Origin of the sequence: Croceicoccus ponticola (assembly GCF_004004515.1) — a bacterium.
Taxonomy (GTDB): Bacteria; Pseudomonadota; Alphaproteobacteria; order Sphingomonadales; family Sphingomonadaceae; genus Croceicoccus; species Croceicoccus ponticola.
Window position 1 is genome coordinate 54,677 of record NZ_RXOL01000006.1, and the last position, 56,941, is coordinate 111,617.

Below are 56,941 nucleotides of genomic sequence, written 5' to 3' on the forward strand. Positions count from 1 at the left end.
CCCGGAGGCCCGACAAGGCACAGGATCGGACCCTTCAGCTTTTTCGTGCGGGTCTGGACTGCCAGATACTCGACGATGCGATCCTTCACCTTGTCCAAGGCGTAATGATCGGCATCGAGCACCTTCTGCGCTTCGCCGATATCCTTCTTCAGCTTGCTCTTCTTGCCCCACGGCAGGCCGAGCAACACGTCGAGATAGTTGCGGATGACCGTCGCTTCGGCGCTCATCGGCTGCATAGAGCGCAGCTTCTTTAGCTCGGAATCCGCCTTGGCCCGCGCTTCCTTCGACAGCTTCGTCGCTTCGATCTTGGCGGCCAGTTCGGCGATTTCGTCGCCGCCCTCTTCGCCACCGCCCAGTTCGTTCTGGATCGCCTTGAGCTGTTCGTTGAGATAATATTCGCGCTGCGTCTTTTCCATCTGGCGCTTTACGCGGCCGCGGATCTTGCGCTCAACCTGCAGCACGCCAAGCTCGCCCTCCATGAAGGCCATTGCCATTTCCAGCCGCTTGAGCGGATCGCGTTCGGTCAGCATCGCCTGCTTGTCGGAAACCTTGGCCGCGATGTTGGACGCGACCGCATCGGCCAGCCGCGAGGCATCGTCGATTTCGCCCAGCTGGTCGCCCGCGTCGGCGGACAGCTTCTTGTTGAGCTTGGCGTAATCGTTGAACTGTTCGACCACCTGCCGCATCAGAGCGGCAACCTCGGTCCCGCTGGCCGTAATCTCGTCCATCGGTTCGACCGTCGCCATCAGCATCTGGCCGCGTTCGTCAAGGCTGCGCATTTCCGCGCGGCTCTGCCCTTCGACCAAGACGCGCACGGTGCCGTCGGGCAGCTTCAGCAGTTGCAGCACGCTGGCCACGACGCCGACGTCATAAAGATCGTCGGAGCCCGGATCGTCGCAGCCGGGATCGAGCTGCGACACCAGCATGATGTCCTTGTCCCCGGCCATCGCCGATTCCAGCGCGGCCACCGATTTTTCGCGCCCCACGAAAAGCGGCACGACCATGCCCGGAAACACGACGATGTCGCGCAAGGGCAGCAGGGGATATTCGTTCATCGACATTGGTTCCGTCCACGAAAATACATCATCGGTCATCCATCATAGGATGACTTGCGCAGCGCGGGTTTTGCCCCGTTGCGCCATCGGTCCCGATATGGGGCGTTTTGGCGCTACGACAAGCAATGTGCCATGTCCGTGGTCAGAGGCCCAGCTTGGATAGATCGAAACCGGGGGGAAGTCCGGCGCTCTGCTGCACGCGGGCCATTTCCTCGCCCGCTTTCTGGTCGGCGCGGCCGCGCGCATCGTTGAACGCGGCGGTGATCAGATCCTCTAGCATCTGCTTTTCGGCAGGCACCATCAGGCTGTCGTCGATCGCCACGCCAAGGATACGGCCCTTGGCGGTGCAGCGGATTTTTACCATCCCGCCGCCCGACTGCCCCTCGACCTCGATAGCGTCGAGCGTCGCTTGTGCCTCGTTCATCTGCTTCTGGATCGTTTCGGCCGCAGCCTGGGCAGCCTGGATCATTTCTTCCATCGACTTCATCGTTCGTGTCCTTGTCGTGGGGACCTTTCAGGCCCTTCGGATATCCTTTTCGCCGCCGTGTTCCAGCAGCCTGGCATCGGGAAAGGCATCCATCGCGGCTTTCACCATTGGCGAATTGCGCACGATATCTGCCTCCGCCTCGGCCTCTGCCTTGCGGCGTTCGGCGATGGTCGGCGTGCCGTCTTGGTCCGCGCCGCCGCGTTCGATCTGCCAACGTTCACCCGTCGCGCGATAGAGCGCATCACGCAGTTCGGGGCCGACGTCTTCCTTGTAACCGGGGGCGAGTTGGTATCGCAGGTGCCCCGGCGCAAGGTCGATCACGCGAATCCAGTCGGACATGACCTGACCGACGCGCAACTGCCCCGCCGCCTCGACCTGCGCGATCAATGTTTCCCAGCTCGGCGGCGGTCCTGCATGTGCGTGGCCAGCAATCGCGTCAGAGCGAGCAGGCGAGGCACCTTGCGATGCGGCGGCGTCCGGTCCCGACTGTCCAGCAATCGGCTGCCCTGCCAATTCAGGACGCGCGGCGATTTCGTCCAGCTTGCGGACCAACGCGCCCGGATCGGGCATGTCGGCTGCATGCATCACGCGCAACAGCGCCATCTGCGCCGCGACGATGGGTTCGGGGGCGGTGCGGACTTCGTCATGCCCCTTCAGCAAAAGCTGCCAAAGCCGATGCACTTGCGCCGCGCCAAGCTTTGCCGCCCAATCCGCGATGGCTTCCCGCTCTTCCGCGCTGGGGCCTTGCGCCTCGCCCTTGCCCAACTGGCAAAGCGCGATGCGGTGAACAAGTTCCATCTGCCCGCGCATCAATGCGATCGGTTCGACACCCAGCGCATATTGGCGATCCACCACGTCGAGCAATTCGGAGCCGTTACCTGCCAGCAGCGCGGCCAACAGCTTGCGCTGCACGCCCTTGTCGGCAAGGCCCAGCATGTCGCGCACCTGTTCGGCGGTGACGTGCGTGCCCTCGCCCTCGCTCGCCATGTCGGCATGGGCGATGGCCTGATCCAGTATCGACTGCCCGTCGCGCGCGGACCCTTCTGCCGCCGACGCTATGATGGCGAGAGCCTCGGGGTCGGCTTCGACACCTTCGTTGCGGCAGATCATCGAGAAGTTTTCGACCAGCATCGGCGCGGTAATCCGGCGCAGGTCGAAACGCTGGCAGCGGGACAGCACCGTCACCGGCAGCTTGTCCACCTCTGTCGTCGCGAACAGGAATTTCACGTGCGCGGGCGGTTCCTCTAGCGTCTTGAGCAGCGCGTTGAACGCGTTGCGCGACAGCATGTGGACTTCGTCGATGATGTAGATTTTATAGCGCGCCGAAACGGCGGCATAGCGGACCGCCTCGATGATCTCGCGGACGTCGTCGACACCGGTATGGCTCGCCGCGTCCATTTCGATCACGTCGATGTGACGCCCTTCGGCAATGGCCCGGCACGGTTCGCAAACCCCGCACGGGTCGATCGTCGGGCCGCCGGTTCCGTCAGGGCCGATGCAATTGAGCGCCTTGGCAATAAGGCGCGCCGTGCTCGTCTTTCCCACCCCGCGCACGCCGGTCATCAGGAAGGCATGGGCAAGGCGATCGCGCCGGATGGCGTTGGCCAGCGTCTGAACCATCGCGTCCTGCCCGATCAATTCGCCGAACGTCTGGGGACGATATTTGCGCGCCAGCACGCGATAGGGCTGCGTCGTCGCAGGTGCCTTGACGGGCGCTTTTACAACGGGCGCAAGCTCAGAAGGCGGGGCTTCAGGCGCAGCAACGGTAGGCGCGATCGGATCGCCGAACAGCGCGCTCTGGCCAGCCGCCTCAAGTTCCGCCGCGCTGGGCTTCGCTTGTTCGCCGTCAGGCTCTTGGGAACCGAAAATGTCGGGTGAATCGGACATGGCCATGTAATCTAGGGACGGCGGCCGCGTCTGTCGAACTGCGGCGCGATTGAATCCGCCGAAAGTTGTGAAATCACCAGCGCCGGCGCGGGCGCTCGACAGCAGCGCGATCGGACGGTGATCGCGGCGGTGCGCCGCACAGCCGCAACTTGCGGAAGGAAAATGAAAAAGGAGCCGGGCGACCCGCTGCCATCCGTTGTGGCTGCTTCCTTCCGGACCTGACCAGGTTGGCGGACGCGAACGTCCACCCGACTCCCGATGCGCGATATGGCGATCTTGGCCGCCCTTGGCAAGTCCGCGCTTTCGACCACGTAGAGTCCCGGTACGAGACGGTTCATTACCGGATATGGTTACCGGGTTTTGCCCGGATTTCCGCCGATGTTAGGGATACGAATGAGGTTTCGAAAGTTAATCGCTTTATGAAAAATCGCGTTCTCATAGCTCCGCTGCTCGCCTTTGCGATGATGACGACCCCTGCGATGACGGCTCATGCCGAATCATGGGACGGCGTTAACTTTGGGGACGATGCCGGTGATTTTGCCAATGACGGCGAATGCGACGATCTGCGTTTTACCGGCGAAGGCATGACCGAAACACCGTTGCTGCCAGACGATATCTTTCGCGACGCCAGCGACTGCCACACCGCCTATCTCAGCGGGACGGTGACGCTGGCGCCGATGTTCATCCGGCTTTCGGGCGAAGCGGAAATCGTGTGGGGCGACGATAGCGGCGATTTTGCCCGTGACGGCGAATGCGACGATCTTCGGTTCGAAGGTCCGGGACTGACCGAAACACCCTTATTGACCGACGATATCGGCCACGACGCAACCGATTGCCGCATGGCCTACAAAAAGGGCGAAATCAGCTGGCGAATGGGCGCGATCGCGCCGTTGCTGACGGCTGCCAACTACGCCTGAGTTAAGTCGTTATCAGCGAAAATTGTCGGCGTAGGCCTGCAGCTTGAGGCGGCGTGCCGGGGTTGGCACGACATGAACGTCGATTCCGTACTTGTCGGCATAAGCCTTGGCAGCATCGCAATCGGGGAAGCTGAGTTGCACCTGCTGCTGCGTGTCGCCCGATCCGGCCCAACCCATCAGGGGGTCCGGCTTCTTGGCTTCGGCAGGCACGAAATCCAGCACCCAGTCATCCGTGCGCGCACGGCCTGATTGCATCGCGTTCTTAGGACGTTGGTAGATACTGGCTGGCATTACATTTGGTCCCTCAGGCGCCGGGCGGCCCCATCCGGGCCTTGGCTATGCGCCAATAAGGCGCGGCGGCCGTTTGGCCTTGCGGCCCGGCGTTCGCCGAACCGTTATGCGAATTGTACGCCATGCTCAAGTGATCTCGACCGTGGTCAGCCACCCTTTGCAAGGGCGTTCTTGGTCTTCAGGCTCGGCTTTTCTTCCCATGGGCGTTCGGGCCAGCGGTGGCGGGGGTAGCGGCCCTTCATATCCTTGGCCACATCAGCCCAGCTTCCGCGCCAGAAACCGGGCAGGTCGCGGGTCGCCTGGATCGGCCTTCCCGCCGGGCTGGTGAGATTGAGCAGCATCGGCGTCGTGCCGATCATCGGATGACTGTCCAGCCCGAACAGCGCCTGTACCCGCACTTCTACCACGGGGGCGTTTTCCCCGGCATAGTCGATGGCGTGGCGAGTGCCCGCAGGGCTGGTGAATTCCCGCGGGGCCAGCCGGTCCAGCCTTTGCCGCGCATCCCAATCGATCCGCGCCAGCACCGCGTCGATCACCGCGCCCCTTGGCAGGTCGAGATCGCGCCAGCCATGCAACAGCGGCAAAAGCCAATCCTCTGCCGCAGCTGCCAGCGCATCACGGTGCAGTTCCGCGATACCTGCATGGGCCGCCCGCGCCAGCAGTGACGCAGGAACGATAGTATCGAGCCGCTCGCGCGCCTTTCCCAGCAACAGCGAGGCCACGGCGTCGGCATCGGGTTTGGGGTCCGGGCCGCTGGCCAGCGTAATTGCGCCCAGCTTTCTTTGCAGCCGCGCTTCCGCCCGCCCGTCTGCCGCGTTCCACGAAACGACCGAACGCCGCTCGATCCGATCGGCAAAAATCGCCTCCACATCGGATGCATCAAGCGCGGCGGCGGCGGTGATCCGCGCGCCCTTTGCCAGTCCCTGCGCATCGCCGATGGCCAGCCACTCCGCCCGCGCCAGAGACGATGCGGGATCGAGCACGAAGCCACGGCCCGAAACCGAAATCCAGTTTTCCCCGCTCGCGTCCCGCCGCCGGGCGACGTTGCCGGGCATGGCTAGTGCAAGGAACGTCGCCGGGTTTGCGCCGGACGCAACGGGCTGGTCGATCAGTTTCGCTGCACGCGTGGCCCATCCGTCCGCCAGTCGCCGCGCGGCATTAGCACGCCCGCCGCGATCGACGGCAAACTGCGACAGGCGATGGAGCAAGTCCTCCCCCCGTCCGCCAAGCCCGCGTTCCTGCAACAGCAAAGCCACACGTGCGGCTTCGCGTCCCTGCCCCGCTTCTGCACCGAACAGGACCATCGCGGCGTGAACCGGGTCCATCGGCAGCGCTGACAACTTCTCGCCGAACGCTGAAATCCGCCCTTCGTCATCGAGCGCGCCCATCGCCAGCAACCATTCCCGCGCGCCGGACAGCGCGGATGCGGGCGGCGGATCGAGCCATGGCAGCCGCGTCGGGTCAGCCTCTCCCCATCGCGCTAGCGCGAGCGTCAGCGGCGCGAGATCGGCGGTCACGATTTCCGGCGGATCGAATTCGGGACGTCCGGCGTGCCCCGCCTCTTCCCACAAGCGGTAGGCGACGCCCGGCCCCTGCCGCGCCGCGCGGCCCGCGCGTTGGGCAGCAGCGGCGCGGCTGGCGCGGCGGGTGACGAGATGGCTGGTGCCCGCCGCGATGTCGAATTCGGCACTGCGCGCGACGCCCGAATCGACCACGACCGAAACCCCGTCCAGCGTCAGCGACGTTTCCGCGATCGACGTGGCCAGCACGATGCGCCGCCGCCCTTCCGGATCGCGCCGGATGGCAAGCCGCTGAGCCGCTGGCTCGACCTGTCCGTGAAGCGGCAGGATCGGCGTGCCCGGAAGCCGCTGCTCCAGCCGTTCGCGCACCCGTTCGATCTCGCCCACGCCGGGCAGGAAGGCGAGCACGTCGCCAGTTTCCCCATGCCACGCGGTCAGCACCGCGCTTGCGACCTGTTCGTCGATCCGTCTTTCAGCCTTTGCGCCCAGCCATTCGATGCGCAGCGGCCAGGCCTTGCCCTCGCTTTCGATAGCGGGCGTCCCCTCTCCCAAAAGGCGTGCGAAGCGTGCGCCGTCGATCGTGGCGCTCATCACCAGCAAGCGCAGGTCTTCGCGCAGGACCGACCGGCTTTCGATGGCAAGCGCGAGGCCGAGATCGGAATCGAGGTGCCGTTCGTGCGCTTCGTCGAACAGGACCGCCGATACGCCGGGCAATTCGGGATCGGCGACGATGCGGTTCACGAAAATCGCCTCTGTCATCACGACGATGCGCGTGTTTTTGCCGATGCGACTGTCCATGCGGGTGCTGTAACCCACTGTCTCGCCCGCCTTTTCGCCCAGCATTTCCGCCATACGTTCGGCAGCGGCGCGGGCCGCCACGCGGCGGGGGCTGAGCAAAAGGATCTGCCCGTCGCACCACGGTTCCGCCAACAGCGCGGGCGCGACAGCGGTGGTCTTGCCCGCGCCGGGTGGCGCCACAAGAACTGCTCCACAATGCTCTCGCAACGCGACAAGAACGTCGGGTATGACCGTTTCGACGGGAAGGCGCGTTGGGATCGACACTTTACGCAACCGAACCGGAATGCCGCACGGGAATCAGAAGCGGCGCGAAACCGCGAACTGCGCCGCTTCGATCATCGCGGCGCGCGCTTCGTTGGCCGGGAAACCCGAAATCGCGTCGATGGCGCGGTTGGCGAAGTGCCTTGCCCGCTCTCGCGTGTCGGCCACCGTGCCGTGCTTTGCGATGAGCGCGGTGGCGTGGGCGAGATCGTCGTCCGAACTGCGCTTGCCGCGCATCGCATCCTGCCAGAACTGGCGTTCCTCGGCATCGCCGCGCGCATAGGCGAGGATCACGGGCAGCGTCATCTTGCCTTCGCGGAAGTCGTCGCCCTTGTCCTTGCCGCTTTCGCCGACGTCGGAATCGTAATCGATCGCATCGTCGACCAGCTGGAACGCGATGCCGAGGTTCCGGCCGTAATCGTCGAGCTTCTGTTCGATGCCGGGATCGCGTTCGGCCACCACGGCGGCGATACGACACGCGGCGGCGAACAGCGCGGCGGTCTTGGCCCCGATGATCGACAGGTACTGTTCCTCGCCCGTTTCGACCCGGCGCTGGGCGGTCAGCTGATCGACTTCGCCCTCTGCGATGATCGCGCTGGCGCCCGAAAGGATCTTCAGCACCTTCAGGCTGCCGTCTTCGACCATCAGTTCAAAGCTGCGGCTGAACAGGAAATCGCCGACCAGCACGGCTGCCGGATTGCCGAAGATCATGTTCGCGGCCTGTTTGCCGCGGCGCATGTCGGACCCGTCGACGACATCGTCGTGCAACAGAGTCGCGGTGTGGATGAATTCGACAGAGGCAGCCAGCTTATGATGCCGGTTGCCTTCGTATTCCAGCAGGGCCGCGCTCGCCAATGTCAGCATCGGGCGCATCCGTTTGCCACCGCCTGCGATCAGGTGGCCGGCAAGCGCGGGAATCAGTGGAATCTTGGACTGCATGCGGTCCAGAATGATCTGGTTCACGCAATTCATCCCGTCCGCGGTCAAGGCCAGCACGGGGGCGAGCGAAGGCTCGTTTCGGGGCATCTGATGCACGGTAGCGTTCACGCGGGCCCGTTTGGGCGTTGGCGCGTGCCAAGGCAAGTCGTTTTCCCGCCAGTCAGCGAATTGGCGCGCGCCTGCTCAAGTAAGGCAAGTTCTTTGACATTAGGCTTTGCGCGTTGCGATGCGGCTTTGCTAGGAGCCTTGAACAATGGATGGTTCGAACAACAAAATGGGCAATGCGCCGGATGCGGTGCTGGCAGGTTTCCGCAAGAGCATCGACAACATCGATGCGGCGCTGGTTCATATGCTGGCCGAACGGTTTCGCATTACGAAAGCGGTGGGCGAATACAAGGCGACGACCGCCCTGCCCCCTGCCGATCCGGCGCGCGAATCGGATCAGATCGCGCGGTTGCGCAAGCTGGCTTCCGAAGCCGATCTCGACCCCGAATTTTCGGAAAAGTTCCTGCGGTTCATCATCGATGAGGTGATCCGCCACCACGAACAGGCGCGCGACCGCTGATCGCCCGATAACGCTTGCCGGTTCCCGTTCGTAAAAGCAGTTCAGTCGAAGAACACGACCTGAACCGCATAGAAAATGGCCACTGTCACAGTGAGGAAAGCGACCAGCATCGCCAACGAACGATGTTCGCTATGCGGTTCGGCCCGTTCTGCGGGAACGCGGCGGCGTTCAACCGGTCGATGACGGTTGCGTTTCGAAGCCATTTCAGCCTCGAAAACCACGGCTTCGGGAATCGGCTGAACGAACTGGCACCCATATTCGTCGGTATCGTTCCACATGACTTTTGCCGTGGTCATGCCGATCTGCGGCAGGTCGACCTGCACCTGATCGCCCAAGCGCAGAGGTCGCGGGCTGTTGAGCAGCATGCCCGTTGTCGACAAATTCACCAGCGTAAGCGGATAGTTGCCGCCGGCATGGCTGGTCATCAGCCGAACCGGGACGCGGTCCGCGCGACGCTCTTCGCGCATTCGTGCCATCGCCATGCCCACGTTCACCAACCCCTTGCCCTATCAGCCCAAGTCAGGGTTTTACGCGGACAACGTTAACGACCCGTAGCGTTTACCGCAATCCGCAGCTTACCGGTAAGGTTTCAGACCCCGCCCGCGCGTGGCAATCGCAGTTCCACCAACAGGCCGCCAAGGTCCTCGCTTTCGCCCAGCGCCACGGTGCCGCCATAGATTTCGACCACGTCGCGCACGATGGCGAGGCCAAGCCCGGTGCCAGGCTTGTTGGTATCAAGCCGAGCGCCGCGATCGAATATGCGCTGTCGGTCCAGCTCCGGGATGCCGGTTCCGTCGTCTTCGACCCACACGCTGCAAATGTCGGGATCGGTCGGCACGGCATCGACGGTGACAAACACGCTGCCGCCACCGTATTTTGCCGCGTTTTCGATGCAGTTGCCGAGAATTTCGTCAAGATCCTGTCGTTCCAGCGCGACCATGCTCTCGCCCTCTTTCGCGCCGGCGATGTCGAAACGCACATGGGGATAAAGCCGGGCGACGGCACGTTCGACGGCTTCTGCCGCTTCGCCGACATCGGCACGGGCAAGTCCCGTGGCGCGGCGGCCCACGGCGCGAGCGCGAGCGAGATGGTGATCGACCTGTCGCCGCATCGTCGCAGCTTCACGCTGGACCAGGGTGTCGAGATCGGGCGCATGCGCGGCGGCAGCGTTGTTGAGCACGGTCAACGGCGTTTTCAGCGCATGGGCCAAGTTGCCCGCATGGGCGCGAGCTTCTTCAGCCTGCTTTTCCGAATGGGCGAGCAGCGCATTTAGTTCTTCCACCATCGGCTGCACTTCCAATGGCAGCGGTTCCGTCACGCGGTTTTCGCCCGTCACGCGGATGCGCTGAATGGCGCGGCGCACGCCCCGCAACGGCGAGAGACCAAGCCAGGTCTGCAGCCCCGCCATCATGATCAGCCCGCCACCGAGCACAAGGAAGCTGTACGCGAGAATGGAACGGAAGCGGGCAATCTGCGCGTTCAGTTCTTCCCTGCTGGCGGCGACGACGAACGACCATTGCGTCTCGCTGCCCGGCAAGATGATCGGACGCTGCATCACGCGCAGCGGTTCGCCCATGTATTGGTCGCTGTCATAGACCATCAGTTCCATGTGATCGGACGCCTGCGTCTTCAGCGTTCGGTCCCACAACGAGCGGGAGGGAAAAACCTCGTGCCCTTCGCCGGTGATTTGCCAATACAAACCCGAATTCGGCTCAAGAAAGCGTTGATCGCCAAGCGGTCGGGAAAAGAACACTTCGCCATCCGGCCCGATTTCAGCCGATGCGACCATCGCGGTCAGCATATATTCGAGCTGTTCGTCGAAATTCCGCGTGATGAGGCCCGACAGTGTGCGGTCCAGCAGTACGCCGCCGATCACCAGCAGAAACACGATCCACGCAATCGCGATCAGCATCATCCGACGCGACAGCGACCCGGTATGGACAGCGCCGTTATGGCGGTCTGCGCGTGACTGGCGCCGGGCGATGGTCATCCGCCCGGATCGGCGCGACTTGCGCCCGGCGTCGGTTGCATCCGACGGTTCGGGCACAAGGGAAGAGGGCGCTATTGCACCCTCTTCCCTCTCGGCCGACACAGCCTCAGCCGCGCGGCTGGTCGGCGGGGTCGTCGAGGCTGTATCCGAGGCCACGGATGGTAGTGATCACGTCGGCACCCAGCTTCTTGCGGATGCGGGTGACGAACACTTCGATGGTGTTCGAATCGCGGTCGAAATCCTGATCGTAGATGTGTTCGATAAGCTCGGTCCGCGAAACGACCTTACCCTTGTGATGCATCAGGTAGCTGAGCAGCTTGTATTCCTGCGCGGTCAGCTTGACCGGCTCGCCCTGTAGCGTGACGCGGCCCGAACGCGTATCCAGTCGCACGTCGCCGGCGGTCAGTTCGCTGCTGGCATTGCCGGTCGAACGACGGATCAGCGCGCGCAGGCGAGCGATCAGTTCCTCGGTCTGGAACGGCTTGGCCAGATAATCGTCTGCGCCTGCATCAAGTCCCGCCACCTTGTCCGACCACGAATCGCGTGCCGTCAGCACCAGCACCGGGAACTTGCGCCCCTCGCGCCGCCACATGCCGAGCACCGTCAGCCCGTCGATTTCCGGGAGGCCAAGGTCGAGCACGACTGCGTCATATTCTTCGGAAGAGCCCAGGAAGTGGCCATCTTCGCCATCGGTCGCGAGGTCGACGGCATAGCCGGTCTGCTCCAGCGTGGTCTTGAGCTGGTTGCCCAGCGTCGGTTCGTCCTCGACAATCAGGATGCGCATATGCTCTCCATTCCGGCGGGTGCCCAGGTTCTGTCGGGGCCCGTCTCGTTCATCTACATGAACAGATGGGAGCAAGAAAAGGTCCGCGCAAGATGAACAGATTTTTTGGCGGCACTCTTCACAGCGCTCGCCAGCGCCTTAACGCATCACGTTGATGATGCGCCCGGTACGCGCGTCGACATCGACGAACACGACGCGTCCTTCGCGAATGAATTTCAGGCGATAGGTGTTGGCCACGAATTCATCCATGCCAAGGTAATCCATGCCCTTCATCTGCGGCAGGACGCGGTTTTCGATCTGACGCAGCGTCTGAACATTGCCGGCGCGCAGTTCGCGCCGCGCCTCGCCCTGCCCGTCGCGCTTGTCGTTTCCCGCCAGCGCGGGCGCTGCCGTGCCCAGCACGGCAAGCGCGGCAATGGCGGTAAGCAAGGATCGGGACAGGGTTTTCATAGTGGCACTGTGCCTATCCCGAAACCATTGAACAAGGCGTGAATGTTGCATTCGCCCAAGCGACAGGCGCCGCCATTGCGTCAGCGCAACAGTTCGAACTTGGCGGTGATCGTCACTTGTGTCGCAACTTGTCCCGGACGGGTCGGCGTGCTGTCTTGCTTTGAAGTCTGGGTCGCCACCGGCATAGGCCCACGTTCGAAATACTGCTGCGTGTAACCCAGCGCTTCTTCGATCGCGAGCAGTCGGAAGTCTTTATAACCCGCCATCAGGGCGTAATCCCTCGCCTGCAACGCCGCCTTGTCGAAAGCGGCCTTGCGCGCTTGTGCCCGGCGCGGTTCGTCGTCGACCACGGACCACGAAGGGCCATTGATATTGGTCGCGCCTTCGGCAACCAACCAGTCCAGAACCGGACCGACCCGATCGAGATCGCGCAGTTCGATGGTGACCGTATTGCTGGCATCGTACCCGGCGAATTGCGGCGTGCGATTATTGGGATATTCGTATTGCGGGTTCAGCGTGATGCCGCTGGTCTGGACGCGATCGCGGGGGATGCCCAGTGTGTCCAGCCGCTTGAGCACCTTGTCCATGGCAGTCGCGTTCTGCTGCATGGCGGCAACCGCCGTCTGCGCGCGCGAAGTTACGCCCGCGCTGATGATCGCCTTGTCGGGATCGCCCAGCACCTGTTGCATGACCTGAATCTCGACGACGGGTCCCTGCGCATTGACGCCAACTTCGACCGCGGCGGATGCGGGCACGGCTGCGATGGCCGTGGCGGAAAGGGCAATGGCGGTGGCGGCAAGCAATTGGCGCATGTTAACTTTTCTCCGGGGTGTTTCTGACCGAACTCGCGCCTGATGCGACCGGTTCCCTGAACCGGTGCTTGCGGGCGGGATCAGCCCCGGCTAGGCGCGGGCCATATGGCACAAGCACCGATCCTTTCATGGGAAGGCCTCGGCCTTCAGCAGGGTGGCGGCTGGCTGTTCACCGATCTCGACCTCAACATCGGGCCGCGCGACCGGCTGGCGCTGATCGGCCGCAATGGCGCGGGCAAGACGACATTGCTGAAGCTCGTCGCCAACCAGATCGAACCGGACAAGGGCAAGCGTTCGATCCAGCCCGGCACGAAGATCGTGATGCTGGAACAGGAACCCGACGTCGCCGCGCACGCGACGCTCATGGACTTTGCGCTGTCGGGCGAAGATGCGCCTGCTCGCCACGAGGTGGAGGCCATCGCCGGCCAGCTCGGCATCGACATGAGCCGCGATGCGACAGCTTCGAGCGGCGGCGAACGGCGCCGCGCCGCCATCGCCCGCGCGCTGGCGATGGAACCCGACCTGCTGCTGCTGGACGAGCCGACCAACCATCTCGACCTTGCCGCGATCGAATGGCTGGAAAGCTGGCTCAACCGATACAGCGGCGCGTTCATCGTCATCAGCCATGACCGCACGTTCCTGACCCGCTTGACCCGCGCGACATTGTGGCTCGACCGCGGATCGATGCGCCGCAAGGAAGTGGGTTTCGGCGGGTACGAGGCATGGGAAGAACAGGTCTACGCCGAAGAGGCGCGCGCCGCCGACAAGATGGACGCCAAGCTCAAGCTTGAGGCGCACTGGCTGCAACGCGGCGTCACCGCGCGGCGTAAACGCAACCAGGGCAGGCTCGAAAAACTGCACCAGATGCGCGCCGAACGCGCGTCCATGCTTTCGCCGCAGGGCGCCGCCAAGCTGAAGATCGTGTCCGACGGCACCAAGACCAAGGCCGTCATCACCGCCGAACATGTCACCAAGTCCTATGGCGACCGCGTCATCATCCGCGATTTTTCGCTGCGCATCCAGCGTCAGGATCGGATCGGCATCGTCGGCGCAAACGGCGCGGGCAAGACGACGCTGCTGAAACTGCTGACCGGCGAGATCGAACCCGACATCGGCACAATCACGCTGGCCAAGACGCTGAGCGGCGTGATGATTGACCAGCAGCGCAGCCTGCTCTCGCCCGAAAAACGCATGCGCGACATCCTGGCCGAAGGCGGCGACTGGATCGATGTGCGCGGGGTGCGCAAGCACGTTCAGGCCTATCTGAAGGACTTCCTGTTCGACCCGTCGATGGTCGATGCGCGCGTCGGCACGTTGTCGGGCGGCGAACGTTCGCGGCTGTTGCTGGCCCGCGAATTCGCGCGCACGTCGAACCTGCTGGTGCTGGACGAACCGACCAACGATCTCGATCTCGAAACGCTCGACATGTTGCAGGAAGTCATCGCCGATTACGACGGCACCGTGCTGATCGTCAGCCACGACCGCGACTTCCTCGACCGCACGGTCACGATCACGCTCGGCCTCGACGGAAGCGGGACGGTGGACGTGATCGCGGGCGGCTATGCCGACTGGGAAGCGAAGCGCAAGACGCAGGCGACGTCGGCCAATAGCGCCAAGAAAAGCGCGCTGCCGCCCCCTCCCCCGCCGACCCAGAAAAAGGCGAAGCTGTCGTACAAGGACCAGCGCGACTACGACCTGCTGCCGCAGAAGATAGAGGAACTGGAAGCCGCGATCCTCGCCGATGAAGAGGCGCTGGCCGATCCCGCGCTTTATACCGCCGACCCGGCAAAGTTCGCAAAGCTGACGAAAGCGCTGGATACCAAACGCGCCGAAAAGGACGCGGCCGAAGAACGCTGGCTCGCGCTGGCCGAAGAGGTCGAGGAGCTGGAGGGATGAACGGCGGATCGACGCGGACATGACCCGGCAGACCGCCACGCGCGATGTCACCACGATCCGCGTGAATTGCCCCATATCGGCGACGACCGCAGCGGCCATCGCGTCGGGAGACCACGCGGCGGTTGATGCCGAGCCGGCACTGGCGGCGATGCGCGCCATCGTCGCGGCCGACAACCCGCTGGGCGACTTCGGCCTCTATCGTGCGGTCTTCGAACTGTCGCTGGGCTGGGAACTGTTCACACCTGCGACCGGGGCCGATCCGACCTTGGGCGCGGCGGGACAGGAAACGATGTCGCCCACCGCGATCCTGTCGATCCATGTCGACGCGGCCGTGCCCGACAGCCAGCTCGATCCGCTGCTGAACGCACTGATCGCGGCGCATCCGTGGGAAGTGCCGGTGATCGAACTGGGCAAGGCGCGGTTGCTGCTCCGCGCCTGAGCGTCACCCCTGCCCCAGCCGCGTCTTTTCCCGAGCGATCCATGCATCGACCCGCTTGCCCAATAGGTTCAGCGGCATCTCGCCTTCCTTGATGATGCGATGAAAGCGCGGCAGGCTGAATTGGTCGCCAAGCGCGGTCTGGGCCTTCTTGCGCTGTTCGACCCAGAAATTCTGACCGATCTTGTAGCTGCACGCTTGACCCGGCCCGGCGCAGTAGCGTTCGACCTCGCTGCGGGTCTGATTCGCGGGATAGCCGACGGTCGACCCGAAATAGGCGATGCCTTTCTCCCGGCTCCATCGCTTGTCGTGCAGCCCGGTATCGGTCACCAGCCGCGCCGCGCGGTACAGCCACGATTGCAAGGCGCCGGCCCGTTCGACTCCTTCGTACATGCCCAGTTCGTCGGCGACCATTTCGGTATAAAGCGCCCACCCTTCGGAATAGGCGCCGATGTACTGATTGCGCAGGAGCATCGGCAGTTCTTCGTTTTCGGACGAGATCGCGGTCTGCAGATGATGGCCCGGCATCGTTTCGTGATAGATCAACGCCGGAAGCGAATAACGGGGCCAGTCCTTCACGTCGTAAAGGTTGATGTAGAACGCACCCGGTCGCGAACCGTCGGTGGCGGGCGAGCTGTAATAGCCAAGGCTCGCGCCCTGTTCGATCTCGACCGGCACGCGCCGCACTTCGACCGGCTGGCTCGGCACGGTGTCGAATGCGGGCTTGATCTGCTCCCACGCCTTGGCCACCCGACCTTCGAGGAATTTGAGAAGTTCGGCGCGACCTGCTTCGCTGTCATCGAATACCTGCCCCGGCTGTTCGTTCAGGATTTGCAGCCTTTCGCCCGCGCTACCCTTGGACAATCCGGCTTCTTTCAGCACCGGGTCCAGCCAGCCTTCGATCTCGGCCACCTGATCCAGCCCGATGCGGTGGATTTCGTCGGCCGAAAGGTCGGTGGTGGTGAAATAGGCCAGCTCGCGGGCATAAATCTCCTGCCCATGCGGGACGCGCCAGATGCCGTCGCCGGCGCGCGATCCGGGCGCAAGCTTGCGCAGCATCGCCACCTGTCGCGCCAGCGCGGGATAAACGTCGCTCTCCACGATGCGCGTCGCGCGTGCCGCCCAGTCGCCGGCGATCCCCTTTGCCGCCGTGCGCGTGGCAAGCGAGCGAACCAGCGAATTTTCCGCCGCAGGCCCGGCGATCATCCCGGCCCGCTGCTTCGCCGCCGTCGTCACCGACCAGCTGGGTGCCGCATAGCCGCGCGCCGCCTCATGCTTCTGCAACGCGGTTTCATCGTCGAGCGCGTAGGCATAGGCCGTCAGACGCGCGAGATAGGCTTCTGCATCATCGGCCGTTTCGATCGGATGGATCGAATCAAGGAAATCGGGCACCGAGCCCGCCATCCCGTCCTGTTGCGTCAGCACATAGGGCGAATGGACATGGCCCAGCCCGAATTCGCGCCCGGAAACCCGCGCTTTCAGCTGGAAACGCAACACCTCGGCCTGTACCGAACCATTTTCGCTCAGCCCGGCGGTGTCCAGCGCGTTCAATGCCGACAGCATCGTTTCGCCGTGCCGCCATGCCGCCACACGGTCCGCCATGCCCGCACCCCACAGCCGCGACCGGGCCCACGCATTCTTTCCGGTATCGAGGCCGAGTGAAGTCATGTCGGCAGGACTGATCCGGAAATCGCCCCACAGCACCTTGTCCATCAGGGCGTGGAGCTGCCGGTCTGCAGGCGCGGCCGCGGCTTGCGCAAAGATTTTCGTCGACCCTGCCGCCAAGGCTGCGACCGTCGCGCTGTGACCAAGGAATTGCCTGCGTTTCATTTAGGATTTCCGCCCGATTGGTTTCTGGCGCAACCACTGCCACGATGCCGCTGCCGCCTCAACCCTTTCTCGATCAGCGCATTCGACCGCCAGTCCCCGCCGATCAACCGATGCGATAATAGTCCGCCACACGATCGAGAGCGAGGCCGAGTACGAGCTTGCCGCTGCGCGCCGGCCATTGCAGCGCCTTTTCCGCTTCGGGCAGGCCTTCGCCCGCACAGGCGACGCGCCACAACACGTCGGACAGCCCGGGCCCAGCCACCGCCGCCGCCTCCTCGAACCGCCGCTTGGCAGATACCTGCCGTTCGGACGGGGTCAGCCCGGCGTCGCGATTGCCGCCGTCCACCCGCACCGGGTTCCAGTTCATGGTGATCGACGGGGCAAGCTGCGCCCGTTCCCAATCGGCGCGCAGCCGTTCGCCCGCATCGAATTGCCGGTCGGTCAGATGCCCGCGCGCATGAAGCCAACAGAGCGGCGATTCCTTGAGGTTCACCGTCACGCTGCGACCCCGCTTCGGCGCCCCGCCCCGATAGGTGTCGGACGTGCGGCGCGGTCCTTCGCTCGTCAATTCCCGCGTTACGTAATGCGCCTTGCGATCCCCTGCGTCGTACGTCGGTCCGGTCATCTGGCGAATCTCCCTTATGGACAAGTTGAAGGGCTGCATTGCGTTGGTTCGATTATGTAGGAAAATAACACCATATTGGTTCGCAACGGTTTTAAGGGTATAAATGTGATCAACCGCATCCGCGCCATCCGCAAGGACAAGGGCATGACCCTCGTCGATCTCGCAGAGGCGTGCTCTCCTCCCACCACGCCGCAGACCATCGGGCGGCTGGAAACAGGAATGCGTACGCTGTCCATCGACTGGCTCAACCGCATCGCCGCAGCCCTTGGCGTCGAGCCCGAAGCGCTGTTGGCCAGCGAGACGAAGGCTGCGCCCATGGTTGTCGCCCGACTGGGGGCGGACGGGGCCGAAGCCCTGCCTAAACCGCGCGAGGCGGTTCCTCCCGAAGTGCTGCTGGGCGACAACATCATGGGCGTTCTGGAAATCGAGGTGGCACAGGGGGAATACCGACCCGGCGACAGGCTTTGGCTACGCGAACTGAGCCCGGCGCAAACCAGTCAGGCGATCAATCGCGACGTGCTGGTCCCCCGGTCCGGTGGGCGTTTTGCGTTCGGGCGATTGATAGACCGCAGCGACGGTTACGTCGCGGTGCTGCCGCCGGGCACCGGACAACGCCAGACCGTGATCATGGATCCGGCCTGGGTCGCCCTTGGCGTGATGCTGGTGCGAATGCTTTAGCTCAGACCTGTTCGGCCTCGACCATCTTGCGCAGCACGGCGATGCGCTGGCGGGTCGCATCGTGATTGCGCTCGGGATGGTCCTGCAGTTCGGTCAGCAGATTCTTCAGTTCGGCGGCATAACGGTTGTCTTGTGCCATTGTCGGCCTCCTTTCCCAGAAAGCCGACATTAGCACATCTGCGCTCGTTTGCGGAACTCGCCCTGCCGCGACGACAGGGCTAACCGCCCGTCATGTGTCGGCGCGTGCGATGTTTTCCTGTTTATCGGTTGCCGACTCGACCGGCACGAAACTGGTCGACGTGACGCGCAGCCAGATCAGAATCGGCGCCGCCATGTAGATCGACGAGTAGGTGCCGACGAAAATGCCGAATGCGATAGCGGTCGCAAATCCGAAGGTGCTGGCCGGACCAACGAACATCAACGCGACGAGCACTACCAACGTCAACAGCGACGTCATGACCGTCCGCGACAGCGTTTCGTTCACTGACAAATCGAGCAGTTCGCTGACCGGAAGCTTGCGATATTTCTTCAGGTTTTCGCGGATGCGGTCATAAATGACGATCGTATCGTTCAGCGAATAGCCGATGATCGCCAGGATCGCGGCCACGATGTTGAGGTCGAATTCCATCTGGGTCAGCGCAAACAGGCCCAGCGTCAGCGACACGTCATGCACCAGCGCGAACAAGGCCCCGACGCCGAATTGCCATTCGAACCGAATCCAGATGTAGATCGAAATCGCCACCATCGCAGCGAGCAGGGCGAGCATCCCCGTCTGGAACAGTTCGCCCGAAACCTTGCCGGACACGGAATCCACGCCGTCGATCCGGACATCCGGATGGCCCCTTTTCATGTCCGCGACGATGGCATTGGTCATCCGGTCGGCCAGGTCCTTGACCTGCGTCGCGTCCTTGCCTTCGGGCAGGCGCATCCGGATCGAAACTTCGTTCGGTTGGCCGAACCGCTGGATGATCGGCGCGCCGTAACCCAGCGCTTCGATATCGCCGCGCAGTTCCGAGACTGGCGCCTCCGCCTCTCCGACAAAGGTTGCCCGGATCATCTGGCCACCAACGAAATCGACGCCGAGGTTCAGGCCATTGGTCAGAACCGCCGCCCAGCTTGCCGCCATCAGGATCAGCGAGACGATGTAGAACGGCAGGCGCCAACGAAGGAACTTAACGTTCGTGTCGTCAGGGACGAGTTTCAGGAGCTTCATCGTCCGTTCCTCAGATATTCAGGTCTGCGGGGCGGTGCTTGCGCAAATATCCCGCGACCCACATGCGGGTCAACGTGACGGCGGTGAAAACCGAGGTCACGATACCGATGATGAGCACGATCGCAAAACCGCGGATCGGGCCGGAGCCGAACAGGAACAGCAGCACGCCTGCGATCACGTTGGTGACGTTGGCGTCCAGAATGGCACGCTGCGCTTCGCGATAGCCGACTTCGACCGCCTGTACGACGCGGCGCCCCCTGCGACGTTCTTCGCGGATACGTTCGTTGATCAGGACGTTGGCGTCGACCGCGGTACCGATGGTCAAGACGAAGCCCGCGATGCCCGGCAGCGTAAGCGTGGAACCAAGCGCGGCCATGACGCCAAGGATGATGAGCACGTTCAGCAACAACGCGATATTGGCATAGATGCCGAAGCGGCCGTAGGTAACGGCCATCATGACCAGCACGGCAACGCCGCCGACGATCAGCGCAAGGACGCCCTTGCGGATCGAATCGGCGCCGAGATCGGGCCCAACGGTACGCTCCTCGACGACCTTCAGGTCGATGGGCAGAGCGCCCGAACGCAGCGAAATCGCCAGCGCGTTGGCACTGTCGACGTTGAAGCCGCCAGATATCTGCGCCTGTCCGCCAAGGATCGGTTCGTTGATATTCGGCGCGGACAGCACCGATCCGTCGAGCACGATGGCAAACGGCTTCCCGACATTGGCGGTGGTCAGCGCGGCGAACTTGCGCCCGCCTTCCTGATTGAAGGTGATGTTGACGACGGCAGCGCCGTTCTGGTCATAACCCTGCTGCGCATTGGTCAGCTGGTCGCCCTGAATGCCACCAAGCCGCTTGACCGCGACTGCGCCCTGCTGCTGCGAATCGGCCGCATAAGGCAGGATCTGGCTGCCCGGGGGCACGATGCCCTGCGCCACGTCGCTCGGCAGCGCGGTCTGATCGACCAGCTTGAATTCCAGCTTCGCGGTCTGGCCCAACAGCGCCTTCAGCTTTTGCGGATCGTCGAGACCCGGAACCTGCACCACGATGCGATCGTCGCCCGAACGGATGATCGTCGGTTCGCGTGTGCCCAGTTCGTCGATACGGCGGCGCACGACGTCGGTCGCGGTGTCCATCGCGTTTTCGACGGCCTGGTCAAGCCCGGCATCGGTCGGAATAAGTTCGAGGCGCTGACCGTCGACGACGCGAATGGTCCAGTCGCGCTGTCCTGTCAGGCCCACGCCTTCGGTCATCGGCAGCAGCACTTCGCGTGCCGCATCGACCTGCGTTTCCTGCTCGACCATAAAGGACAGGCGTCCGTTCGCGGTCGAAATGTCGCCGATCGCGATGGCAGGTTCGGCCTCGCGCATGGCGCGGCGCACGTCCTCTTCCATCGAATCCAGCCGCAAGTCGCGGACCTGCCCCGTATCGGCTTCAAGCAGGATGTGGCTGCCGCCGGCAAGATCGAGGCCGAGGTTGATCTCGGGATCGGGCAGCTGCGAGGGCCATGGCTGACCCGCCAACATCATGATCGAAGGAAGTGCGGCGGCCACGCCCAACAGCGTGATCCCCCACAGCCAGATCCGTTTCCAGCGCGGAAAATCGAGCATTCCTGTAATCTCAGTCGTTTGCGGGGGTCGAGCCGCCCGGCGGGATGATGTCGCCGATGGTCGAACGCACGGCCTTCACCTTGACGCCCGGACCGAGGTCGAGGTCGACGTAATGGTCGTCCAGCTTCACGACCTTGCCGACGAGACCGCCGGCAGTGACGACGCGATCACCCTTTTGCAGGCTCGCGATCTTGGCCTGATGCTCCTTCTGCCGCTTCATTTGCGGGCGGAACACGAGGAGCCAGAAAATGACGCCCATCGCGACGAGAGGCAGGATCTGAACCCATCCAGGGGGCCCTCCGGCCGGAGCGGCGGCAGCGAGAACGAGCAGGTTGCTGGACATGAATGGCCTTCGATAGATGCGGGCAGACGATGCTGGCGAAAGGATGTGTCGGCATTGAATAAGGGCGATCGACCGCCATGCAAGGGGCAGCCGGTCAAGCCCGCGCGCCTAGCAGCATTGCCATGCGCTTGGCAATGCGGGCTTCGCGCCACAGCGATGTCAGGTATGGTCAGCGATGTCCGTGATGCCACCAGAGCGGCGGTGGCGTGCTTGCCACCTGCCGCGCCGCGGTCGGATGTCTTTCGATATTGGAAAGACTGGTCGGGACGAGAGGATTCGAACCTCCGACCCCCACACCCCCAGTGTGATGCGCTACCAGGCTGCGCTACGTCCCGACCGGAGCGCGCCCTATAAGCGGGCGTTTCGGGCAATGCAAGCGGTCGCTCGCTGCCCTCGGAACCTAAGTTTTGCACATGCCGATTTGAGCTAAACCGACGCCCGCACGGTTCCGGTGTACGCGTTCGCCCGCTGTGGAAGGACCGCTGCGCCAACGGCCTGACCGATCAGGATCAGCGCCGGTCCATCGCCCAGCGCGGTTCGCGCCGCGATCGGCAGCAGGTCCAGCCGGGTCAGGAATTCACCGCCCGTCGGCAGGCTGGCCTGTTCGACCAGCGCGCACGGCGTGTCCCTCGGCAGGCCCGCCGCAATCAACCCAGCGGACACGTCGCGGGCCGCCGCCTTGCCCATGTATACGGCCAGCGTCGCTTGCGGGTCGGCCAGCGCGTGCCAGTCGAGCGAAACTCTTTCCCCAGCCAGCGCATGAGCAGTCACGAACGTCAAACGCCGCGCCAGCCCACGCAGGGTCAGCGACATGCCGAGATCGGCCGCCGCCGCGCTGGCCGCGGTGATTCCCGGACAGATGCGCACCGAAATGCCCTCGGCCCGGCAGGCTTCGAGTTCCTCGTTCGAACGGGCGAAGATCGCAGGGTCGCCGCCCTTCAACCGCACGACCTTCTCTCCCGCCAACGCCGCTTCGACGATCAGCCGGTCGATCGAGGTCTGGTCCTTGGAATGGCGGCCCGAACGTTTGCCCACCGGCACCATGCGAACATGTGGCGGCACCAGCGCCAGCACGCCTTCGCCGACCAGCGCATCGTAGAAGATGACGCTCGCTTCGGTCATCAGCCGTTCCGCCTTGCGCGTCAGCAGGTCGGGATCGCCCGGCCCCGCGCCCACCAGCCATACTTCACCGCCCCGAAAATCGGTCATTCCGCAGCCTCCGCCACTTGTGTTTCGCGCAGAATCCCGGCGAGCTGCGGCCTGCAGCTGCCGCAGTTGGTACCGGCATTGAGCGCCCTGCCAATGGCGTCCACGCTGGACAGCCGCTGATCGGCGATGGCGGCAAGGATGGTGTTCAGCCCGATGTCGAAACAGACGCAAACCTGGCGGCCGGTGTCTGGTCGCGTGCCTGCGGGACGACCGGCGAGCAGTTCGGGCGGCGACCCAGCATCGTCGCCCAACTGCTGCCCGATCCATTCGCGCGAAGGCAGGTCGCCGTCGCGCGTGACGAACAACGCCGCGGAAAGGCGACCCATGTCGTCGAGCACCGCGACCCGCTTCATCCCCCGGCGCACGTCTTCGACGATCAGCCGGTCGCCTTCGGGCAGGACCGCTTCGACCGGCGCATCGCCCATGCCCGCCAATTCGACGATCCACCCCTTGGCGAGCCGCATCCGCGCCCAATAGAGGCAGTCCGGCGCCGCAGGTTCGTTCGCCGTGACGAGGAACGCGCGCCATTCCGGTGCGACCGGGGCGATCGCCGCGCCGCAATCCTTGAAGCCCGGTTGGCCCGAAACGGGATCCACATCGGGCGAAGTCAGGCGATTGGCGCGCCCGCCGCTGGCGAACAAGTCGGTCCAATGCATGGGCGCGAATATCGTGCCCGGCACCTGCGCATCGGTGACGCTGGCGCGCAGCACGGTGTTTCCGCGCGGCGTATCGATTTGGGCAAGGCCGCCGTTGGTAATGCCATATCGCACCGCATCGTCAGGATGCACTTCGACCAGCGGTTCGCTGCGGTGGCGGGACAGGCGCGCCGACAGGCCGGTGCGCGTCATCGTGTGCCATTGATCGCGGTAACGCCCGGTATTGAGCCGCAGCGGGAATGCCGGGTCGGCCGGTTTTGCGACCAGAGGCGCGACATCGATCAAACGCGCCTTGCGGTCGGGGAAGCAGAAACCGTCGGCCAAAAGCTTGCCCTCGCCCCAGCGAAAGGGTTGCAACGCGTCGTATTCCACATCGGAAAGCCGGGCATGATCGGTCAGATCGAGCTTAAGCCCTCGCCGCTGTGCCAGCGCCGTCATCGCGGCATATTCGCGAAACACCGCGGCTGGCCCGGACCAATCGAACGCGTCGCCATATCCCATCGCGGCGGCAACGTCGGCGATGATGCGCCAGTCGGCCCGCGCCTCCCCCGCAGGGGGCAGGAACCCGCGCTGGCGGCTGATCACGCGTTCCGAATTGGTGACCGTCCCATCCTTTTCCCCCCAGCCCATCGCGGGAAGTCGAACGTGGGCAAGCCGGGTGGTGTCGGTATCGGCCATGCAATCGGACACGACGACGAACGGACACTTTTCCAATGCCCCGCGCACGAACCCTGCGTCGGGCATCGACACGGCGGGATTGGTCGCCATGATCCAGATCGCCTTAATCCGGCCGTCGTCGACCGCGCGGAACATGTCGACCGCCTTCAGCCCCGGCGCCGTGCAGAGGTTCGGCGCAGCCCAGAAATCGGCGACGGCAGCGCGCTCTTCATCCGAAAAACCGAGATGGCACGCCAGCGTCGAGGCAAGCCCGCCCACTTCACGCCCGCCCATCGCGTTCGGCTGGCCGGTGATCGAGAACGGCCCTGCCCCCGGCTTGCCGATACGCCCAGTGGCAAGGTGCAGGTTGATGATGGCATTGCCCTTGTCGGTTCCGCGCACCGACTGGTTCGATCCCATCGAAAATACCGTGATCATGCGCGGATGCGCCGCGACCATGTCGGCCAGCGCTTCGAAATTGGTGGGCAGCGCTTCGCCCGGCGCACCGACCAGCCCATCCCAGAAGCCATCGGGCGTTACGCAGTGCTGCGCCATGAACGCTTCGTCCACTTCGCCGCGCCGCTTCATGTCGGCCAGCAGCGCGCGGAACAGCGGAATATCGCCATCGGGCGCAACCGCGACGTGAAGGTCGGCTTCCTGCGCGGTTTCGGTCCGGCGCGGGTCGATCACGACGACTTTCGTGCTGTGGTCGCGACGCGCTGCCTCGATCCGCTGCCACACGACGGGGTGGCACCACGCGGTGTTCGATCCGACGAGCAGGATCAGGTCCGCGGTTTCGAGGTCCTCGTACCCGACCGGCACGTAATCCTCGCCAAAGGCGCGGTTGTGCGCGGCCACCGCGCTGGCCATGCAAAGCCGAGAATTGGTGTCGATGTTGCCGCTGCCGATGAAACCTTTCATCAGCTTGTTCGCGGCATAGTAATCTTCGGTCAGCAACTGGCCCGATACATAGAACGCCACGCTGTCCGGCCCGTGTTCGGCGATCGTGTCGGCAAATGTGCGCGCAACGAAACGCGTCGCTTCATCCCAGCCGGCGGTGCGGTTGCCGATCATCGGGTGCGTCATGCGACCCTGCAGCCCGACCGTATCGCCCAGCGTCGTGCCCTTGATGCACAGCCGTCCATGGTTGGCAGGATGCGCATCGTCCCCCGCGATCGCCACCGAACGATTGATGCCCGGAGTCGCGACAATGCCGCAACCGACTCCGCAATAGGCGCATGTGGTGGCGATGCCCGACATCGGTCAGGTCAGGCCGCGGCCGCGACGTCGCTGTCGTCGACAGGGATCTGTGGATTGAGCACCGCATCGCGCAGCAGGAACATGCGGCCGCCTTCGACCTTGGACGGGATAGTCGGCACGCAACCCTTGTCGTCACCCAGGGCGCGCCCGGTTTCGAGGCTGATGTTCCAGTTGTGCAGCGGGCAGGCCACGACATTGCCGTGAATGATCCCCTGTGACAACGGGCCCTGCTTGTGCGGGCACTTGTTGACCAGCGCAAAGATGTCGTTGCGCACCGTGCGGAATACGGCGATCTCCTCGCCCCCTTCGACCGGCAGGGTGCGCGCGGTGCCGGGTTCGATCTGATCGACCGGGCCGATATCGAGCCATTTCCCGAAGGGCATTATGCGTTCTCCATGATCGAAAGGGGGCGCACCTCGGCAATGTGGCTGTGGAGGTCGCGGCGATCGCCACCGGCGCGCGCGGCCCACGGGTCGTCCTGCCAGAAGGTCTGCGAATAGCGGAACCGGCGGGCGAGTTCGGTGACGGTCCCCGGCTTGGCGAACAGCGCCTCCTTCAGCCAGTCCATGCCCTTGCGCTCGATCCACGGGGCGGTGCGTTCGAGATAGCGGGCGTCTTCGCGATAAAGCTGGATGAAGGCGGCGCAGTGTTCCATCGCCTCTGCCTCCGTCTCCACCTTGCACAAAAGGTCGGTCGCGCGAACGTGGATGCCGCCGTTGCCGCCGACGTGCAGCTCGTATCCCGAATCGACGCAGATGACGCCAAAGTCCTTGATCGTCGCTTCGGCGCAGTTGCGCGGGCAGCCGCTGACCGCGATCTTGAACTTGTGCGGCATCCAGCTGCCCCACGTCATGCGTTCGATCTGGACGCCCAGCCCGGTCGAATCCTGCGTGCCAAAGCGGCACCATTCGGACCCGACGCAGGTCTTTACCGTGCGCAGCGATTTGCCATAGGCGTGGCCCGAAACCATCCCGGCCGCGTTCAGGTCGGCCCAGATTGCGGGCAGGTCTTCCTTGCGGATGCCGAACAGGTCGATGCGCTGGCCACCGGTCACCTTGACCAGCCGGGCCTGATACTTGTCCGCCGCGTCCGCGATGGCGCGCAGTTCGTTGGGACTGGTGATTCCGCCCCACATGCGCGGGACGACGGAATAGGTGCCGTCCTTCTGGATATTGGCGTGGAGGCGTTCGTTGACGAAGCGGCTCTTCTGGTCGTCGACATACTCGCCCGGCCAAGCGCACAGCAGGTAATAGTTCAGCGCCGGGCGGCACGATGCGCAGCCGTCGGGCGTGGTCCAGTGCAGTTCCTGCATGACCTGCGGGATGACCTTGAGTTCTTTTTCGACGATCAGCTTGCGCACGTCGTCGTGGGTGAAGCTGGTGCACTTGCACATCGTCTTTGGCCCGGATTCCACCGCATCGTCGCCCAGCGTCACGGCCAGCAGGCTTTCGACCAGCCCCGTGCACGATCCGCAGCTGGCCGAAGCCTTGCAAGTGGACCGCACCGCATCGAGGCTGTGCGCCCCGCCCGAAATGCACGCGACGACCTGCGCCTTGGATACGCCGTTGCAGCCGCAGATCTCTGCGTCGTCCGAAAGGGCGGCAACGGCGGCATTAGGGTCCAGCAGGGCGCCTCCGCCGCTGGCAAAGGCCTGACCGAAGATCAGTGCCTCGCGCACGTCCGAAATGTCTTCCTCCTTTCTCAGGAGGTCAAAGTACCAATTGCCGTCGGCGGTATCGCCATAAAGCACCGCGCCGACGATCCGGTCGTCCTTTACCACGACGCGCTTGTAGATGCCGCGGCTGGCATCGCGCATCACGATGTCTTCGCACCCGTCGCCGCCGGAAAAATCGCCGGCGGAAAACAGGTCGATGCCCGATACCTTCAGCTTGGTCGAAGTGACCGAGCCGCCGTAGCCGCTGGGCTGGTCGGTGGCATGATCGGCAAGGCTGCGGCACATTTCCCAAAGCGGCGCGACAAGACCGTAGCAAAGGCCGCGATGCTGCACGCATTCGCCGACGGCAAGCACGTCGGGATCGGACGTCACCATGTGGTCGTCGACCATGATGCCGCGCTCGACCTCAAGACCTGCGGCCCGGGCAAGGCCGGTAGCGGGGCGGATCCCTGCGGCCATGACCACGATGTCGGCGGGGATGATCGTGCCGTCTTCGAGCAGGACGGCGGCAACCTTGCCGTCATTGCCGACGATTTCCTTGGTGTTGGCGCTGGTCAGGATCGTCTGGCCACGGCTTTCCAGCTCGGCCTTCAACAGATAGCCCGCCGCTTCGTCGAGCTGACGTTCCATCAAAGTCGGCATCAGGTGGATGACGGTGACGCGCATGCCGCGAAGCGACAGTCCGTGCGCAGCCTCCAGCCCGAGCAGGCCGCCACCGATGACGACGGCGTTGCCGGCCCCTCCATTAGCGTCGCCCTTTTCCGCGGCGGCGAGCATCTTGTCGACGTCGTCGAGGTCGCGGAAGGTGACGACGCCGTCGAGATCCTTGCCCGGAATGGGGATGATGAACGGGTCGGAGCCGGTTGCGATCAAAAGCGTGTCATAACCTTCGATCCGGCCGCCGCGCGTGACGACCTTCCGGTTCTTTCGGTCGATCCCGGTCACCGGGTCGCCCGACACGAGGGCGATGCCGTTGTCATCGTACCAATCCTGGCCGTTGATGACGATTTCCTCGAACGACTTTTCGCCCGCCAGCACCGGCGACAACATGATCCGGTTGTAATTCACGCGCGGTTCGGCGCCGAAAATCGTCACGTCGAACCGCGTGCTGTCGCGGGCAAGGATTTCCTCGACCGCGCGGCAACCGGCCATGCCGTTGCCGATGACGACGAGCCTCCGCCGCTTTGCGGGGGTCGCGCTCGCCTCGCCTTTTTCCTGTGCCACGGTCACGTTCATGTCGATCCTATGTTCCGCGCGCACGCAAAAAAGCCGCCTCGATCCCGTGAAAGGGTTCGGGGCGGCACCGTTGCCACGCAATGTTGAAATGGTTCGCAGCGGATCGCGAAACACGCGCCCTTCGATGGGCGGCGCAATCCGTGCGGTATTTGCGATATACCCGATTCTAGCGCAGCGCGGCAAGCCGTTTTTTTGCAATGCAGCACGAACGATTTGCTGCGCCGCCACCTCGTCGGCTTTTTCCCGCGTCGCATTCGTCAGCGACTACGGATCAGGGTGCCCCGTTGCGGGGGCACCCTGATTGTCGCCTCATTCAAAAAGACCAGCTTTGGCCCGATCTGCGAGGATCAATTCCCCAGGACCAAGCGTCATCGCCTGCACGTCCCGGATCAGTACGCGAAGCTCACCTGCATCCACAGCTTCTTCGTGCTCGTGCCAAAGTCTTCGGCATCGTAGTCGGCGTATTTCACCGTCACGCCATAACCCTTGAGCTTGAAGCCCAAGGTGGCATCCCACTCTTCGCCGTAATCGAGCCCGCCGACGTCGCTTTCGAACTTGTGGTAAGTCACGCTGGCGTTGAGGCCGGGTAGCGCCTTGACGCCCTTGAAGGCATAACCGACGGTGGCGTAATAATCCTCAAGCCCGGCGTTCGGCGTCGCGAGGAACAGATCGGCGAAACCGTTGAATTTATGCAGCGTGGCCATGGGCGTGCTGATTCCACGGACCCCATCGTCGCTGCCCAGCTTTTCATAACCCGCGAGCAGGTTCACGCCCGCGACGGTCGCGCCCAGTTCGCCGTTGATGTAGTCGGCCGAATAGTCGATCGTATTGCCCTTGTAATCGCTCTGCTTCGCGTAGCTGGCGACGAAAGTCAGGGCGACCGGCGTGCCCAGCGGGATCTTGCCCGAAGCGATCGCGCCATAAGTCTGGCTGGACATGCCGATGGAGAGCGGTTCGCCCGCATCGTAATCGAGCAGATAGGCGAACCCGGTGACCGCAACGCCCCTAAGGTCGACGCCTGCGTTCACGAACACATGGTCACCGTCCAAAGCGGTGCGCAGCCCGGCATCGGCACCGAAGATCGTGCGCTGCGAAATCGAATAGGTTGCGTCCACCTTCACCGGACCGACATTGACGATGCCGCGCAGGGCATCGAACGTCTGTTCGTTCTGCCGCCAGCCGACATTGCCGACAAAGCGCGAAATGCCCAGCACAATGCGCTGGCGGCCCAGGGTCAGCGAACCGAACTTGCCCGCATAGCCGACTTGAAGCCGGTTGAGTTCGACGGTTTCGGGATCGGCGACAACGGAATAGGGTTCGGCGCCGAAATAACCGTTATTGCCCGCGATGGTGTCGTTGTAATCGTCGACGATGGCGAGCGTGGCTTCCGCCTCGGCCAGAAAGGAAAGTCCGCCGGTCTTCAGTTCCGCGCCCGCGACCATGCCCAACGTCACCGCATCGGCATCCAACCCGATCTCGTCCTGATCGACCGCCTCGTAACGCAGGACGCCTTCGATGATCGGGTCGAGCGTCACGCCTTCGCCAATCGTGACCGGATCGCCGGCCTTGGCATGGGCGGTGCCGCCGAGTGCCATGCCCGAAACTGCCGCAAGCAAAAGTACCTGTTTCCTCATTTCACTTTACCTCCATGACGCCGGGCGTTTTCCCCTTACTTGGGGGTGTTCTTGACCCGGCAGGGTCCCTGAACTTTTTTGCGCAAGCGTCATTGCCCGCTGCGATGTCGGTGAAAGGGGGACACCATCGTCCGCCGTTGGTCAGGGCCGCGCGGAGGCAGGCGCCATTGCCTGTCCCTGCCCCGCGTGGCGGGGCGCAGCATGTTCGGCCCGCGCTGTTGCGTCAGGCCGGAAGAAGTCGGTTCAGGCCGCCTTTGCCGCCGGTCCGTGGTCATATTCGGCAAGGAAATGCAGCACTTCCTGCCGGTACTGATAGAACTTGGGATGCTCCAGCAGCGCCTTGCGGTCGCGCGGGCGCGGCAGGTCGACCTCGAGGATCTTGCCGATCGTCGCGTTGGGGCCATTGGTCATCATCACCACGCGGTCGGCCAGCAGGATCGCCTCGTCCACGTCGTGGGTGACCATGATCGCGGTAACCTTGGTGCGGTTCCACACCTCTACCAGCACATCCTGCAAGTCCCAGCGCGTCAGCGAATCCAGCATCCCGAACGGTTCGTCGAGCAGCAATAATCGCGGGCTGAGCGCAAAGGCGCGAGCGATGCCGACGCGCTGGCGCATGCCGTTCGACATTTCCGCCGCCATCTTGTCCTTCGCATCCGAAAGCCCGACGCGGTCGAGATAGTATTCGACGATGTCGCGGCGCTCGGCCCGAGGGGCGTGGGGGTACACCCGCTCCACGCCGAGCGCCACGTTCTGCCGCGCAGTAAGCCACGGCATCAAACTGGGTGCCTGGAATACGACCGCCTTGTCCGGGCCCGCGGCACTGATCTCGCGGTTGTCGAGCACGATGCCGCCACCGCTGATTTCATTCAGCCCGGCAGCCATCGTCAGCACTGTCGACTTGCCGCAACCCGAATGGCCGATGAGCGATACGAATTCGCCCTGCTTCATGATGAGGTTGAAGTCGTCGACGACCTTAAGCGGGCCGCTGGGCGTGGGGTACACCTTGTCGAGCTTGAAGAATTCGAGATAGCGTTCGACCACGTTGCTATGCCCGGCGTCGAGATAGGCCTTGGGCGGGGGCGCAAGGTCGAGCGGGGTGACACCCGGCAGCGCGACGACGCTTTCGCCCACGGTCGAACTTTGCGCATTCAGCGTGGCGAGGTAGTTCACGATCCGGCCGCGCAGCGTCTTGAAGTGTTCGTCGTCGTTTACTGCCTCCCGGTCGCGCGGGCGCGGCACGTCGACTTCGAAAATCTGTCCGATCCGGGCTGATGGCGCGGGGGTCAGCACCGCGACCCGGTCGGCCAGCAGCAGTGCTTCGTCCACGTCGTTGGTGACGAGAATGATGGTGCGCTTTTCCTCTTCGCGGATACGCTCGATCTCGTCTTGAAGCTTGGCGCGGGTCAGCGCGTCCAATGCCGACAAAGGCTCGTCCAGCAACAGGATTTCCGGTTCCATCGACAGCGCGCGTGCCACCGCGACGCGCTGTCGCATCCCGCCCGACAACTGCGACGGCTTGCGATCCATCGCATGGCCGAGGCCGACGAGCTCGACCTTCTGCTTCACCAGCGCGGCGCGTTCAGCCTTCGAACGATCCTTGTGCACCGCGTCGACCGCCAGTTCGACGTTCTGGCGCACCGACAGCCACGGAAACAGCGAATACGACTGGAACACCAGCCCCCGATCGCGGTCCGGCCCGTCGATCGCCTTGCCCTTGAGCAGGATCTCGCCTTCGTCCACTTCGACCAGCCCGGCAATGGCGCTGATCAGCGTGGTCTTGCCCGCGCCGGAAAAGCCCAGAATCGCGATGAATTCGCCTTCTGCGACATCAAGATCGATGCCGCCCAGCACGTCGGTCGTGACGCCGGATTTGCCCGAAAAGCTTTTTCTAACACCGCGCAGCGAGAGGATCGGTTGCTGTTCCATCGCGTTTCTCCTTGGGTCCGGACAGATCAGATGGTGCGGTTCTTGGACACCAGCGCCTGCAGGCTCATCATCAGTCGATCGAGCCCAAATCCGATGAATCCGATGACGACGACGGCAAACATGATGCGGGCAAGGCTCTGGGAAGACCCGTTCTGGAATTCGTCCCACACGAACTTGCCAAGGCCTGGGTTCTGCGCGAGCATTTCAGCCGCGATCAGCACCATCCAGCCCACGCCCAACGACAGTCTCATGCCGGTAAAGATGTAGGGCAGCGATGACGGGAGAACGAGCCGGGTGAGTTTCGCGAACCAGCCCAGTTTCAGCACCCGGCCCACGTTCAACAGGTCCTTGTCGATGCTGGCCGCGCCGATGGCGGTGTTGATCAGCGTCGGCCACAACGAACACAGCATCACGACCAGCGCCGAAATGACGAACGCCTTGGGCAGCATCGGATCGGCGCTGGTGATCATCGCCGAAATCACCATCGTCACGATGGGCAGCCATGCCAGCGGGCTGACCGGCTTCATGATCTGGATCAGCGGATTGATCGCGGCGTTGAAGGTCGGCGAAAGGCCAGCGAATAGTCCGATGGGCACGGCCACCAGCGTCGCCAGCCCGAAACCCAGCGCGACCGTCTTCAGCGACGTGAAGATCTGGTCGATAAAGGTCGGCGTGCCGGCATAGTCGAAATTCTGCACGCCGGCGGGATTGCCCGCCGCGACCTGCACGGCATTGCGGGCATCCTGATCGGTATAGAACTGCGCTTCGGCATCCTTGGCCGCCGACCATTCGTCGAACAGGGAAAAACCCTGTGCGGCGACCTCGACCGGTCCGGGAAGCGCCCCCAGAGAGGTATCGACCTGCGGCGCAAGCGCGCCCCAAATCGCCAGAAACGCAAGAATTCCGAGCATCGGTGCGATCAGGCTCTTGGCGAACGCCACCGTCTTGGTCACGGCGGGATTCGGCTTTTTCGGCTCTGCCATCGCGGGGGTCGGCCCCGGCGCCGCCACGTTGCCCGCGACCGATCCGGCTACTGCCGCGATCTCGGGGGTTGCGGCGTCAGGCGCGTCTGCGAATACGGTTGCCATGGTCGATAACTCCTGGGGGTCTTCGCTTACTTTACGCCTGCTGCGGTAACCGTCTGGCCCTTTTTCAGGCCAATCGGGAACTTGGCGAGATAGGCGTTGGGCTGCTTGCCATCGAAGCTGATGCCGTCGATGAAACCGCTCTGTTCGCCGCGGAAACCGTCGGTTTCCGGCACGGCGCCAGCGGGGATCGCGCCGTCTGCGACCAGTTTTTTCGCAGCCGCGAGGTACAGGTCGGGACGATAGATCGCCTTGGCCCGGTCGAAGTACCACTGATCGTCATGGTCGGCGGAGATCTGGCCCCAGCGGCGCATCTGCGTCAGGTACCAGATGGCATCCGAATAATACGGATAACCGGCGAACTTGTCGAAGAAGATGTTGAAGCCCGGCGCATCGCGGGTGTCACCCGGTTCGAACGTGAACTTGCCGGTCATCGATGCCGCGATCACCGCTTCATCCGCGCCGACGTAGTTGGGCTGAGCGAGAATCTTGACCGCTTCGGGCCGGTTCTTGCCGCCTTCGGCATCCAGCCAATGCTGCGCCTTGATGATCGCGCGGATCAACGCGGCAGTGGTGGCCGGGTTCTGGTCGGCGAATTCCTTGCGTAGGCCCAGCACCTTTTCGGGATTGTTGTGCCAGATTTCGTCGTCGGTGATGATCGGCACGCCGATCTTTTTCTGCACCGCGGCCTGGTTCCACGGTTCGCCGACGCAATAACCGTCGATCGTGCCTGCTTCCATCGTGGCCGGCATCTGCGGCGGCGGAGTGACCGAAAGCTGCACGTCGGCGCCGACCGTCCCACCCACGTCGCCGTCGGTGTAGAAACCGGGGTTCAGGCCGCCTGCGGCCAACCAATAACGCAGTTCGTAGTTATGGGTCGAAACCGGGAAGACCATGCCCATCTTGAACGGCTTGCCCTGCGACTGCCACTTGGCGACGACAGGCTTCAGCACGCTGGCGCTGATCGGGTGCTTGATCTTGCCGCCTTCGACAGGAAGCGTCGGCTTGATTTCGGCCCATACCTTGTTCGACACGGTAATGGCGTTGCCGTTGAGATCGAGGCTGAGCGGCGCGATCAGATCGGCCTTGGTGCCATAACCGATGGTAGCGGCGATCGGCTGTCCCGCCAGCATGTGCGCACCGTCAAGCTGACCGCCGATCACGCCGTCGAGCAAGACCTTCCAGTTCGCCTGCGGTTCGAGCGTTACGTTCAGGCCTTCCTCGGCAAAAAAGCCCTTTTCCTTCGCGATTGCGAGCGGGGCCATGTCGGTGAGCTTGATGAAGCCCAGCTTCAGGTTCGGCTTTTCGATGGCGCCATCGACGGCGGCGGCCTGCACCGCGCCATCGGTTGCGTTTTCCGATCCAATCGATCCGCAACCGGCCAGCGCGACCGATGCCAGCATGGCGACGACGACACCGCGCCGTTTGAAGTTCACACCCTTGATAACAAAGCCGCTCATCGTCCCGTCATTCCCCGTCCGGCGCAAAAACGAAAAAAGCCGCCACGATCGAACCCCGGATGGGATGATCGGGCGGCATCGTTGCCACGCAATGTCTGCAAAAGTTGCCGCGAGGTTCGAAAGAGCCTCCCATCCTTGGAAGGCGAACCGTCTCGTTGCACCACATGATTAAGCGATTCGTTGCACCTGCGTAAAGCGGTTTTTGCACCGCAGCACGAATTGGCAATCAGGGCAGGCTGGCCAGATAGTCCTCAAGCCTTTCGGGATCAAAGGTTTTTCCGTCGAAGAAATTATCTGGCGACATGACCAGTCGCCCCTGCTGCGCGCCGACGCCCGTGGGTGCAGCAATTCCGCCCTCCACCTTGGAACTTGCGCCCGGCAGCGGGGCATCGCGCCCGGTCAGCGCCGCGCGATAGACGTCGGGACGGAACACGCCCATGGCGCGTTTCGCTGCGGCGGGATCGAAATGCGGCGCGTCCCAGCGCACCATCTGGGCATAGAGCCATGCGGCCTGACTGACCCAGGGAAAATTCGCCGCCTCGCGGTACTGGAACATGAAGTCGGGGAAATGAACCAGTTCGCCCCCCTTCTCCAGCCGCAGCCGATCCGAAATCGCGTGCAGGATCAACGCAGGATCGGCGCCGACATATTCGGGGCGCGACAGGATCCGGGCGTTGACGTTCCAGTTCGCCGGATCGACGAAATGCTCGCCCGCCTTGCGCATCGCGATGATCAGCCGTTCGAACGCGCCGCGCCGTTCCTCCAGCTTGGCGGTCGGGACGGCCAGCACCTTTTCGACGCCGCGCCGCCATATCTGCGCGGTGGTGAGCACGATGCGGCCCACCCCGCGTTCGACCGCGACCGAATTCCACGGTTCGCCAACGCAAATGCCGTCGATCTCTCCCGATTCGAGGGCGTCTGCGGCAAATGGCGGCGCGATGGTGACAATGTCGATGTCTCGGTCGGGCTTGATGCCGCAAGCCGCAAGCCAATAACGCAGCATGTAGTTGTGGCTCGAATGGCGGTGAACCACGCCAAAGACCGGTTTGCGGCCCAGCGTCGCGATCGTTTCGGCAAGCCGCGCTCCCACGGGTGCCGCCTGTCCCAGACCGCCTTCGGGTTGGATGCGTTCGGCCAGATCGTTCGAAACCGTGATCGCATTGCCGTTGAGGCCAAGCACGAACGGCACCGACATCTGTCGCGCCGGGCGGCCGATGCCAAGCGTCGTGGCAATGGCCAGCGGGGCGATCATGTGCGCCGCATCCGTGTGGCCGTAAAGCAGGCGGTCCAGCACCGTCGCCCAGCTGAGATCGCGCACGAATTCGAGATCGAGGCCCTGTTCGGCCGCAAATCCGTGTTCCTTGGCCAATATCGGCAGCGCCGCATCGACCAGCGGCAGAAATCCTATCTTGAGACGCTCGCTCAACGATTTCCCCCCAGCAATTCCTCTGCAATCAGCAACGCTTCGGCGACGTCGGCGATCCGCTTGCTCGATCGCATCGCCGTGCTTCGCAATTCCTTGTAAGCTTCAGGCTCCGACAGTCCACGACTGTTCATCAACAGGCGTTTTGCCTTGTCGATATTGGCCCGGTCGGCCAGTTGCCCACGCGCTTCGGCAAGATCGGTTTCGAGCCGTGAGAACGCGTTGAAGCGCCGCACCGCGAGATCGAGCAGCGGCTTGATCCGGTGTTTCGAAAAACCGTCGACCACATAAGCGGAAACGCCGGCATCGACGCTGGCGGCGATCGATTCTTCGTCCGATTCGTCAACGAACATCGCGATCGGCTTGGCCAGCGCCTTGCTCACCGTAAAATATTCCTCGAGCACGTCGCGCGACGGATTGCCGAGGTCCATCAGGACGATATCGGGCTCGAATGCGGCGATTTGTGCGATCAGTCCGCGCCGTTCGGTGATCACGGTCGTTTCGCAGTCGTCGAGGCCGGCCAGACCTTCCTGGATGATGGCGGCTCGAGCCGCGCTTTCGTCGACGATGGCGATGCGCATTGATTGCTGCAATGCAGCACGTCTCTCGCCAGTGCAAGTTCAACTTCATGTTCAGGCGATAGCCATATTCATTTTCACAAGTTCGACGCCGAACCGTGCCACAATTGCGCCCGATGGTGGGGCGTCGGAAGACAAGAGGGATGACGAAAATGGCAGGCAACCGGGTCCGCGCTGGGCTTATTGCGATCCTGGCAGGCGGCGTTGCTGCCATCGCCGCGCCGGTGGCGGGACAAAGCGATCCCACTGGTAAAAGCCAGCAGGGCGACGTTTCGGTCACTATCTATAATAACGGTCAGGCGCTGGTTCAGGACGTGCGGCAGGTCGCCATCGCGCAAGGCCGCAGCCGGATCGAGTTTCCCGATGTTTCCAGCCAGATTCGCCCTGAAACACTGAGCTTCATCGCCGATGGCACGCGAATCGTGGAACAGAACTTCGACTTCGACCTGCTGACGCCGGGCAAGCTGATGGAAAAGGCGATTGGCGAGACGATCACGCTGGTCCGCACCAATCCCGCAACCGGCGCCGAAACGCGCGAACGGGCCAAGGTGCTGTCGGTCGCAGGCGGTGTCGTCGTACAGATCGGCGACCGGATCGAGGTGTTGCGCGACGATGGCCTGCCGGTCCGGGCCGTGTTCGACCGGGTGCCGGAAAACCTGCGCGCCCGCCCCACCCTTTCGGTGACGGTCGATGCGCAAGGCGCGGGCAAGCGGCCCGTATCGTTGCGCTATCTGACCCCCGGCCTTGGCTGGCAGGCAGACTATGTCGCCCTTTACGACGAGGCGAAGGGCACGGTCGACATGCAGGGCTGGGTCACGCTGACCAACAATACCGGAACGACATACGACGATGCCAAAACGCTGCTGGTGGCGGGCAGTCCGAATGCCGAAGGCGGATCGTACAATCCACGCTATGGCCGCATCCCGCCGCCGCCGCCCGTCTATCGCGGCGACATGGTGTCGATCGGCACCGAAAGCGCGGATCGCGAACGGCTGGGCGATTTTTACCTCTATCCGCTCGACGAACGCACCATGATCGCCAACGCCCAGACCAAGCAGGTCAGCTTTCTCGATACCGCAGGCGTTGCCGCGGGAAAGATCTACGCCCGCACCGTCGGCTGGCTGCAAAGCGATAACGACCCGGTAAAGGCGTCGAGCGAGATCGCCTTTTCATCGTCGCGCGATGGCGGGCTGGGCGATGCGCTGCCGGCAGGCACGGTGCGGTTCTATCAGCGCGATGCGCGCGGCAGCCCACAATTCATCGGCGAAAACGCGATTGCGCACACGCCGATGGGCAGCCGGCTCTCGTTGCGCACCGGCGATGCGTTCGACGTCGCGGTCGAAGCGCAACTGGCGAACCGGACCAAGATCAGTTCTGAGGAATACGAACGCTCCTCCCGCTATCGCGTCATTCGCGGCGACGGCAGCGTCGAACAGGTCGAGGTGCAAGAGGCCAAGACGTTCTATCGCACGACGATGCGTTACCGCCTGACCAATGCGCGGCCGGTGCCGGTGTCGGTCGAATTGGTGCAGGCGGGGCTGGATCAGGGATGGTGGAGCCACGATTTCCGCGTCGTGTCCGAAGGGGCCAAGGGCGAGCAGGTTAATGTCGACAAGCGCAAGTGGACAGTGCCGGTCCCGGCGAACGGTTCCTACGACCTGACCGTCGTCTATGAAACGCGGTATTAAAGGTCGGTCGCGTCCGGTGGGGGCGATGCGGCGCTTCCTGACCATGTCCGTCGCGGCGCTTGCCGGCGGCGGGCTGGCCATGCCCGCCACGGCGCAGGATTTCGTGCGAACGATCGTGGACGCTTCTGTCGCAGAGCATGTGTCGGTCACCGTCTATCGCGATCCGAACCGCGGCAACGGCGCGATGAACCTCGATTGGCTCAACGGTTTCGCGCTGGTTTCCGAAACGCGGACGGTAACGCTGCCGCCCGGCGAATCGCGCATTCGTTTCGACGGTGTGGCGGAATCGATGGTGGCGGTCAGCGCGATCGTCACCGGCCTGCCCGAAGGCACGATAGAAAAGAACCGTAATGCCGAAATCCTGTCGCCCGCCGCGCTGGTCGACGGCACGCTGGGCAACCGCGTCACTATCACGCGGACCAATCCGGCAACAGGCGCGCAGCAAAGCGAAAGCGCCATCGTGCGCACCCGCGCCGACGGCGGTCTGGTGCTGCAAACCGCCGAAGGATTCGAGGCGGTGCAGTGCGCCGGCATTCCCGAAAAACTGACCTTCGACCGTGTGCCGGACGGGCTGTCCGCCAACCCTGTCTATACCGTCGACACCCGCAGCGCGCAGGGCGGGACATATACCGTCCGGCTGACCTACCTCGCTTCCGGCTTTGATTGGAGCGCGCATTACGTCGCGACTTTCGCCAAGGCGGGGCTGGCCCGCAAGCGCACGCTGGACCTGACCGCGTGGCTGACCGTCGCCAACGCCAACGGACAGGGGTTCGCCGATGCCGAATTGCTGGCGGTCGCGGGCAAGCTGGAGATCACCAGCGACTATCGCGGCATGTCGCAACCGCCACGGGGCGAGCCGCTGCGCCTGACCTGTTATCCGCTGGGCAGCACTTCGGACGGCATTCCCGAAGGGATGTTGGGCGCGCCGCCGCCGCCCGCGCCGCCGCCCGTCATGATGTCGGACGAAATCATCGTGACCGGCGCGCGCAAGATGGAAGCCGTATCGGATCAGGCGATGGCCCCGGTCATGGCGGTGGAAGAGGCGCTGGGCGATCTCAAGCTTTATCGCGTGCCGATGACGGTCAACGTCGCGGCCAAGGCGCAGAAGCAAGTCGCCTTCCTTCACCTGGACGCGGTCGAAGGGCAATTGGTCCACCGCGCCGATTGTTCGCCGGACCGGGGGGTGCGCGCCATGCTCGCCGATGTCGTGATGCGCAGTCGCAATCTTGAAAAATATGGCCTCGGTCGCGCGCTTCCTGCGGGCGGGGTCACCGTGTTCGAACCCAGCGCCTACGGCCCGCTGTTGCTGTCCGAGGATGAGGTGGACGATTACGCCATCGGGCAGGAGTTGGAAATCGGCATTTCCCCGACCTCGCAAGTGAAGGTTTCCTGTGCGCTGACCCCACGCGAAAACCCACACGATTTCAACCTGCACGATGGGAAGGCGCACGCCATGCAGGCGACCATCGCCAACGGATCACGCGAAGAAGTCGAAGTCGAAGTCCGCATCGGCAACCCCGCCCAATGGGAATTGCGCTATGTATCGCGCAAGGTTGCGATGCAAGACGGCTTTCAGATCATCCGCCTTCGCGTATCGGCGGGCAAGGAGAGCAAGCTGACGTGGAGCGTCCGGCGGCAGAGTTAGCCCCGCCCTATCCCAGCCTGCCCTGCCTGCATTATTGGACCGGGATCGCGGGCGATTTCTTGATATCTTCGAGCACCACGATCGATTTCACGTCCCGCACGCCCGGGATGCGGACCAGCGTTTTCAACGTGATCTGCGACAAATGCTCGATGTCGCGGGCAAGCACATGCAGCAGGTAATCCATCTCTCCCGTCACGGCGTGGCATGCGATCACATAGGGGTTGCCCTTGATCTCGTTTTCGAAGCGATCGATGATTTCGTCGCTGTGCGCCTGCAGGTTGATGGTGATGTACGCGTCGAGCGGAAAGCCCAGCTTGCGGGCGTCGAGCCGGGGCGAATAGCCGGCGATCACGCCATCCTCCTCCAGCTTTTTCAACCGCCGGCTCACCGGCGTCGCCGAAAGGGAAACCCGTTCGGCAATCTGCGCTACGGTCATCCGGGCGTCTTCCTGCAAGGCGGCGATGATCCGGCGGTCGAAATGATCGAGGGACATGAAAACACTCTCTTAGGTCAAAATCGTGGTGGAAAGACGCGTACTTTCCGATAATCGAGCACGAATTAGCACGATATTTTTTCCAAGACGATGGTATTATGCATCATGAGCGAAAAGCCTGCATCAGCCAACAGCAACAGCGCGCTTCGCGGCGATTATGCGCAGGCCGGGCGCGATTATTCCGTCCCACAGGATTGGGACGCCTATACCCCGCAGATGCACGATCGCTGGCGAAGGCTTTATGCGCGCCAAAGCGAACTGGCCGAGCTTTACGCGTCGCCCGAATTTCTCGACGGTCTGCACCGGCTCGATTGTTCCTACGGCGTGCCCCGGTTCGAATATGCGAACAGCGTTTTGGGCAAAGCGACGGGCTGGCAGCTTGTCGCCGTCCCGGGTTTCATCCCCGACGAGGTGTTTTTCGATCATCTTGCCCATCGGCGTTTCCCGGTCACTCGCTGGATCCGCGAAGAACACGAAATGGACTATCTGGTCGAACCGGACATGTTCCACGACTTCTTCGGCCATGTACCGATGCTGCTGAACCCCCATATCGCCGACTTCCTCGAACTTTACGGCAAGGCGGGGGAGCGCGCCATTGCAATGAATGCCCTGCCGATGCTGGCGCGGATCTACTGGTACACAATCGAATTCGGGCTGATCGCGACGCCCAAGGGGTTGAAGGCATTCGGCGCGGGCATCGTGTCCAGCGCGGGCGAACTGGTTCATTCGATCACCGCCCCAGATGTCCTGCGGCTGCCGTTCGATCCGGTGCGGATCATGAACACCGCGTACCGGATCGACGATTTCCAGCCGAACTACTTCGTGCTCGACAGTCTCGAACAATTGCTCACCGAACTCGTGGCCCTCGATTTCGGGCCGATCTACGAAACATGGCGCGACAAGGAGCCGATACCGGCCGGCACCTTGCTGCAGGGCGAGACGCCCTGGCGCGGAAAGCTGGCGGAGAAAGCACTATGACCGACCTGTTCGAAAACCCGATCGGCCTCGACGGCTTCGAATTCGTCGAATTCTCGGCCCCCGAAAAGGGCGTGCTGGAACCCGTTTTCACCGCGATGGGATTCACCCGCGTCGCACGGCACCGGTCGAAGGATGTCGAATTGTGGCGGCAGGGCGACATCAACCTCGTCACCAACTACGAACCGAAAAGCGCCGCATGGTATTTCAGCCGCGAACACGGGCCCAGCGCCTGCGGCATGGGGTTCCGGGTGAAGGACGCGGCAAAGGCCTATGCCGAACTGCTGGAACGCGGGGCCGAACCGGTCGCGACGCACACCGGCCCGATGGAACTGCATATCCCCGCAATCCGCGGCATCGGCAACGCCATCATCTACCTGACCGATCGCTATGACGACGGCAGCGATGCGCTTTCGATCTACGACATCGATTTCGAATATCTGCCCGGCGTCGCGAAACGACCCGAAGGCGCGGGGCTGGCCCGGATCGACCACCTGACCCACAACGTCTACGGCGGGCGGATGGCTTATTGGGCCGATTATTACGAAACGCTGTTCAATTTCCGCGAAATCCGGTTCTTCGACATCAAGGGCGAATATACCGGCCTGACCAGCAAGGCGCTGACCGCGCCCGACGGCAAGATCCGCATCCCGCTGAACGAAGAAGGCAAATCGGGCGGCGGCCAGATCGACGAATTCCTGCGCGCCTATAACGGCGAAGGCATCCAGCACATCGCCTTTATCTGCGACGATCTCCTCTCCACTTGGGACAAGCTGAAGGCCACCGGCGTGCCGTTCATGACCGCCCCGCCCGAAACCTATTACGAAATGCTCGATGAACGCCTGCCCGGGCATGGCGAGCCGGTGGGCGAGCTGAAGACGCGCGGCATCCTGCTCGACGGCACGACCGAAGGCGGCTCGCCGCGCCTGCTGCTCCAGATATTCGCCACGGCAACGGTCGGACCGGTGTTTTTCGAATTCATCCAGCGCCGCGGCGACGAAGGGTTCGGCGAAGGCAACTTCAAGGCGCTGTTCGAAAGCATGGAACGCGACCAGCTGCGTCGCGGCACGTTGTCTGTAGAAGAGCTGGCCTGACAGCGGGCGCACCGACCAAAGGGGGATTTTCCGGCACGCCCTGCGACACGATGATGCGATAGTGTCATTTGACGCAGGTGCGCCGGAACTCCTAAGGCCGCGCCTCGTTCAGGGGCACGACAGCCCTGCAAATCCTTTGGAGAAGCCAGATCCTTTCCGTTCTCGACGTCGTTTCCATCCTTCAGGACGAATTGCAGTCCATGGGCACCAGCCTGGTCAAGGCCTTGCCCAATTTCGCGATAGCCATCCTTGTCCTGTTCCTGACATGGATCATCGCCCGGTACACCACCCGTATTGCCGACGCGGTCACAGGCCGCACGCAATTGCGCAGCAGCCTGAGGGCGCTGGTCGAAACGCTGGTAAAGCTGACGATATGGGTCATCGGCATCATGGTTGCCGCCACGATCATCCTGCCGGGGCTGGAACCGGGCGGATTGATCGCCGGGCTGGGCATCGGCACGCTTGCCATCGGGTTTGCGTTTCAGGACATATTCGAAAACTTCCTCGCCGGCGTGCTCATCATGTTACGCGACAAGATGGAAATCGGCGACGCGATCGAAGTCGAAGGCATCGTCGGCGTGGTCGAGCACATCACCTTGCGCGAAACGCACATACGCCAGTTCACAGGGGAACTGACCGTCTGCCCCAATTCCATGCTGTTCAAGAACCCGGTCAAGATCATGACCGAGCAGCCCATCCGCCGTTGGGAAATCACTGTCGGCGTCGCCTATGACACCGATCTCGATCATGCGGCCGAAGTCATGCGTCGCGCGATCGGCGACATGGAAGATTTCGCCGCCGACCAGCCGCTCGACATTTACGTCAAGGAATTCGGGGCTAGTTCGGTGGACTTCATGATCCGTTGGTGGTCCGGGTCGATGCCGCGCGACATGTTCGCGGTGCGTGACGACATTTTCCGGCGGATCAAGCGCGCGCTTGACGATGCGGATATCGAGATACCGTTCCCCTATATCACGCACACGTTCAAGGAACCGATCCCGTTGGCCGCACCGCGCAAGGGCGGCGACGCATCCTGAATCGGAACCGTGGTCAGATCATGCCGCGGGCCCAATCGGCCGCCTGTACCGGCGGTTCGCTGCCGTCGTCGATCACCAGTTCGGAAAAGGCCCTGTCCTGCGACAGGAAGACGCGGCCCGTCAGTTCGTCAAGGAAATGGCTACGCTCCAGCCGGTCCATGACGGGGCCTTTCACTTCGGACAAGTGCAGCCGGATGCCGCCGTCGCCAAGCCGGTGATTGATCGCCTCGAGGCTTTCGAGCGCAGAGGCGTCGATGGCGTTCACCGCGCTGCACATGAGGATGACGTGGCGCAGCTCAGGGCGTTCGGCGACGCGCTCCAGCACGTATTCCTCAAGCCAGCGGGCATTGAGATAGGACAGGTTTTCGTCGATGCGGATCGACAGGACGTGCGGGACGGTCAGTACCTTGTGCCGATCGACATTACGAAAATGCTGCGTTTCGGGCACCCGCCCGACAATGGCGGCATGGGGCCGCGATGCGCGCCACAGATAAAGCAGCAAACCGACCAGCACGCCCGCTATGACGCCGGTTTCGACACCTTTGACCAACGTCACGCCGATGGTGACGACATGGGCGGACAAATCGGCCCTTGAATAGATCCACAGCCGCTTCGGCGTCTTCAGATCGACAAGGCTGAGAACCGCAACAATGATCGTGGCGGCCAGCGTAGCGATGGGCAGGTTGAACAGCAACGGCGTCAGGAACAGCGAGGCGAGCGCGATGCCCACCGCGGTAAAGGCGCCTGCCGCCGGGGTCTGCGCGCCTGCGTCGAAGTTCACCACCGAGCGCGCGAACCCGCCCGTCACCGGATATCCACCCGAAATGGCGCTGGCGATATTGGCCGCGCCAAGGCCGATCAGTTCCTGATCCGGCGAAATCCGCTGGCGGCGTTTGGCGGCAAGGGTCTGCGCGACCGACACGCTTTCGACGAAACCGATGACCGAAATAAGCAGCGCGGGCACCCACAATTGCGCGATCAGGCCGGTATCGAACGACGGCAATGCGAACGGCGGCAGCCCCTCCGGCACTGCGCCGACCAGTTTCACGCCCTTTGCCGCGAGGTCTAGGCCGAGCACCAGCAGGATCGTCACAGCCACGGCGACGACCGGCCCCGCCTTTGCCGTCATGTCGGCGGCGCGCGGTTTCAGGCCGAACCGGACCAGCAAGGGCTTCAACCCTTTGCGCACCCAGAACAGGAACAGCGTCGCGCCCGTGCCCAGTGCGAGCGTCCACGGATTGGTATCGGGCAGATCGCGGGCCAGGTTGCCCAGCATGTCGGGCCAGTTGTCGCCCCCTGCCTTCACGCCAAGGATGTGTTTCAACTGGCTGGTTGCGATCAACAGGCCGCTGGCGGTGATGAAGCCGGAAATCACCGGATGCGACAGGAGGTTGGCAAGGAAACCCAACCGCAGCAGGCCCAGTATCGCCAGCATCACGCCCGACAATGCGGCCAGCGTGATCGCGGCGGTCAGATATTCGGGCGACCCCTGCGCCGCGACCGCACCCGCCGCGCTGGCCGTCATCAACGACACCACCGCGACCGGCCCCACCGCCAGCGTCCGGCTGGTCCCGAACACGGCATAGGCGACCAGCGGTAGGATCGAGGCGTAGAGCCCGACGACCGGCGGCAACCCGGCTAGCAGCGCATAGGCAAGGCTTTGCGGGATCAGCATGATGGTGACGATGATCGCCGCCATCATGTCGCTGGAAAGTTTGTCGCCGTCGTATCGGCGGCCCCAGTCGAGGATCGGGAAGTAGCGGGCGAGCATGGTGCCTTCGCGCCCGATCTCAGGCCGCGGCCGGAGTGTCGGGATGCACCATCCATTCGTGGCCCTTGAGCATCCCGTTCCAGTAGACCCACGGCAGCACTTCGGTTTTCAGCAACCAAGACAGGCGGCGCGGACGGGTGCCGTCGATGATCCACGTCGGGAACGTTGGCAGCAATTTGCCGCCATACCCGAATTCGGCGAGGACGACCTTGCCCTTTTCCACCGTCAGCGGGCACGAACCGTACCCGTCATAGGCGGCGACCGGCTCTCCTCCCCCCCAGACCGACAGCGCATTGACCGCCACGATCGGGGCCTGTTTGCGCACGGCGGCGGCGGTTTTCGCGTTGCCCATCGACCCTGCATCACCCAGCGCGAACACGTTGGGATAGCGTTTGTGCCGCATGGTGAAATCGTCGACTTCGGCAAAGCCTGTCGGCCCGGCAAGCGCGCTATCGCGCAGGAAATCGGGCGCGACTTGCGGCGGGACGACGTGGATCATGTCAAAATCGCGCGTGACATCGCCGGTTTCGGTTTTGAACGTCGCCTGCTTCGCCTGCCCGTCCACCGCGACAAGGGTGGAGGTGAAATTCAGCCCGATGCCGTACTTCGCGACATATTCCATCAGCGCCGGGACATAAGCGCCCACCCCGAACAGCACTGCCCCCGCATTGTGGAACTGCACGTCGATCTTATCCAGCACGCCCTTGGCCAGCCATTCGTCGCACGACAGGTACATCGCCTTTTGCGGCGCTCCCGCGCATTTGATCGGCATCGGCGGCTGAGTGAACAGCGCCGTGCCGGATTTCAGCCCCTGCACCAGTTGCCAGGTATAGGGCGCAAGATCGTAGCGGTAATTCGACGTCACGCCATTGCGGCCCAGCGTGTCTTCCAATCCCGCGATCTGGCCCCAGTCCAGCTTTATGCCGGGGCACACGATCAGCAGGTCATAGGCGACCATGCTTCCATCGGTCAGCACCACGGTGTTGTTGTCGGGATCGAACGATGCGGCCTCCGCCCTCAGCCATGTCACGCCCTTTGGCATGACGTCGGCCATCGGGCGCGCGGTGAACGGGGCCTTGAACACCCCTGCCCCCACCATGGTCCAGCCCGGCTGGTAGTAATGTTCGGCCTTGGGCTCGACAATCGCAATGTCCAGCGTGCCGTCGCGTTGCAGCATCGACGATGCCGTCGCGATCCCGGCAGCGCCGCCGCCGACGATCACGATGCTGTGCTTGTGCTGCGTGCTCATGCCGATACCCCCGTTCGATTGAACCGTTATTGCGCCGGCCGTTCGGTAAGGCGGAAGATCACCATCCCTGCGATCATCGCCGCAACGAAAATCGCCGCTCCTGAAAGGTTGTTGGCCAGCGACGCAACCGCCGGGCCGGGGCAAAGGCCGGCAAGGCCCCAGCCGATCCCGAACAGCGCCGCGCCACCAATCAGGCGTGCATCGATCAGCTTGGTCCCGGGCAGGGAAAACTGATCGCACACAACGGGCTTGTTCATCGCCTTTTGCATGCGCCACGCGATGGCCATGACGATGACCGCCCCGCCCATGACGAAGGCCATCGTCGGATCCCAGTCACCGAAAATATCGAGAAAGCCGCGCACCCGCGACGGATCCATCATGCCCGACAAGGCCAGACCGAACCCGAACAGGATGCCGGACAACATCGAAACGAACGCGCGCATCACCAGCCTCCTCCGACCGCGTTGACGACCGCGACGGTGACCATGCCCGCGGCGATGAAGGTCAGCGTAGCGACGATGGATCGGGGCGATAGTCGGGACATCCCGCATACGCCGTGCCCGCTGGTGCAGCCGCTGCCCAACCGTGTGCCGATGCCGGTGATGAGGCCGCCCGCGACGAGCCAGCCCCAGCCCGGCGCGAAATCCGCTTCGATCGGACCGAGCGTAAGCAAATGGAGCACCGCGCCGAGGATCAGGCCCGCTACGAACAGCGCGGCGATCGGCCACGGCGTGCCGCGCGTCAGGCCCAGCGTGCGCGCCAGCATCCCGCTGACCCCCGCGATCCGCCCGTTCCCAAGCAGCATGATCGCTGCGGCAAGCCCGATGAGCACACCGCCGATGAGCCCGTTTACAGGCTGCGCGTCAGGAAAGCCGGGCAACATCACGCCGGCCTCCGCACGGCGTTGACCGGAATCTTGATGTAGCTCACGCCATTATCCTCCGGCTCGGGCAAATGCCCGCCGCGCATGTTCACCTGAACCGACGGCATAATGAGATTGGGCATCGCCAGCGTCCGATCGCGCGTGGTGCGCATCGCGACGAATTCATCCTCGGTCACGCCATCGCGGACGTGCACGTTGTGATCGCGCTCCTGCCCCACGGTCGTTTCCCAAGCGTACTCGTCGCGGCCCGGCGCTTTGTAATCGTGGCACAGGAACAGCCGCGTTTCGCGCGGCAGCCTGAGCAGGCGGCGGATGGAATGAAATAATTGCCGGGCATCGCCGCCGGGGAAATCGGCGCGCGCGGTGCCGTAATCGGGCATGAAGATCGTGTCGCCGACAAACGCGGCATCGCCGATCAAATACGCCATGTCGGCTGGCGTGTGGCCGGGCACGTGCAGGGCGATCGCTTCCAGCTTGCCGATGCGGAAGGTTTCGCCGTCGGTGAACAAGTGATCGAACTGCGAACCGTCGCGTTCGAAATCGGTGCCGGCGTTGAACATCTTGCCGAACACTTCCTGCACCCGGACGATATCGGCGCCGATGGCCAGCTTTCCGCCAAGCTTTTCCTGAAGATAGGGGGCGGCAGACAAGTGATCGGCGTGCGCATGGGTTTCGAGAATCCATGTCACTTTCAGATTATTAGAAGTGATATATTCAATGATGCGATCCGCCGATCCAAAACCGGTCGAGCCCGACGCAGGATCGTAGTCCAGGACCGAATCGATGATCGCGGCCTCGCTTGTTTCGGCATCGTGAACCACATAGCTTACGGTGAACGTCGCCTCGTCGAAAAAACCTGCAATCGTCGGACGCTGCGCGGGATTTTGCCCCGTTTCCCGGACCTGTGCGGTCGCCTTATCCAGGTTTACATCGATGGACATCGCATTCTCCTTATACATTTAATGTAAGTTTTAAAGAGATAGTCGTCAAGCACCGCCCCGGCCCGCACATCATACCTCCTAATCGCGGTTCACGCTGCCCCTTTCCCAACCGGCGCGCGGACGATAGGGGTTTAGCATGGCGACAACAGACGAACTCGTGACCATGGCACGCGATGCAGCGCATCGGGCCCACGCCCCCTATTCGCAGTTCCGGGTGGGTTGCGCGGTGGAATCGGTCGATGGGCGCATCGCGACCGGCGCGAACATGGAAAACGCCTGCTACCGGCTGGGTCTGTGCGCCGAACAATCGGCGCTGACGACGGCGCAGCATGTGTTCGGATTGGCGCAAGTGGCGCGCGTCGCGGTCGCGGGCGGGCCGTGGCGCGACGGGGCCATCACCGGCATCGACGCGATCACGCCGTGCGGCGGCTGCCGACAGGCGATATTCGAGGCGGCGGCGCTTTCGGGCCGGGATATCGAGATCATCTGCGCCGGGGCCAGCGGCGATGCCTATGAAATCACGACGATTTCGGCCCTGTTGCCGGCTGCGTTCGGGCCAGCCGCGCACGGCTAATTCAGCCGCCGGTTACCAGACCGGGCCGTCCTGTGCCGCTCTGGCCGCGCTTTCCAGCTTGTCGAGCGCGGCGTCGATGGTGTCCGCGCTGAGCAGTTGTTCGCGGCGTGCGCCGCTCATGAAACCTTCGTCGCGGACATGGTCGCAAAATTCCATGAACTTGTCCCAGTAGCCGCCGGTATTCAGCAGGCAGAACGGCTTGGCGTGATAGCCCAGCGCGTTCCACGTCCACGCTTCGAACAGTTCGTCGAACGTGCCGATCCCGCCTGCAAGGCACAGGAAACCGTCGGACAGTTGCGTCATCTTCGCCTTGCGCTGGTGCATGTCGGCGACTTCGTGCAGCTCGGTCAGGCCAAGGTGTGCGACTTCGTGGCTGACCAGCGCGGACGGGATGACGCCATAAACGCGTCCTCCGGCGTCCAGCACCGAATCCGCGATCGCGCCCATCAACCCCAGCTTGCCGCCGCCATAGACAAGATCGATCCCGCGCGCGGTCATGATCGTGCCCAGTTCGCGCGCGATGGCGAGATGCGCAGGATCGCGCCCGGCGGCAGAACCGCAGTAAACCGCCAACTTGGTGATCGCGCCCATCATGCGTCTCCCGTCTCGAACCCGGCCACCGGGCGTGCGCCGACATGCGTAATGACCGACGCCGCCGCCCGCGCGCCATGTTCAAGGCTGCCGCGCAGATCGTCGCCGCGCACTTGCGCCGCAAGGAAGCCCGCGGCGAACTGATCGCCCGCGCCGGTCGTATCGACGACTTCGGGCACGGGCGCTGCGGGTATTTCCACCCGTTCGCCGCGCGCGATGGCCATGGCCCCACGCGCGCCTTTGGTCAGCACCAGTGTCGACACTTGCGCGCTCAACAGGGCGATGGCCTGATCGGGCCTGTCGACATTGGCCATCAGGCACGCTTCGTATTCGTTGGCGAACAGGATATCGACGCCGCCGTCAGCCACCAGTTTCGCAAGGCTGTCGCGCCGTCCCGGCAGGGCGATGGAATCGGAGAGGGTAAAGGCGATACGGCGGCCCGCGGCATGGGCGATTTCAATTGCCCGGCGCATGGCTGCACGCGGCGTCTCGGGGCCCCACAAATACCCTTCGAGGAACAGGAACTTGGCCGCACGGATAGCCTCTTCGTCCAGCGCGTCGGGGGTCAGGTGATGGCTCGCCCCCGGGTTCGTCTGCATCGTGCGTTCGCCGTCAGGGCTGACGAGGATGAGGCAGCGCCCCGTCGGCGCGTGGCGCAGCGGCGGAGTGTCGAAGGCGATTTCGAGCGCGTGCATATGCGCGCCGAACAATGTGCCCAGCCGATCGTCGCCGGTTTGCCCGATGAACCGGCACCGCGCACCCGCCGCCGCCGCACCGGCCAACGTGTTCGCCGCCGAACCGCCGGGCACTTCGCTGACCGGCCCGCTTTCACGCATGGCGGCGACGAGCGCATCGGCCTCGGCATCCTGCAACAGCCGCATCGTGCCCTTGGCCACGCCGGTTTCGGCAAGGAACGCATCGTCGCGCCGCGCCAGTACGTCGACGATGGCATCGCCGATGGCCACGATGTCGAATGGTTCGTCAGGCATCACGCGCCGGGATCTTCTTTCAAGGACATGAGAGGGGAGCGATTGGGAGGAAACGGTTTCGGGGGCAACTAGACCGAGCATCGGGCATGGTCAATCGACACGGCGCTTGCGACCATTGGCAAAGCCGCTATCGCAGGGGGGATGAACGATTCCCCATTCGCAGCCGCGTCGGCCCAGACCCTCATCGCCGTGCCCCGCGGCCTGTTCGCGCCCGGCCTGTTCGCACTGGCCGTATTTTATGGCGGGATGTGCACGTTCGCAGGCGTGCTGGGCAACAAGCAGGTCGCGCTGGGGCCGTTGGCCGTCGAAGCCGGAATGTTCGCGTTCCTGATGCTCGTCGCCGTGGGCGGTGCCGTCGCCGAGGTTTATGGGCGGGCCGTGGCGAACAAGCTGGTGCTCTGGGGCTTCGTGCCGATCCTGTTTTCGATCGTGCTCAGCCTGTTCGTCAAATGGCTTCCGGCCTCTCCAGAAATGGACCCGGAGCGGCTGGCCGCGATCGAAACGATCCTGGGATCGACGTGGCGCATCTGGATGGCGGGGCCCATCGCCTATGGCATTTCGCAGATACTCAACATAACCGTCATCAGTGCGATCAAGTCCCGCTTCGGCGGCCCGATCTGGCTGCGAGCAGGCATCGCCGGCGCGCTGTCGCAGGCAGTCGACACGGTGATCTTCATTACCGTCGCCTTCCTCGGCGTGTTCCCGATCCTCGTGCTCATGGCCGGACAGATGCTGGCCAAGGTCGTGCTGTCGATCGTGCTGATCCCGGTGCTCGTCACCCTGTTCGCCGGGTTGGCGCGGAGATTGGACAGCCGGATTTCCTGATCGGGAAAAGCGAACACTGTATCCCGCATAATGCCTGAAACGCCTGCCCGCCTGGTGGGTTGGTCGGGTGAAGCAAATGCGATGACACAGGAGAATTCGGGATGGGCGACAACGCGAAAAAGGCACTGGTCGACGGCCTAAACGGGCTGTTGGCGGACCACCTCGCCCTCTATCTCAAAACCAAGAACTTCCATTGGCACGTGAAGGGCCGCGAGTTCCGCGACCTGCATCTGTTGTTCGACGAACAGGCGACGGCGATATTCGCCAATGTCGACGTGATCGCCGAACGCGTGCGCAAGAACGCGGCCAATACGCTGACCTCGATCGGATCGGTCGCGGCCAAGACCCGGATCGTGGACGAAGACGACACCTCGCTCGCCCCGATGGACATGGTCGAACGGTTGCGCGACGACAACGCGGCATTGGTAAAATCGTTGAAGGAACTGAAGGAACTGGCCGGTGACGCGGGCGACAACGCCACCGACGGGCTGATCGACGAATGGACGGACGAGGCCGAAGAGCGCGTCTGGTTCCTCAGTTCGGTGCTTGGCTAAACCAACTTAAAGCGAACCGCTGGCCGAAACCCCGATCCCCTCGGGCCGACCGGTGAAACCCATGTCGAGCAAGGGCGCGCTGACCTCCACCGGAAGCCCGGTGAGCACGAGGTCGGCGTGCCACTTGCCGTCGGGATCGAGCTTCATGTTGAGCCGCTCGGTCCCGCTCGGCCCCTGCATCGGCACGAACAGCGCGCCATCCTCGCAACGCGCGGGGCCGGCCATGATCGTTTCTGCGGGCAGAACCGGGCCAAGCGCCGAAATCACGATGCCCAGCGTGCCCGATGCCGAAACGCAGCGTCCGCCGCGCATTTCCATCGCGAAATCGGCAAATGTCAGCGCCCGAACGGGGAGCGGGGCCATCAGTCCGGCCACGTCCAGTTCGCCATTGGCGTCCTTGACCACGCTCCAACCATCGCCCCCGCGCGTCACGGCGCCGAACTGCGCCTGACCCGGCATGGCTGGACGGTCGAGCGCGAATTCCGCGCGTCCCAGTAACAACGGCAGCGGACGCAAGCCGACATAAAGCGAACCGAGCGGAAGGCTGCCCGCATGCAGGTCGCCTGCCGCGCCGGACCAGACTGTTCCGTCGACTTCCCGCGCGGTCAGCGATCCCGCCGCATTGGCCGCGCCCAGCGCTAGACGGAGCGGGAACAGCGCGCCGAGAGCGATAAACACCAGCAGGAGCAACGCCAGCTTGGTGCGTCGCGCAAGGCGGCCGTCGCGGATGAATATCCAGCGTCCGATCACGAACCCGTCCTCCGCACTGTTGCGTTCAGCGAAACCGATCCGTCGGCCGCGGGCGTGATCGTGACCTGTTCCGCCACGATGCCCTGACGGCGCAACAGGTCGACGAAGGCCAGCGCCGAACCGGGCGCGGCGGTCGGGACCACGATCATCGCGCCGCCATTGCCCCGCGGTTCGTTGGCTTGCAGGACCAGCCCTTCGGTCGCCGCGATCTGGGCCACGGCCTGCGCCACCGGCCCGCCACCACGCGCGGGCGGTGTATTTTCAAGCTGGTCCAGCCCCGCCATCACGTTTCCTGCGGCCAGCACAGCGTCGCGATGCCGGACATGCGCCGCATCATGCGCCGCGCCCATCGGCAGGATCAGGCCATAGATCAGCAGCAGGACGCCCGCGATAACGGCGGCCGTTCCGACCAGCACCTGTTCGCGGCGGGTCAGCGCGACGTACCAGTCGCGCGCCGGGGTGATCACCGGGGTCATGGTGCGCGCACCGTGATATCGGCGACGGTTGCGCCGCTGGCATCGGGCGCGACATCGGGCGGGACGGTAATCTGCCAACCGTCGCGTTGCAGGGAAACGAGCATCTGGTTCAGCGCATTGCTGTCGGGCGCAGCGGCGCGAATGGCCAGCGTTCCGTCGGCCCGCCAATTGACGTTGCGCAAACGGATCGACGGGTTCGACTGCATTGCGGAAAAGACGGCCGGAGCAGTGTCGGCAAACGCCACGCCGCCCGCGCCGCGCCGCAACAAATCTGCGCGGATCTGCGTCTCCGCAGTGGCGAGGTCGCTTACGCCGGGAAAGCGTTCCTGTGCCGCGGCGATCGCCTTGTCTTCACGGGCAGAGGCATCGAGGTTCAGCTTGATCGTTTCCACCACGAAGATCGCAAAGATCAGCAACAGCAACAGCGCCGCCATCCGCGCCAGTTGCCGCCAATCGGGCAGGCGGAGATAGGATACCCGCGCACGGGCATAAACGCCCTGCCGCAAATCGAGTTCGGGCGCAGCGAATTGCGCCGCCATGCGCGCCGTGATGTCGTCATCGGACACCGCCGCCCGTTCCGCACCCGGCGCGAGCGCGGGGAGCAGGTCTTCCTCACCTGCGAACGCCGCGGCTTGTGTGCGGGCCAGCGCCTGACCGCCAATCGCGCCGGTGGCAACGTATCCGCGTTCGGCCACAGGCAGCACCAGCGCCGAAGGTATCAGCGCATCGGCATCCAGTCCGGCACCGGCCAGTTCAGCCAACCAGACATCCATGTCGCCCCTTGCCACCGCGGCGACCAGCACCGCGTCGCCGGTATCAGCGGAAGCCACCGCCACATGCGTGTCCGCAACCGGCGCACGCAGGCCCGGCGGGTCGAGCCGGGTCGCGGCCAGCGCCTGCGCCATCGGCATGTCGCCACGCGGCACGATCCGCACCGGCGCGAGCGCCGCAGGGACCAGCGCAACGACCCGCCGCCCTTCCCCATCGCCCCACGGCACGTCATGGCCCGGCGTAAACCCGTATTCGCGTCCAAGCCGATCGCCGGTTACCCGCCACCAGCGCCATTCGCCGCGCGGCGCTTCGGGCAACAGCACGATCAACCCGTCGGGCCCATCGATCTGGCCATCGAGCGGGTCATTGCCTGCATCCCCGTCGGGCAGGTCGTGGTTCAGCCGCAGCGCCATCGCGGTTCAGCCGACGATGTCGGCGTTGTCCCCGTCGCCGCCCGGTTGTCCGTCGGCGCCCAGCGAATAGATTTCGAACGGCGTCCCACTCTGGCCCGGCGACCGGTACTGGTACGCCCGGCCCCACGGATCGGACGGCAGCGCCTTGATATAGCCGCCACTGCGATAATTCTGTGGCATGGCCAACGTCGCGGGTGGGCTGACCAGCGCCGTCAGCCCGTCGCTCGCGCTGGGATATGTCGCGTTGTCGAGGCGAAAGAGCTCCATCGCCTGTGACAGGGTGTTGATGTCGGCTTCCGCCTTTACCCGCATCGCCTTGTCCTGGCTGGGCAGGACATTGATCGCCACCACGGTCGCCAGTAGCGCGATGATGAACAATACCACCATCAGCTCGACAAGGCTGAAGCCGTTGCGCTTTTTCGGCCCACGCTTCTTGCGGTCAGATCGGTTGGCGGGCGTGTCGTTCGGGTGGGTCATGAGATCAAAGTCCGGTAAGATCCTGAAGCTGCAGGATCGGCAGCAGGATGGCGAGTATGATGAGCGCGACGATCACGCCCATCACGATGATGATCAGCGGTTCGAGCAGCGCCATTGCGGCGGCGGTGAACTGCGAAAACTCGCGTTCGAGATAGTCGGCCGCGCGTTGCAGCATGTCGCCCAACCGTCCGGCGCTTTCCCCGCTGGCGGCAAGATAGACGAGCAGCGGCGGAAACGTGCCCGCCTCGCGCAGCGCGGTGGATAGCGAGGTGCCGGCGCGCACTTTTTCGGTGATCTGCTCCAGCGCCCTTCGCTGAACGCTGTTCGATACGGTGCGCGACGACAGGCGCAGGCCATCGACCAGCGGCAGGCGCGCGTCGATCATCGTTGCAAGCGTTCGGGCAAGGCTGGCGGCATGGACGTCGCGGATCAGCCGCCCGATGAACGGCACCCCCAGCAGCATCGCGTCGAACCGGTAGCGAAAAGCCGGAACCGCCAGCGCGCGCAGGAAACCCAGCACCACCAGCGCCAATCCCACGCCCAGCACCCACCAGTATTGCGACAGGAATTGCGATATCGCGATCACCGCGCGGGTCAGAAACGGCAACTGCTGCGCCGCATTGTCGAACTGTTCCACCACGCGCGGGACGACCGAAATCATCAGCAGCATCACCACCCCGATCGCCATCAGCGACAGGATCACCGGATAGGCGAGCGCGGCGAATATCCGCGCCCGCGTCGCGGCCTGTTTTTCCAGCATGTCGGCCAGCCGTTCGGCGATGGTCGGCAGGCTGCCGCTCGATTCACCGGCCGCGATCATCGCGCGATAGATCGGCGGAAAGCTCGCCGGTTCGCGCCGCAATGCCTCTGCCAGGGGCAGCCCTTCGACCACGCCTTGGTGCACGTTGGTCAGGATGGCGCGGGCCTTGGCCTTTTCGGTCTGGCGGCTGATCGTGCGCAGCGCCTCTTCCAGCGGGCTGACCGTCATCAGCGACGCGAACTGCCGGGTGAACAGCGCCAGCGCCTTGCCCGCCAGTTTCGGCGTGCGCGACGGCATCTGGATTGCACCGGGCGTGGTGCGGCGCGTCTTTGCCGCCGTCTCGTCCAGCGTCAGGACATGCCAGCGCCGCGTGGCCAGTTGCGCACGTGCGGCGGGCATGCTGGCGGCGTCGATCGCGCCGCGCCGTTCCTTGCCGCCAGGGTCGACCGCGAGATAGGACCAGCGCGGCATCAGGCCACCGTGGTCCCGTCATCGCGCCGCGCCACGCGGGCGGCTTCTTCGGGCGAAGTTTCACCCGCCAGCACAAGCCGTTTTGCCGCGCGGGTCAGGCGGGTGCCGCGACGGTTGCCCTGCGCATCCTTGCCGAATGCATAGTCGGCGATGTCCTCTTCGGACGCGTTCGCATTGATGAGCCGCCGGATCGTGTCGTCGACGCGCAAAGCTTCGTACAATCCGACGCGGCCCTGATAGCCCGAATGGCCACATGCCTCGCAGCCGACCGCATGATTGACGGCGGTACCGGGTTTGATCCTGAGCAGTTCGGCCAGCGCAGGATCGATCGATCCACGGCGCCGACAAACCTTGCACAATCGCCGCACCAGCCGCTGAGCGATGACCGCGCGCAGCGTGCTGGCCAGCAGGAACGTTTCGACGCCCATGTCGCGCATCCGGGTGATCGCGCCGACGCTGTCGTTGGTGTGCACGGTCGACAGCACGAGGTGGCCCGTCAGCGACGCCTGAACCGCGATGTCGGCGGTTTCCTTGTCGCGGATTTCGCCGACCATCACGACGTCCGGGTCCTGCCGCAGGATCGCGCGCAGGCCCGCCGCGAAGGTCAGGCCGACTTTCGCGTTCACCTGCGTTTGCCCCACCCCGTCCACAGCGTATTCCACAGGGTCTTCCACAGTCAGGATATTGCGCTGACCATCGTTCAACCCGCGCAAACCCGCGTAAAGCGTGGTCGTCTTGCCCGAACCGGTCGGCCCGGTGACGAGCACAATGCCGTTGGGTTCGTTCAACGCGCGCTTCAGCACCCGTTCGGCATGATCGTCGAGGCCAAGATCGCCTAGCGTCAGCCCGGCATTGTCCTTGTCCAGCAAGCGCATGACGACCCGTTCGCCGGCCCGGTTCGGCAAGGTGGAGACGCGCACATCGACCAGCTTTCCGCCCAGCGAAAGGCCGATGCGGCCATCCTGCGGCACGCGGCGTTCGGCAATGTCGAGCCGGGCCATGACCTTGATCCGGCTGACCAGCACCGGGGCGACATGCGGCGGCATCCGCAGCTTTTCGGTAAGTACGCCGTCTTCGCGAAAGCGGACGACGAGCGCCTGCTCGTAAGGTTCGATGTGAATGTCCGACGCACCGTCGCGCAGGCCTTGGGCGATCAACCCGTTGATCAGCCGGATCGCCGGGGCATCGTCCGCGCTGTCGAGCAGGTCTTCGGCGCTGGGCAGGCCAAAAGCCAGCGTTTCGTCCGGCCCCTCGAAGCCAAGGCTATCCGCCTCCAGCCCGCCTGAATTGCCGTAAATCTCGCTCAACAGTTTTTCGAAATCGGCA

Annotated in this window: 54 protein-coding genes, 1 tRNA gene and 1 other RNA gene (2 of these 56 cut by a window edge); 13 read left to right on the forward strand and 43 right to left on the reverse strand. The window is 63.8% G+C overall.

Features of this window, described 5'->3' with window-relative positions; translation table 11 throughout:
- The 4 genes from lon to ffs all read right to left on the reverse strand — a co-directional run.
- Positions 1–1,061: the 5' end (the start) of an endopeptidase La gene (gene lon / locus EKN06_RS12485; RefSeq protein ID WP_420810794.1), read on the reverse strand. It extends 1,336 nt beyond the left edge of the window; 1,061 of the gene's 2,397 nt are visible here — the first part of the coding sequence; it begins with the start codon at positions 1,059–1,061; its stop codon lies off the left edge, out of view.
- A gap of 136 nt (positions 1,062–1,197) precedes the next feature.
- Positions 1,198–1,542 carry a YbaB/EbfC family nucleoid-associated protein gene (locus EKN06_RS12490; protein ID WP_127613254.1) on the reverse strand — a complete coding sequence of 115 codons (345 nt, stop codon included), beginning with the start codon at positions 1,540–1,542 and terminating at the stop codon, positions 1,198–1,200.
- A gap of 27 nt (positions 1,543–1,569) precedes the next feature.
- Positions 1,570–3,429 carry a DNA polymerase III subunit gamma/tau gene (locus EKN06_RS12495; protein ID WP_127613255.1) on the reverse strand — a complete coding sequence of 620 codons (1,860 nt, stop codon included), beginning with the start codon at positions 3,427–3,429 and terminating at the stop codon, positions 1,570–1,572.
- A 164-nt stretch (positions 3,430–3,593) separates the two neighbouring features.
- Positions 3,594–3,688, reverse strand: an RNA gene (gene ffs, locus EKN06_RS12500) — signal recognition particle sRNA small type.
- A 160-nt stretch (positions 3,689–3,848) separates the two neighbouring features.
- Here ffs and EKN06_RS12505 point away from each other — a divergent pair.
- The gene (locus EKN06_RS12505; protein ID WP_127613256.1) at positions 3,849–4,346 is read left to right on the forward strand and encodes a hypothetical protein; all 498 of its coding nucleotides are present in this window, start codon (positions 3,849–3,851) and stop codon (positions 4,344–4,346) included.
- A 12-nt stretch (positions 4,347–4,358) separates the two neighbouring features.
- On the opposite strand, the gene EKN06_RS12510 is transcribed toward EKN06_RS12505, so the two are convergent.
- The 3 genes from EKN06_RS12510 to EKN06_RS12520 form a co-directional block, all read right to left on the reverse strand.
- A complete protein-coding gene (locus EKN06_RS12510) occupies positions 4,359–4,637 on the reverse strand; it encodes an ETC complex I subunit (RefSeq protein WP_127613257.1) in 279 nt (92 codons plus the stop codon).
- A 146-nt stretch (positions 4,638–4,783) separates the two neighbouring features.
- A complete protein-coding gene (gene hrpB / locus EKN06_RS12515) occupies positions 4,784–7,213 on the reverse strand; it encodes an ATP-dependent helicase HrpB (RefSeq protein WP_127613337.1) in 2,430 nt (809 codons plus the stop codon).
- A gap of 39 nt (positions 7,214–7,252) precedes the next feature.
- Complete coding sequence (locus EKN06_RS12520) at positions 7,253–8,263, reverse strand: polyprenyl synthetase family protein (RefSeq protein ID WP_127613258.1); 1,011 nt, start codon at positions 8,261–8,263, stop codon at positions 7,253–7,255.
- A gap of 145 nt (positions 8,264–8,408) precedes the next feature.
- On the opposite strand from EKN06_RS12520, the gene EKN06_RS12525 reads away from it, so the two are divergent.
- Positions 8,409–8,720, forward strand: a complete 312-nt coding sequence (locus tag EKN06_RS12525; protein WP_205693890.1) for a chorismate mutase — start codon at positions 8,409–8,411, stop codon at positions 8,718–8,720.
- A 41-nt stretch (positions 8,721–8,761) separates the two neighbouring features.
- Here the strand turns inward: EKN06_RS12525 and EKN06_RS12530 are convergent, their stop codons facing one another.
- The 5 genes from EKN06_RS12530 to EKN06_RS12550 form a co-directional block, all read right to left on the reverse strand.
- On the reverse strand, positions 8,762–9,214 hold the full coding sequence (locus EKN06_RS12530) for a PilZ domain-containing protein (protein WP_127613259.1): 453 nt from the start codon (positions 9,212–9,214) through the stop codon (positions 8,762–8,764).
- Between the two features lie 95 nt (positions 9,215–9,309).
- Entirely contained in the window at positions 9,310–10,710 is a 1,401-nt protein-coding gene (locus EKN06_RS12535; RefSeq protein WP_240654919.1) for a sensor histidine kinase, read from the reverse strand.
- A 106-nt stretch (positions 10,711–10,816) separates the two neighbouring features.
- Positions 10,817–11,494 carry a response regulator transcription factor gene (locus tag EKN06_RS12540; RefSeq protein ID WP_127613260.1) on the reverse strand — a complete coding sequence of 226 codons (678 nt, stop codon included), beginning with the start codon at positions 11,492–11,494 and terminating at the stop codon, positions 10,817–10,819.
- Positions 11,495–11,632: 138 nt separating this feature from the next.
- Positions 11,633–11,944 carry a PepSY domain-containing protein gene (locus EKN06_RS12545; RefSeq protein WP_127613261.1) on the reverse strand — a complete coding sequence of 104 codons (312 nt, stop codon included), beginning with the start codon at positions 11,942–11,944 and terminating at the stop codon, positions 11,633–11,635.
- Between the two features lie 80 nt (positions 11,945–12,024).
- Positions 12,025–12,756: an SIMPL domain-containing protein gene (locus EKN06_RS12550; protein WP_127613262.1), complete on the reverse strand. Its 732-nt coding sequence runs from the start codon at positions 12,754–12,756 to the stop codon at positions 12,025–12,027.
- Between the two features lie 105 nt (positions 12,757–12,861).
- On the opposite strand from EKN06_RS12550, the gene EKN06_RS12555 reads away from it, so the two are divergent.
- On the forward strand, positions 12,862–14,652 hold the full coding sequence (locus EKN06_RS12555; RefSeq protein ID WP_127613263.1) for an ABC-F family ATP-binding cassette domain-containing protein: 1,791 nt from the start codon (positions 12,862–12,864) through the stop codon (positions 14,650–14,652).
- 19 nt (positions 14,653–14,671) lie between these two features.
- Positions 14,672–15,091, forward strand: coding sequence for a YqfO family protein (locus EKN06_RS12560; RefSeq protein WP_127613264.1), 420 nt, complete (start codon positions 14,672–14,674; stop codon positions 15,089–15,091).
- A gap of 3 nt (positions 15,092–15,094) precedes the next feature.
- On the opposite strand, the gene EKN06_RS12565 is transcribed toward EKN06_RS12560, so the two are convergent.
- Both EKN06_RS12565 and EKN06_RS12570 read right to left on the reverse strand, forming a co-directional pair.
- The gene (locus EKN06_RS12565; protein WP_127613265.1) at positions 15,095–16,918 is read right to left on the reverse strand and encodes a DUF885 domain-containing protein; all 1,824 of its coding nucleotides are present in this window, start codon (positions 16,916–16,918) and stop codon (positions 15,095–15,097) included.
- Between the two features lie 103 nt (positions 16,919–17,021).
- Positions 17,022–17,543: a DUF6456 domain-containing protein gene (locus EKN06_RS12570; RefSeq protein ID WP_127613266.1), complete on the reverse strand. Its 522-nt coding sequence runs from the start codon at positions 17,541–17,543 to the stop codon at positions 17,022–17,024.
- Positions 17,544–17,648: 105 nt separating this feature from the next.
- Here EKN06_RS12570 and EKN06_RS12575 point away from each other — a divergent pair, with 105 nt between their 5' ends.
- Positions 17,649–18,221 (forward strand): helix-turn-helix domain-containing protein, encoded by a 573-nt coding sequence (locus tag EKN06_RS12575; protein WP_127613267.1) that lies wholly within the window; start codon positions 17,649–17,651, stop codon positions 18,219–18,221.
- A gap of 1 nt (position 18,222) precedes the next feature.
- Here EKN06_RS12575 and EKN06_RS15715 read toward each other — a convergent pair whose 3' ends face one another.
- The 15 genes from EKN06_RS15715 to EKN06_RS12645 form a co-directional block, all read right to left on the reverse strand.
- Positions 18,223–18,360, reverse strand: a complete 138-nt coding sequence (locus EKN06_RS15715) for a hypothetical protein (protein ID WP_164844062.1) — start codon at positions 18,358–18,360, stop codon at positions 18,223–18,225.
- Between the two features lie 90 nt (positions 18,361–18,450).
- Positions 18,451–19,434, reverse strand: a complete 984-nt coding sequence (gene secF, locus EKN06_RS12580; RefSeq protein WP_127613268.1) for a protein translocase subunit SecF — start codon at positions 19,432–19,434, stop codon at positions 18,451–18,453.
- Positions 19,435–19,444: 10 nt separating this feature from the next.
- Complete coding sequence (secD, locus tag EKN06_RS12585; protein ID WP_127613269.1) at positions 19,445–21,043, reverse strand: protein translocase subunit SecD; 1,599 nt, start codon at positions 21,041–21,043, stop codon at positions 19,445–19,447.
- A gap of 10 nt (positions 21,044–21,053) precedes the next feature.
- Positions 21,054–21,386, reverse strand: coding sequence for a preprotein translocase subunit YajC (yajC, locus tag EKN06_RS12590; RefSeq protein ID WP_127613270.1), 333 nt, complete (start codon positions 21,384–21,386; stop codon positions 21,054–21,056).
- Positions 21,387–21,644: 258 nt separating this feature from the next.
- Positions 21,645–21,721, reverse strand: a tRNA-Pro gene (locus EKN06_RS12595).
- Positions 21,722–21,812: 91 nt separating this feature from the next.
- Positions 21,813–22,595 (reverse strand): uroporphyrinogen-III C-methyltransferase, encoded by a 783-nt coding sequence (cobA, locus tag EKN06_RS12600; RefSeq protein WP_127613271.1) that lies wholly within the window; start codon positions 22,593–22,595, stop codon positions 21,813–21,815.
- Complete coding sequence (locus tag EKN06_RS12605) at positions 22,592–25,168, reverse strand: nitrate reductase (protein WP_127613272.1); 2,577 nt, start codon at positions 25,166–25,168, stop codon at positions 22,592–22,594. Before EKN06_RS12605 ends, cobA begins: the two co-directional genes overlap by 4 nt.
- Positions 25,169–25,176: 8 nt before the next feature.
- Entirely contained in the window at positions 25,177–25,551 is a 375-nt protein-coding gene (gene nirD, locus EKN06_RS12610) for a nitrite reductase small subunit NirD (protein WP_127613273.1), read from the reverse strand.
- Positions 25,551–28,079 carry a nitrite reductase large subunit NirB gene (nirB, locus tag EKN06_RS12615; protein ID WP_127613274.1) on the reverse strand — a complete coding sequence of 843 codons (2,529 nt, stop codon included), beginning with the start codon at positions 28,077–28,079 and terminating at the stop codon, positions 25,551–25,553. The genes nirD and nirB overlap by 1 nt, the downstream gene beginning before the upstream one ends.
- Positions 28,080–28,468: 389 nt before the next feature.
- Entirely contained in the window at positions 28,469–29,713 is a 1,245-nt protein-coding gene (locus EKN06_RS12620; RefSeq protein ID WP_127613275.1) for an alginate export family protein, read from the reverse strand.
- Between the two features lie 243 nt (positions 29,714–29,956).
- Positions 29,957–31,642 carry an ABC transporter ATP-binding protein gene (locus EKN06_RS12625; RefSeq protein WP_127613276.1) on the reverse strand — a complete coding sequence of 562 codons (1,686 nt, stop codon included), beginning with the start codon at positions 31,640–31,642 and terminating at the stop codon, positions 29,957–29,959.
- A 26-nt stretch (positions 31,643–31,668) separates the two neighbouring features.
- On the reverse strand, positions 31,669–32,730 hold the full coding sequence (locus tag EKN06_RS12630) for an ABC transporter permease (RefSeq protein WP_127613277.1): 1,062 nt from the start codon (positions 32,728–32,730) through the stop codon (positions 31,669–31,671).
- 26 nt (positions 32,731–32,756) lie between these two features.
- Positions 32,757–34,187: a CmpA/NrtA family ABC transporter substrate-binding protein gene (locus EKN06_RS12635; protein WP_205693891.1), complete on the reverse strand. Its 1,431-nt coding sequence runs from the start codon at positions 34,185–34,187 to the stop codon at positions 32,757–32,759.
- A gap of 226 nt (positions 34,188–34,413) precedes the next feature.
- Positions 34,414–35,613 (reverse strand): ABC transporter substrate-binding protein, encoded by a 1,200-nt coding sequence (locus tag EKN06_RS12640; protein ID WP_127613278.1) that lies wholly within the window; start codon positions 35,611–35,613, stop codon positions 34,414–34,416.
- Positions 35,610–36,191: an ANTAR domain-containing response regulator gene (locus tag EKN06_RS12645; RefSeq protein WP_127613279.1), complete on the reverse strand. Its 582-nt coding sequence runs from the start codon at positions 36,189–36,191 to the stop codon at positions 35,610–35,612. Before EKN06_RS12645 ends, EKN06_RS12640 begins: the two co-directional genes overlap by 4 nt.
- 149 nt (positions 36,192–36,340) lie before the next feature.
- Here EKN06_RS12645 and EKN06_RS12650 point away from each other — a divergent pair, with 149 nt between their 5' ends.
- Positions 36,341–37,876 carry a DUF4139 domain-containing protein gene (locus EKN06_RS12650; protein ID WP_127613280.1) on the forward strand — a complete coding sequence of 512 codons (1,536 nt, stop codon included), beginning with the start codon at positions 36,341–36,343 and terminating at the stop codon, positions 37,874–37,876.
- A complete protein-coding gene (locus EKN06_RS12655; RefSeq protein WP_127613281.1) occupies positions 37,860–39,521 on the forward strand; it encodes a DUF4139 domain-containing protein in 1,662 nt (553 codons plus the stop codon). The genes EKN06_RS12650 and EKN06_RS12655 overlap by 17 nt, the downstream gene beginning before the upstream one ends.
- Positions 39,522–39,552: 31 nt before the next feature.
- Here the strand turns inward: EKN06_RS12655 and EKN06_RS12660 are convergent, their stop codons facing one another.
- The gene (locus EKN06_RS12660) at positions 39,553–40,014 is read right to left on the reverse strand and encodes an Lrp/AsnC family transcriptional regulator (protein ID WP_127613282.1); all 462 of its coding nucleotides are present in this window, start codon (positions 40,012–40,014) and stop codon (positions 39,553–39,555) included.
- 105 nt (positions 40,015–40,119) lie between these two features.
- On the opposite strand from EKN06_RS12660, the gene phhA reads away from it, so the two are divergent.
- From phhA to EKN06_RS12675, 3 genes are all read left to right on the forward strand, one after another.
- Positions 40,120–40,992: a phenylalanine 4-monooxygenase gene (gene phhA, locus EKN06_RS12665; protein WP_127613283.1), complete on the forward strand. Its 873-nt coding sequence runs from the start codon at positions 40,120–40,122 to the stop codon at positions 40,990–40,992.
- A complete protein-coding gene (gene hppD / locus EKN06_RS12670) occupies positions 40,989–42,083 on the forward strand; it encodes a 4-hydroxyphenylpyruvate dioxygenase (RefSeq protein WP_127613284.1) in 1,095 nt (364 codons plus the stop codon). The genes phhA and hppD overlap by 4 nt, the downstream gene beginning before the upstream one ends.
- 200 nt (positions 42,084–42,283) lie before the next feature.
- The gene (locus tag EKN06_RS12675; RefSeq protein ID WP_127613285.1) at positions 42,284–43,120 is read left to right on the forward strand and encodes a mechanosensitive ion channel family protein; all 837 of its coding nucleotides are present in this window, start codon (positions 42,284–42,286) and stop codon (positions 43,118–43,120) included.
- 13 nt (positions 43,121–43,133) lie between these two features.
- On the opposite strand, the gene EKN06_RS12680 is transcribed toward EKN06_RS12675, so the two are convergent.
- The 5 genes from EKN06_RS12680 to EKN06_RS12700 are packed head-to-tail and all read right to left on the reverse strand — an operon-like array spanning position 43,134 to position 47,964.
- A complete protein-coding gene (locus EKN06_RS12680) occupies positions 43,134–44,891 on the reverse strand; it encodes a SulP family inorganic anion transporter (protein WP_127613286.1) in 1,758 nt (585 codons plus the stop codon).
- Positions 44,892–44,910: 19 nt separating this feature from the next.
- Positions 44,911–46,140, reverse strand: coding sequence for an NAD(P)/FAD-dependent oxidoreductase (locus EKN06_RS12685; RefSeq protein ID WP_127613287.1), 1,230 nt, complete (start codon positions 46,138–46,140; stop codon positions 44,911–44,913).
- Positions 46,141–46,166: 26 nt separating this feature from the next.
- Positions 46,167–46,583: a DUF6691 family protein gene (locus tag EKN06_RS12690; protein WP_127613288.1), complete on the reverse strand. Its 417-nt coding sequence runs from the start codon at positions 46,581–46,583 to the stop codon at positions 46,167–46,169.
- Entirely contained in the window at positions 46,583–47,023 is a 441-nt protein-coding gene (locus EKN06_RS12695) for a YeeE/YedE family protein (protein WP_205693896.1), read from the reverse strand. The genes EKN06_RS12690 and EKN06_RS12695 overlap by 1 nt, the downstream gene beginning before the upstream one ends.
- The gene (locus EKN06_RS12700; protein ID WP_127613290.1) at positions 47,023–47,964 is read right to left on the reverse strand and encodes an MBL fold metallo-hydrolase; all 942 of its coding nucleotides are present in this window, start codon (positions 47,962–47,964) and stop codon (positions 47,023–47,025) included. Before EKN06_RS12700 ends, EKN06_RS12695 begins: the two co-directional genes overlap by 1 nt.
- Positions 47,965–48,100: 136 nt before the next feature.
- Between EKN06_RS12700 and EKN06_RS12705 the strand changes: the two genes are divergently transcribed.
- Entirely contained in the window at positions 48,101–48,538 is a 438-nt protein-coding gene (locus EKN06_RS12705) for a cytidine deaminase (RefSeq protein ID WP_127613291.1), read from the forward strand.
- Between the two features lie 12 nt (positions 48,539–48,550).
- On the opposite strand, the gene EKN06_RS12710 is transcribed toward EKN06_RS12705, so the two are convergent.
- Both EKN06_RS12710 and EKN06_RS12715 read right to left on the reverse strand, forming a co-directional pair.
- Positions 48,551–49,120, reverse strand: a complete 570-nt coding sequence (locus EKN06_RS12710) for an LOG family protein (protein ID WP_127613341.1) — start codon at positions 49,118–49,120, stop codon at positions 48,551–48,553.
- 8 nt (positions 49,121–49,128) lie between these two features.
- Complete coding sequence (locus EKN06_RS12715) at positions 49,129–50,118, reverse strand: adenosine kinase (RefSeq protein ID WP_127613292.1); 990 nt, start codon at positions 50,116–50,118, stop codon at positions 49,129–49,131.
- Between the two features lie 141 nt (positions 50,119–50,259).
- On the opposite strand from EKN06_RS12715, the gene EKN06_RS12720 reads away from it, so the two are divergent.
- A complete protein-coding gene (locus tag EKN06_RS12720) occupies positions 50,260–50,943 on the forward strand; it encodes a queuosine precursor transporter (protein WP_127613293.1) in 684 nt (227 codons plus the stop codon).
- Positions 50,944–51,044: 101 nt separating this feature from the next.
- Positions 51,045–51,497 carry a Dps family protein gene (locus EKN06_RS12725; RefSeq protein WP_127613294.1) on the forward strand — a complete coding sequence of 151 codons (453 nt, stop codon included), beginning with the start codon at positions 51,045–51,047 and terminating at the stop codon, positions 51,495–51,497.
- A gap of 6 nt (positions 51,498–51,503) precedes the next feature.
- Here the strand turns inward: EKN06_RS12725 and gspN are convergent, their stop codons facing one another.
- The 6 genes in view from gspN to EKN06_RS12755 are tightly spaced (at most 6 nt apart) and all read right to left on the reverse strand, a layout consistent with a single transcriptional unit that may run on beyond the window.
- Positions 51,504–52,247 carry a type II secretion system protein N gene (gene gspN / locus EKN06_RS12730; RefSeq protein ID WP_164844063.1) on the reverse strand — a complete coding sequence of 248 codons (744 nt, stop codon included), beginning with the start codon at positions 52,245–52,247 and terminating at the stop codon, positions 51,504–51,506.
- A complete protein-coding gene (gene gspM / locus EKN06_RS12735; protein WP_127613296.1) occupies positions 52,244–52,723 on the reverse strand; it encodes a type II secretion system protein GspM in 480 nt (159 codons plus the stop codon). The genes gspN and gspM overlap by 4 nt, the downstream gene beginning before the upstream one ends.
- The gene (gene gspL, locus EKN06_RS12740) at positions 52,720–53,907 is read right to left on the reverse strand and encodes a type II secretion system protein GspL (RefSeq protein ID WP_127613297.1); all 1,188 of its coding nucleotides are present in this window, start codon (positions 53,905–53,907) and stop codon (positions 52,720–52,722) included. The genes gspM and gspL overlap by 4 nt, the downstream gene beginning before the upstream one ends.
- A gap of 6 nt (positions 53,908–53,913) precedes the next feature.
- Complete coding sequence (gspG, locus tag EKN06_RS12745; protein WP_127613298.1) at positions 53,914–54,384, reverse strand: type II secretion system major pseudopilin GspG; 471 nt, start codon at positions 54,382–54,384, stop codon at positions 53,914–53,916.
- 4 nt (positions 54,385–54,388) lie between these two features.
- Positions 54,389–55,615: a type II secretion system inner membrane protein GspF gene (gene gspF, locus EKN06_RS12750; protein ID WP_127613299.1), complete on the reverse strand. Its 1,227-nt coding sequence runs from the start codon at positions 55,613–55,615 to the stop codon at positions 54,389–54,391.
- Positions 55,615–56,941, reverse strand: the 3' portion of a protein-coding gene (locus EKN06_RS12755; protein WP_127613300.1) for a GspE/PulE family protein. It continues 323 nt past the right edge of the window; only the last 1,327 of its 1,650 coding nucleotides appear in the window; its start codon lies beyond the right edge, outside the window; its stop codon occupies positions 55,615–55,617. The genes gspF and EKN06_RS12755 overlap by 1 nt, the downstream gene beginning before the upstream one ends.

Coding starts and splice junctions, on each gene's coding strand:
- EKN06_RS12675 (WP_127613285.1), top strand. CDS start 42,284: ATGGGCACCAGCCTGGTCAAGGCCTTGCCCAATTTCGCGATAGCCATC.
- EKN06_RS12545 (WP_127613261.1), bottom strand. CDS start 11,944: ATGAAAACCCTGTCCCGATCCTTGCTTACCGCCATTGCCGCGCTTGCC.
- gspG (WP_127613298.1), bottom strand. CDS start 54,384: ATGACCCACCCGAACGACACGCCCGCCAACCGATCTGACCGCAAGAAG.
- EKN06_RS12645 (WP_127613279.1), bottom strand. CDS start 36,191: ATGCGCATCGCCATCGTCGACGAAAGCGCGGCTCGAGCCGCCATCATC.
- EKN06_RS12565 (WP_127613265.1), bottom strand. CDS start 16,918: ATGAAACGCAGGCAATTCCTTGGTCACAGCGCGACGGTCGCAGCCTTG.
- EKN06_RS12720 (WP_127613293.1), top strand. CDS start 50,260: ATGAACGATTCCCCATTCGCAGCCGCGTCGGCCCAGACCCTCATCGCC.
- hppD (WP_127613284.1), top strand. CDS start 40,989: ATGACCGACCTGTTCGAAAACCCGATCGGCCTCGACGGCTTCGAATTC.
- EKN06_RS12685 (WP_127613287.1), bottom strand. CDS start 46,140: ATGAGCACGCAGCACAAGCACAGCATCGTGATCGTCGGCGGCGGCGCT.
- EKN06_RS12715 (WP_127613292.1), bottom strand. CDS start 50,118: ATGCCTGACGAACCATTCGACATCGTGGCCATCGGCGATGCCATCGTC.
- gspF (WP_127613299.1), bottom strand. CDS start 55,615: ATGCCGCGCTGGTCCTATCTCGCGGTCGACCCTGGCGGCAAGGAACGG.
- EKN06_RS12705 (WP_127613291.1), top strand. CDS start 48,101: ATGGCGACAACAGACGAACTCGTGACCATGGCACGCGATGCAGCGCAT.
- EKN06_RS12695 (WP_205693896.1), bottom strand. CDS start 47,023: ATGTTGCCCGGCTTTCCTGACGCGCAGCCTGTAAACGGGCTCATCGGC.
- cobA (WP_127613271.1), bottom strand. CDS start 22,595: ATGACCGATTTTCGGGGCGGTGAAGTATGGCTGGTGGGCGCGGGGCCG.
- nirD (WP_127613273.1), bottom strand. CDS start 25,551: ATGCCCTTCGGGAAATGGCTCGATATCGGCCCGGTCGATCAGATCGAA.
- EKN06_RS12525 (WP_205693890.1), top strand. CDS start 8,409: ATGGATGGTTCGAACAACAAAATGGGCAATGCGCCGGATGCGGTGCTG.
- EKN06_RS12605 (WP_127613272.1), bottom strand. CDS start 25,168: ATGTCGGGCATCGCCACCACATGCGCCTATTGCGGAGTCGGTTGCGGC.
- EKN06_RS12635 (WP_205693891.1), bottom strand. CDS start 34,187: ATGAGCGGCTTTGTTATCAAGGGTGTGAACTTCAAACGGCGCGGTGTC.
- EKN06_RS12555 (WP_127613263.1), top strand. CDS start 12,862: ATGGCACAAGCACCGATCCTTTCATGGGAAGGCCTCGGCCTTCAGCAG.
- EKN06_RS12700 (WP_127613290.1), bottom strand. CDS start 47,964: ATGTCCATCGATGTAAACCTGGATAAGGCGACCGCACAGGTCCGGGAA.
- EKN06_RS12540 (WP_127613260.1), bottom strand. CDS start 11,494: ATGCGCATCCTGATTGTCGAGGACGAACCGACGCTGGGCAACCAGCTC.
- EKN06_RS12620 (WP_127613275.1), bottom strand. CDS start 29,713: ATGAGGAAACAGGTACTTTTGCTTGCGGCAGTTTCGGGCATGGCACTC.
- EKN06_RS12495 (WP_127613255.1), bottom strand. CDS start 3,429: ATGTCCGATTCACCCGACATTTTCGGTTCCCAAGAGCCTGACGGCGAA.
- yajC (WP_127613270.1), bottom strand. CDS start 21,386: ATGTCCAGCAACCTGCTCGTTCTCGCTGCCGCCGCTCCGGCCGGAGGG.
- EKN06_RS12655 (WP_127613281.1), top strand. CDS start 37,860: ATGAAACGCGGTATTAAAGGTCGGTCGCGTCCGGTGGGGGCGATGCGG.
- EKN06_RS12725 (WP_127613294.1), top strand. CDS start 51,045: ATGGGCGACAACGCGAAAAAGGCACTGGTCGACGGCCTAAACGGGCTG.
- gspL (WP_127613297.1), bottom strand. CDS start 53,907: ATGGCGCTGCGGCTGAACCACGACCTGCCCGACGGGGATGCAGGCAAT.
- EKN06_RS12660 (WP_127613282.1), bottom strand. CDS start 40,014: ATGTCCCTCGATCATTTCGACCGCCGGATCATCGCCGCCTTGCAGGAA.
- EKN06_RS12490 (WP_127613254.1), bottom strand. CDS start 1,542: ATGAAGTCGATGGAAGAAATGATCCAGGCTGCCCAGGCTGCGGCCGAA.
- EKN06_RS12550 (WP_127613262.1), bottom strand. CDS start 12,756: ATGCGCCAATTGCTTGCCGCCACCGCCATTGCCCTTTCCGCCACGGCC.
- EKN06_RS12510 (WP_127613257.1), bottom strand. CDS start 4,637: ATGCCAGCCAGTATCTACCAACGTCCTAAGAACGCGATGCAATCAGGC.
- nirB (WP_127613274.1), bottom strand. CDS start 28,079: ATGAACGTGACCGTGGCACAGGAAAAAGGCGAGGCGAGCGCGACCCCC.
- EKN06_RS15715 (WP_164844062.1), bottom strand. CDS start 18,360: ATGGCACAAGACAACCGTTATGCCGCCGAACTGAAGAATCTGCTGACC.
- gspM (WP_127613296.1), bottom strand. CDS start 52,723: ATGACCCCGGTGATCACCCCGGCGCGCGACTGGTACGTCGCGCTGACC.
- secD (WP_127613269.1), bottom strand. CDS start 21,043: ATGCTCGATTTTCCGCGCTGGAAACGGATCTGGCTGTGGGGGATCACG.
- EKN06_RS12625 (WP_127613276.1), bottom strand. CDS start 31,642: ATGGAACAGCAACCGATCCTCTCGCTGCGCGGTGTTAGAAAAAGCTTT.
- EKN06_RS12630 (WP_127613277.1), bottom strand. CDS start 32,730: ATGGCAACCGTATTCGCAGACGCGCCTGACGCCGCAACCCCCGAGATC.
- EKN06_RS12560 (WP_127613264.1), top strand. CDS start 14,672: ATGACCCGGCAGACCGCCACGCGCGATGTCACCACGATCCGCGTGAAT.
- phhA (WP_127613283.1), top strand. CDS start 40,120: ATGAGCGAAAAGCCTGCATCAGCCAACAGCAACAGCGCGCTTCGCGGC.
- EKN06_RS12570 (WP_127613266.1), bottom strand. CDS start 17,543: ATGACCGGACCGACGTACGACGCAGGGGATCGCAAGGCGCATTACGTA.
- EKN06_RS12680 (WP_127613286.1), bottom strand. CDS start 44,891: ATGCTCGCCCGCTACTTCCCGATCCTCGACTGGGGCCGCCGATACGAC.
- EKN06_RS12535 (WP_240654919.1), bottom strand. CDS start 10,710: ATGACCATCGCCCGGCGCCAGTCACGCGCAGACCGCCATAACGGCGCT.
- EKN06_RS12505 (WP_127613256.1), top strand. CDS start 3,849: ATGAAAAATCGCGTTCTCATAGCTCCGCTGCTCGCCTTTGCGATGATG.
- secF (WP_127613268.1), bottom strand. CDS start 19,434: ATGAAGCTCCTGAAACTCGTCCCTGACGACACGAACGTTAAGTTCCTT.
- EKN06_RS12650 (WP_127613280.1), top strand. CDS start 36,341: ATGGCAGGCAACCGGGTCCGCGCTGGGCTTATTGCGATCCTGGCAGGC.
- EKN06_RS12690 (WP_127613288.1), bottom strand. CDS start 46,583: ATGCGCGCGTTCGTTTCGATGTTGTCCGGCATCCTGTTCGGGTTCGGT.